The following is a 57,169-nucleotide window of genomic DNA, read 5'->3' as shown; positions in this document are numbered from 1 at the left end:
TACTGCCTACTGCCTACTGCCTACTGCCTACTGCCTACTGCCTACTGCCTACTGCCTACTGCCTACTGCCTACTGCCCATTCGGCCAATAGACGCGCAGGCGATGATTGTCCGGATCGAGCGCCACGAAGGCACGGCCGAAATCGAGATCGGTTGGCGCCTGCAGCATGTCGATCCCTCTGCCAATCCAATCCGCATGGGCGGCGTCGACCGCCGCCGCGTTCTCGACGGCAAGCACAAGCTCGCCGCCGCCGCCCGCCGCCGCCGGTTCTACCGTGTGGCGCGACCAGAGACCGAGCTTGAAGCCCTTGTCGAGCACGAACATGACGAAGGTCGGCGAGGATTCGACCGGGTCGCGCCCGAGCAACGAGGCGTAGAACGCGCCGCTCCGCTCGGGGCTGTCGACATAGAGGATGACGAAATTCGGCGTGGTCATATCCGATCTCCAAAGTATCTGCACCTTGGAGACTATACGCGGACCCGCTGTCAGATTCTGGCAGCAGCAAATCAGCCGGAAGCGTCGAGGCCCGCCCGCCATTCCTTCAGCATCGCCTGGCGGCGGCGCGGATAGCGGACGCCGGTCGCTGTCAGCCCGGACATCCGGTCAGTGCGGAAATGCCGGAAATCCTGGCGCATCTCGCACCACGCCACCATCACCCGCACCTTGTCGAAGAAGGCGAGCGCGAAGGGCCACACCAGACGCTTCGATGCCGCGCCTTCGGCGTCGCGATAAAAGAAGCCGAGCTTGCGCTCGTCGCGGATCGCCTGCCGTACGATGCCGAGGTCGATCGCTTCGGCATTTTCCGAGCGTGGTCCGACAAGCAGCGTCGTGGCGTCGAGATCTTCGCGCAGATCATCCGGCAGCACTGCCGCGATCTTGGCCAGCGCATCCGTCGCGGCGGCCGCCAGCCTTTCATCCGGCTGCTTCGCCACCCAGCGCGAGCCGAGCACGATCGCCTCGATCTCCTCGTCGGTGAACATCAGCGGCGGCAGCATGAAGCCGGGCTTCAGCACATAGCCAAGCCCCGCCTCGCCTTCGATCGGCGCGCCCTGCCCCTGCAGCGTCGCGATATCGCGATAGAGGGTGCGGATCGACACGCCGATCTCGTCCGCAAGCGTGCGGCCGCTCACTGGCCGGCGATGGCGGCGCAGGATCTGGACGAGATCGAGCAGGCGTTCCGAGCGGGACATGAATGGCAACCGGTGTGCCGGACAATAGGGCCGGTCCGCACGTCCCGGCAAGCGACCTGGTGCCGCGGAACGCCTGCGTCCCGTTGCCGTTGTCTCCGCAATGGAGATGCGCGGAACCCTGCTGTTCTGGTCGGTGCTGACCGTTTTCGTTGCGGCGCTCAGTCTTGGACCGTCCTTTGCCCATGTGCTGGAATCGCTGCCAGGTTGACGAAGTGGTCGCCGGCGCTGTGGCGAGAGACGACGGTCTTCAACGGTCAGTTTCTGCTTTTTGCCGTGATCGGAGCCCCGCTCGATATAGCTGCCATCCTCTGTCCGGCGCTGCTTGCCTGGATGCTGCGTGGTCAAGCTTCGGCCTTCCGCTTTGTGCTCGTGGCCACATTGCTCTATGCGGCCGCGCTGGCGCTCTGGTTCGGCCTTGTCAAACCGGCAAACGATATCCTCACGGCCTGGACGCCGGGGCCAATCCCGGAAAATTTCGAAGCCGTCCGGCTGCATTGGGAAACCGGCCACATGGCGGTAACCGCGGCGAAGGCGCTTGGCTTCATTTCGCTTTGTTTCGGCCTGCTCGGCGCCCGGCATGGTTGATGGCCCCACCATTGAATAAGCCCTGCTTTGTTGCGCCGAAGGGGGCGGGTGTGGCAGAAGCGGGCCGAACCGCCGGAGATGATCCTTCTTGAAATCTTTTCGCGACAAACGCCGCGATGGCCGCCCGCATCCCGCAAGGGCGGAACAACCCCGCTTGCGTGATCCGTTCCCGGCCGGACGGCAGCAGGCCGCGCCCGCCGAGCGCCGCGAAACCAAACCGGCGGACCGGCAGGAAGCCCGACCGGCGCCGCGCGTGCTGGCGCGCCGCGAGGGCGTGTTGCCCGCCGAGCGCCTGCCATTGATCCTGGAAGTGGCCCCCAACGCCGAATACGCCCTCCTGGACAGCGGCGCCGGCGAGAAACTCGAGCAATACGGCCCCTACCGCATCGTGCGCCCCGAAGGCCAGGCGATCTGGCAGCGCGCCCTTCCGGCGAAGGAATGGGAGCGCGCCGACGCCATCTTCACCGGCGACACAGACGAGGAAGGCATCGGCCGCTGGCGCTTTCCGAAGGCGCCGCTGGGCGAGACCTGGCCGATGAAGCATCACGGCATCGACTATCTCGGCCGCTTTACCTCGTTCCGCCATGTCGGCGTCTTTCCCGAGCAAGCCTCGCATTGGGACCATATGGCGGGGCTGATCGCAGCGGCGAAGCGGCCGGTGAAGGTGCTGAACCTCTTCGGTTACACCGGTCTCGCCTCGCTGGTCGCCGCCCGCGCCGGCGCCGAGGTCACCCATGTCGATGCCTCGAAGAAGGCGATCGGCTGGGCGCGCGAGAACCAGGAGATGGCAGGGCTTGCCGAAAAGCCGATCCGCTGGATCGTCGAGGACGCGGTCAAATTCGCCGAGCGCGAGGAGCGCCGCGGTAGCCGCTACGACATCGTGCTGTTCGACCCGCCGGCCTATGGCCGCGGCCCCAAGGGCGAGGTCTGGCAATTGTTCGAGGACCTGCCGGGCCTGACCGACCTCTGCCGCTCGATCCTGACGCCGAAACCGCTGGCCGTCGTCCTTACGGCCTATTCGATCCGCGCCTCCTTCTTCGCCATCCACGCCCTGATGCGCGATACTTTCGCCGGCATGGGCGGCACCGTCGAATCCGGCGAACTGATCATTCGCGAGAAATCCGCCGGCCGCGCGCTGTCGACCTCGCTGTTCTCGCGCTGGGTGGCTTGAAATGACGGCATATGACGGCGCGCGCCCTGTCGGGCAGGTCAAGGAAGTCACCAGCCTTGCAAATCCGCTGGTCAAGGACATCAAGGCGCTGGCGCTGAAGAAGTTCCGCGACCAGCAGAACGCCTTCATGGCCGAGGGCCTGAAGCTCGTCATCGACGCCCTCGACCTCGGCTGGTCGATCAGGACCTTGGTCTTCGCCAAGGCCGGGCGCGGCAATGCCGCCGTCGAAAAGATCGCCGCCCGAACCGTCGCCGCCGGCGGCACGGTGCTCGAAGTCTCGGAAAAAGTGCTCGCGGCCATCACCCGCCGTGAAAACCCGCAAATGGTGGTCGGCGTCTTCGCGCAGCAGACCGTGCCGCTGAAGGACATCCGCGCCAGGGACGGGGACGTCTGGGTGGCGCTCGACCGGGTTCGCGACCCCGGCAATCTCGGCACCGTGATCCGCACCGTCGACGCCGTCGGCGCCAGGGGCGTCATCCTGGTCGGCGACACCACCGATCCGTTCTCGCTGGAGACGGTGCGCGCCACCATGGGCTCGATCTTCGCCGTGCCGGTCGCGAGGGCGACGGAGCAGGCCTTTCTCGCCTGGCGGCGGGATTTTTCCGGCCTGGTCGTTGGCACGCACCTCAAGGGGGCTGTCGACTATCGCTCGGTCGATTTCTCAAGGGGGCCGGTCCTGCTGCTGATGGGCAACGAGCAGCAGGGACTGCCCGACAGCCTTGCCGAAAGCTGCGACCGTCTGCTCCGGATCCCCCAGGCCGGCCGCGCCGACTCGCTCAACCTGGCGGTCGCCACTGGCGTGATGCTGTTCGAGATAAGGCGCGGCGCGTTGAAGCTCGAGCCCGCAACTGACTCGCTATGAGGACTACCAAGTGAAATCCTGGTCCCCTTACGTCCTGCTGGTCGTCATCTCCATTGCGCTCGACCAGTGGATCAAGCAGCTGGTCGAGAACGGGCTCGCCTTTCAGGAGAAGGTCGACCTCCTGCCCTTCCTGGCGCTGTTCCGCACCTACAACACCGGCATTGCCTTCTCGATGTTCGAGTCCTTCGGCGATACCGGCCTCGTGGTCATCGCCGTGCTGGTCGTCGCCTTCGTGCTCTATCTCGCCACGCGCACGCCGGCCGGCCATGTCGTCGCCCGCACCGGCTTTGCGCTCATCATCGGCGGCGCTCTCGGCAACCTCATCGACCGGGCCGTCTACGGTCACGTCATCGACTACATCCTGTTCCACACGCCCGTCTGGTCCTTCGCGGTATTCAACCTTGCCGACGCCTTCATCTCGGTCGGCGCGGCGCTTGTCGTCTTCGACGAGTTGATCGGCTGGGGCCGCGAGGCCAAGCCGCAGGATCCAGGCAATTGACCTGACGCGGTTGAAACCGCAGACTTCTCACCAACCGGAACCGAGGAGAAAAAAGTGTCAGACACCTTCAAAGCCATCCTCGTTTCGCGCGATGCGGACAAGAAGCAGTCCGTCGATGTCGTCGACCTCACCGAGGCCGATCTGATGGAAGGCGACGTCACCGTCGCCGTCGAGGCGACGACTGTGAACTACAAGGACGGCCTCGCCATCACCGGCAAGGCGCCGGTCGTGCGCCGTTGGCCGCTGGTTCCTGGCATCGATTTCGCCGGCACCGTGATCTCCTCCTCGCATGCCGACTGGCGCAGGGGCGATAAGGTGATCCTCAACGGCTGGGGCGTCGGCGAGACGCATTACGGCGCCTATGCCGGCCGCGCCCGCGTCAAGGGCGATTGGCTGGTACCGCTGCCAGAGGGCATGAGCGCGCATGATGCGATGGCCGTCGGCACGGCGGGCTATACGGCCATGCTCTCCGTTATGGCGCTGGAGCGTCACGGCATCGTGCCGGACCGCGGCCCGGTGGTGGTGACGGGTGCGGCCGGCGGCGTCGGCTCGGTCGCCATCTCGATCCTGTCCAGCCTTGGCTACCATATCATCGCCTCGACCGGCCGCAACGCCGAAAGCCCCTATCTGATCGACCTGGGCGCGGCCGAGGTGATCTCGCGCGAGGAGCTCAGCCAGCCGGCGAAGCCGCTCGCCAAGGAGCGCTGGGCAGGCGGCGTCGACTCGGTCGGCAGCCATACCCTGGCCAATGTGCTTTCGATGACCTCCTATGGCGGCGCGATCGCCGCTTGCGGTCTGGCCGGCGGCATGGACCTGCCGGGAAGCGTCGCACCCTTTATCCTGCGCGGCGTCTCGCTGCTCGGCATCGATTCGGTCATGGCGCCGAAGGCCGTCCGCCTGGAGGCATGGCGCCGCATCGGTACCGACCTCGACTTGAACAAGCTGTCGACCCTGTCGCGCACGATCGGTTTCGACGGCATCGTCGACGCCGCGCGCGACATCGTCGAGGGCAAGATCAGGGGCCGGGTCGTCGTCGATATGTAGCCGGAAGTCGCGGCTTCACCTGCGTCCGCAGGGCGGCCGGAATCCGCGCAAATCGCTAAAATTCGAACGATCCCTCCCAGTCTTCCATAATCTCTGTCTGGCATGGTCCGCGCATGGTCGCGGACTCCGACATCAGACAGGACAGCAAAGCCGCGGGCGCTGACAGGCTCATTGCCGATGCGCCGAAGCGGCAGGTGCTTGCCGCGCCGCCGCTGGCTCCCGAATTGCCCGCGGCCAGCCGCGAAGGCCTGCCGTTCCTGACGATCGTCGCCATCGCTGTCATGGCGGGGCTCGCGCATCTCACCGGAGCGCCGCTCATCGTCACCGTCGGCCTCGCCGCCGCGTCCGTCGCCGGCTTGGCCATGCATCTGCGCAGCCGTCGCGACGAGCGTCGCACCGCTGCACTTCTCGACGAGACCGCAGCCCGCAGCCGCGCCGAGATCGAGACCCTCGCCGACCGCATGTGGGAGATGCAGGAGAGCGAGGAACGCTTCCGCGGCCTGATCGACGCGCTTGGCGACCTCGTCGTCCATCGCGACCGCGACGGCCATATCGTTTATGCCAACAGCGTCTTTGCCTCGCTTGTCGATATCGACCCCCGCGATCTTGCCGGCAAGACCCTGTCCGAGCTTGGCATCGATGTCGGCGTCGTTCCCGACGCCGCCTTCTCCGACCATGAATGCCTGAGTTCCACCGATGTCGCGATCCGAACGCCGAACGGGCCGCGCTGGTTCTCCTGGATCGAATTGTCGGTGCGCGACAAGGACACGGGCGCGGTCTCGCACCGGGCGATTGCCCGCGACATCACCGCCCGCAAGCGCGCCGAATCCTCGCTGATCACCGCGCGCGAACGGGCCGAATATGCCAGCCAGGCCAAGTCGCGCTTCCTCGCCACCGTCAGCCACGAGATCCGCACGCCGATGAACGGCATCATGGGCATGGCGAAGCTGCTTGCCGATACTGACCTTTCGCCCGAACAGCGCACCTATGTCGGCGCCATTTCCACCTCGGCCAGCGCGCTGCTCGCGCTCATCGAGGACCTGCTCGACTACTCCAAGATCGAGGCCGGCCGCTTCGAGCCCGAGCCGCAGCCGACGTCGCTGCGCGAAATCGCCGACAACATCATCGAGCTTCTGGCCGCAAAGGCCTTCGCCAAGAACATCGGCCTTGGGTGCCATGTCGAGCCCGACGTGCCGCAGATGATCACCGCCGACCCCGGCCGCGTGCGCCAGGTGCTGCTCAACCTCATCGGCAATGCGGTGAAGTTCACCGACACGGGCGGCGTGCTGCTCACCGTGGCGCGCGCCCGCACCGAAACCACCGACCGTATCTGCTTCACCGTCGCCGACACCGGCCCGGGCCTGCGCGAAGAGGATATGGAGCGCATTTTTGAGGAGTTCGAGCAGTCCGACGGCACTTCGACCAGGGTGCATGGCGGCGCCGGCCTCGGGCTTGCCATCTCGAAGCGGCTGGCCACCGCGATGGGCGGCACGATCTCGGTCTCGAGCCGGCTCGGCGAAGGATCCGAATTCGTCCTCGAGCTTCCCGCGGTCGCGGCAACCGAACCGCCGCCGCATCGCCACAACATCCTCGCCGACCGGCGGGCGGTGATCGTGTCGAAAAACCTCACCGAGGCCGATGCCATCGCCCGCACGATCAGAGCCCATGGCGGCAGTGTCGAGATCGCGACGACACCGGGCCAGGCAGCCCCCTTTGCTGCCGTCTGCAACGTGCTCCTGATCGACGCCGCGCTCGAAAACGGCGACGGCAGGCTGCTCAAGCGGCTGCGCGACGCGGGCTTTGTCGACTGCGAGGCCATCACCCTGATCGCGCCGACGGACCGCGGCATGCTCGGCGAATTCCGCGCCAGCGGCTACGCCACTTTCCTCGCGAGACCCGTGCGCGGCGAAACCCTGTTGCGGGTGCTGTTGACCAGCCATGGCTCCGCGCTTGTGCAGCCGCGGCCGCAGCCGCGCGAGGCTTCCTCGCGCAAGCGCGACCAGGGCCTGTCGGTGCTGATCGCGGAAGACAATGACATCAACGCCATGCTCGCCCGCGCCACGCTGCTCAAGGCCGGGCATCGCGTCAAGATCGTCGGCAACGGCAAGGCCGCGGTCGATGCTGTCACCGATGCTGGCCTCAAGTTCCGCTTCGATGTGGTGCTGATGGACCTGCATATGCCCGTCATGGACGGGCTCGACGCGATCGCAGCGATCCGTCGCCATGAAGAGTCGCTGGCCATGCCGCCGATCCCGATCATGGTGCTTTCCGCCGATAGTCAGGAAAAGACCCGGCATGCCGTGCTCGCCCACGGCGCCAGCGGTTTCGTGACCAAGCCGCTCGACCCGGACGCGCTCGTCCAGGCGGTCGAGGGCCAAGTCGCCGCCTGAGGAAATTTTTAACCCTTGAACGCCTTGGCTTGCCTGGCGTTCGCGGCCACAAGATAGCCGGTTGAGCGTATTGCCCAGCCGACAAAGTATTGCCCGCCACGTCGTATCACGGTACTGTCACAATCCTGTTGCACCTACACCGTATCCCCGTGCCAAGAGGGATGGCTCGAAGGAGAATCACTCGTGCATACAGTCGTGCCTGAATGTGACACTCGGCCGAACGCCGGCGGCGCCCTGCTCGCTGCCCGCACCGCCGACGCTGTCGCAAGCGGTGCTCCCTTGGGCCGCATCGGCAATCTCGAAGTGCGGCTCGCCCGCAACGAGGCCGAGATCGCCGCCGCCCAGGAAGTCCGCTATCGGGTATTCTACGACGAGCTTGGCGCGAGGAAGGACCTGTTTCAGGCGCAGGACCGGCGTGACGCCGACCGTTTCGATCCGCTCTGCGATCACCTTCTTGTGTTCGATACCTCCCTTCCCGGTCCCGAGCATCGCCGCATCGTCGGCACCTACCGCTTGCTGAGGCAGGAGATCGCGACGGCCGCCGGCGGCTTCTATTCCGAGGGCGAGTTTGAGCTCACCAAGCTGATCGCGCGGCACCCCGGCCAGCGCTTCCTCGAGCTCGGCCGCTCCTGCGTTCTGCCGGAATACCGCTCCAAGCGCACCATCGAGGCGCTCTGGCAGGGCATCTGGGCCTATATCAACCATTACGGCATCGGCGTGATGACCGGCTGCGCCTCTTTCCATGGCATCGTGCCGGCGGCGCATGCCGAGGCGCTGACCTATCTTGCCCATCATTGCCGCACCAACTCCGCCTGGGATGTTCGCGCGGTCCCGGGGCGCTACTGCTCGATGGATCTGATGCCGATCGAGGCGGTGAACACCAAGGCGGCGATCGCCGCCATGCCGCCGCTGGTCAAGGGCTATCTGCGCGTCGGCGCCCGCATTGGCGACGGCTGCGTCATCGACCACGAATTCTCGACCGTCGACGTCTTCGTCGTCATGCCGGTCAAGGAGATCGGCGCCCGCTACGTCAACTATTATGGCGGTGAAGGGCAGCGCTTCGCGGCATAGCGAATAGCGAATAGCGAATAGCGAATAGCGAATAGAAGAAAGTAGCGGGATCTGTTCCGTTCAACCTCTATTCGCTACTCCCTATTCGCTATTCGCTCACTGGATGTCTTCCGGCTTTCGCCCCGGCCGGCTTTTATAGGCCGGAAACGACCAGCCAAATCTGAGCGCGCCGCCGCGCACCAGGAACGCTGCCGCAAAGCCGAGCAGGCTGGACGCCAGCGCCGGCAGGCCGGCTAGATCGCCAAGCGTGAAGAGGGTCGCGCCGGCAAGGGCGGCCGTGACATAGATTTCGGGCCTGAGCAGCACCGAGGGCTCGCCGGCAAGCAGGTCCCGCAGAATGCCGCCGAAGGTCGCCGTCAGCACGCCCATGACCACCGACACGACGGGAGAGCCGGTGATCGCCAGCCCCTTGGCGGCGCCCATCACCGAAAACGCCGCAAGGCCGATGGCGTCGAGCCAGAGCAGCAGCTTGTAGCGGGATTCGAAGCGGTGGGCGCTGAAGAACACCAGCATCGCGACGACGGCGCAGATCAGCACATAGCCGCTGTTGGCGACCCAGAAAACCGGCAGGTTGAGGATGACGTCGCGCAGCGTCCCGCCACCGATGCCGGTGACGCTGGCCAGGAACAGAAAGCCTATGATGTCGAGCTGCTTACGCGATGCCGCAAGCGCGCCCGTCGCCGCGAAGACGGCAACGCCGGCATAGTCGAGCAACGCGATGGGATTCATGGGATAAGGGGAGTAGGGCAGTAAGGGAGTAGGGGAATAGGGTAAAATAAATAGCACAAGTCGCGCGCAAATTGTACCGCCGCTATCCCTACTCCATTACTGCCCTACTCCCTTACTCCCCTACTCCCCTAGCTACGCATCCTTCTCGGCCTGCTCGTTCACCGGGCCCGGCTCGACCTTCGCCTCGGCGGCGGCCTTCGGGCCGCCCTTGGCGACGCCGACCATCGCCGGCCGCAGCACGCGCTCGCCGATCGAATAGCCCGGCTGCACCACCTGGACGACGGTGCCGGCCGGAACGTCCGGATTGGGCACCTCGAACATCGCCTGGTGGAAGTTCGGATCGAACTTCTCGCCTTCCGGCGCGAGTTTCTTCACGCCATGGCGCTCCAGCGCCGAAAGCATGGCGCGTTCGGTGAGATCGACACCTTCGATCAGCGCCTTGAACCCGGCGTCGCCCCCGGCCTTCGCCTCGGCTGGGATCGCGTCCAGCGCGCGGCGCAGATTGTCGGACACCGACAGCATGTCGCGCGCGAAATTGGCTACCGCGTAAGTCCGCGCATCATGCACGTCGCGCGCGGTGCGCCGCCGCAGATTCTCCATGTCGGCCGCGACGCGCAGCGCGCGGTCCTTCAGTTCCTCGTTTTCTTTCAGCAGCCGCACCAGCGCTTCGTAGTCGCCGTCGACGCCACCTTCCGCACGCTCGCCGGAAGCCTGGGTGGCTTCCATATCTTCGGGCGTGCGTTCGTCTTTTGCCTGGTCGCTCATCGCGTTTCCCGTCATTCGGATTGGTCTGGATTTGCGCCCGATATCGAGGTTTGGAGGTCAAAAATCAAGGGGTAAGCGGTGGCCGAGGACGCCAGGCCATCATTCCGAATTAATTCAAATTTTACCCTATCACGCAGCTTTGTTTGCCCTCAAATGCCGTTGCGGGAACCATAGCGGGGCTGGAGGAGTTTCGAAGCCGACACAGGATTTTGGGACGATGAACGGCAACCACGGCAACAGGCGCGCCGAGCTGGCGAACGATATCAGGCGGCAGGCCGGCAGCGAAGCAACGAAGCGCTTTCTGCGCACCTTGCCGGCATTTCGCCTGGAAAAGGAAATGCCCCAGCGGCTGAGCGATCTGCTTGACCGCCTCGACGATGTCGAGGCGGAGAATGCGGACGGCGGGCGGCGCTCAATGGCCGCGCGCCACAACTGACGGGTTTTAGGCCGCCTTCCGGTCGTCGCGCATCAGCGCTTCGCCGTGGCGGATCTCGGTGCCGAGCACCTTCAGGCATTCCCGCATGAAAGCGGCAAGGCCCGGCCAGCCCTTGGCTGAAACCAGATTGCCGTCGACATGCGCGCCTGTCGGGGCGACATCAATATAGGTGCCGCCGGCAAGCGTCACTTCCGGCTCGCAATATTGCAGCGCCGCGACCTCCTTGCCGCGCACCACGCCGTCGACCGCGATCAGGATCTGCACGCCGTGGCATATGGTGAAGATCGGCTTGCCGGTCTCATGGAAATGCCTGACCAGCGCCTGCACGCGCTTGTCGATGCGGATATATTCCGGTCCGCGCCCGCCCGCCGCATAGACCGCGTCGTAGTCGGCCGGCTTCACCTCGGCGAAGGTCTTGTTGAGGATGTAGTCGTGGCCGAGCTTTTCCGTATAGGTCTGGTGGCCCTCGAAGTCGTGCAATGAGGTCTTGAGCACGTCTCCGGCCTTCTTGTCGGGGCACACGACATGGACGGTATGGCCGACCGCGTGCATGGCCTGCTCAAAAACGAAAATCTCATATTCCTCGCTGAACTCGCCAACGAGCATCAATATCTTCTTGCCTGCCATGCCGTTCTCCTCCCTTAGCTGGCTATTATTTCGCAGCCCGAAATAATGACCCTATCCTAAGGGCAGGTTGGCCGAAGGGGAAGCCTAAATCGTCAATGTGGTCTGACCAGAACAGTGCAGCCTACGTTCCAGGCCTTTTTTTGGCCGAGTTGACCGACAAAATACGCAATGCTGGTCGGACCAGGATGATAGCTCTGGTGCCTGAGTGGAGCGTCAGCCGGGACGCTTGCGCCGCCAGGAATATCTCGGCCCTTTGGGCTCCGCCTCCACCGCCGGCTGATAGTACACCGGCAGGCCGCCGGTCCGCCCTTCCTCCAGCCGCTTCAACAGCACCGGATTGGAGACCTCGAACTCGTCGAAACCGAGCCGCAGCATATGCGGCAGCTGGTCGACCAGCACTTGGCCGGTGGCGCGCACGGCGCCCTTGAAATGATGCCGGGTCCGCAGCAATTCGCCCTTGGAGAAGGAGCGGCCGTCATTAAAGGCCGGGAAGGCGAGCGCCACCAGCGACAGCTGGTCCAGCAGGCCGGTTATCTTGTCGAGTTCGTCGCCCGGCTGCAGCAGCACCCCGAGGCGCTCCTTGGCTGACTTGCGAACGTCCTCATCCAGCCCGAGAAAGGCCTGCAGCGGCAGGATGAAACGGCCATTGCCGGCAAGCGCCTCGGCGCCTTCGGCGTGCGTCCACTCGTCTTCGCGAAAGCCGCCCGGAGTCCAAAGGCGGGTCCCCGCTGTCGTCGATTCAGTCATCAAAAATCCTAAAGTCCTAAAGATTCCAAGGATATGCCGAGATTCAGGTCAGGCCGAGCCGAAGATGGTGGCTTCCGAGAACCAGAGCGGAGCGTACTTGAAGTACGTGAGCACCGGAAGCGCAGGAAGTCGCCATTTGCAGGCCGGCCTCACCTGAATATCGGCGTATCCTAAAGTGAGGCGTCGGTCAGCGACTTTTCCAAGCCGGAGAGGTGAATGCCGCACTCGGTCTTGGCGTGGCCCGCCCAGCGGCCGCTGCGCGCGTCGTCGCCGGGCTGCACCGGCTGCGTGCACGGGAAGCAGCCGATCGAGAGATAGCCATAGGCGACCAGCGGATTTTCGCGCAGCGCATGCGCGCGCATATAGTCGGCCTGGTCCGATGTCGTCCAATGCGCCAGCGGATTGATGCGGATGCGCGAGCCGACCGCCTCGAAGACGGGCAGCGCCGCGCGCGTCGATGCCTGGAAGCGCTTGCGCCCGGTGAACCAGGCGCGAAACGGCTCGACGCCGCGCGCCAGCGGCTCGACCTTGCGCACGTTGCAGCAGGCGTCGGTGTCGGTCTCGTGCAACCGGCCCGTCGGATCGACGCGTTCGAGCGCTGCCTCCTCCGGCTTGATCACCCTGATATCGGTCAGACCGAAGTCGGCCACCAGCGCGTCGCGGTAGCCGAGCGTCTCCTCGAAATGCTTGCCGGTGTCGAGAAAGATGACCGGCAGCGAACGGTCGATCTCCGAAATCATGTGCAGAAGCACCGCCGAATCCGCGCCGAAGGACGACACGGCCGCGATCTCGCCGCGAAACAGATCACGCGCCGCGCGTTCGATGATCTCGATCGGCTTCAGATGGCCATGCAGCGCGTCGAGCCCCGCCGCTTCCGCGGCGACGCCTGTCTCCACACTGCCGGTGCGGTCAAGCGGCCTTGGTTTCGCCAGCATAGAGCGCCTCCTTGAACGGCGCGGGACCGACACGGCGGTAGGCGTCGATAAAACGTTCGTCGGGACGGAGCCGAAGGCCGAGATAGGTGTCGACGATCTGCTCGATGGCATCGGTGATTTCTTCCGAGGAGAAGCCGCGGCCGATGATCTCGCCGATGGATGTGTTTTCGTCGGCCGAACCGCCGAGCGTCACTTGGTAGAGCTCGGTGCCCTTCTTCTCGACGCCCAGAATGCCGATATGGCCGACATGGTGGTGGCCGCAGGCATTGATGCAGCCGGAGATCTTCAGCTTCAGTTCGCCGATCTCGCGCTGCCGCTCCAGCGAGGCGAAGCGGCGCGAGATTTCCTGCGCCACCGGAATAGAGCGCGCCGTGGCCAGCGAGCAATAATCCAAGCCCGGGCAGGAAATGATGTCGCTGATCAGGTTGGAATTGGCGGTCGCCAGGCCGATCTCGACCAGCGCGTCATAGACGGCCTTCAGATCGGCGCGCGCCACATGCGGCAGGATCAGGTTCTGCTCGTGGCTGACGCGCAGCTCGTCGAAAGCGTATTTCTCGGCAATGTCGGCGACCGCTTCCATCTGGCTGTCGGTGACGTCGCCGGGCACCTCGCCGATGCCCTTGAGCGAGATCGTCACCGCCGCGTAGTCGGGATGGCGATGCGTCACGACATTCTGGTCGAGCCATTCCGAGAAGCTCTTGGAATCGAGCCGCGCTTGCTTGACCAGAGCATCGCCTTCCGGCCGGGCCGACAGCGCCGGCGGCGCGAAATAAGCGTTGATGGCCGCGATGTCGGCTTCCGGCAACTTCAGCTCGGTGTCCTTAAGCTCCTGCCATTCGGCTTCGATCTGCCTTGCGATCTCCTCGACGCCGGTCTCGTGCACCAGGATCTTGATGCGCGCCTTGTACTTGTTGTCGCGGCGGCCGTAGAGGTTGTACACGCGCAGGATCGCCGTGCAGTAGGACAGCAACTCGGCTTCCGGCAGGAAGTCGCGGATCTTCTTGGCGACCATCGGCGTGCGGCCCAAGCCACCGCCGACATAAACCGCAAAGCCCAGCTCGCCGGCCGCGTTCTTCTTCAGGTGCAGGCCGATGTCATGCGCCTGGATGGCGGCGCGGTCGCGCTCGGCGCCTGTCACCGCGATCTTGAACTTGCGCGGCAGATACGAAAACTCCGGATGGACCGACGACCATTGGCGCAGGATTTCCGCGTAGGGGCGCGGATCGGCGACCTCGTCGGCCGCCGCCCCGGCGAAGTGATCGGCGGTGACGTTGCGGATGCAGTTGCCGCTGGTCTGGATGCAATGCATTTCGACGCTGGCGAGATCGGCCAGGATCGCCGGAACGTCGGCCAGCGCCGGCCAATGGAACTGCAGGTTCTGGCGCGTGGTGAAGTGGCCATAGCCCTTGTCGTATTTGCGGGCGATATGGGCGAGCATGCGCAATTGCCGGCTGTTCAGCGTGCCGTACGGCACCGCGATACGCAGCATATAGGCATGCAGTTGCAGGTATACGCCGTTCATCAGCCTGAGCGGCCGGAATTGGTCCTCGGTGATCTCGCCGGCAAGCCGGCGCTTCACCTGGTCGCTGAACTCGGCCACTCGGGCCTGAACGAAATCGTGGTCGAACTCGTCGTAACGGTACATGCTTCGTCTTTCAGGGCGCGTCCGCCCGTTGCCTTCCTGGGATTTAAGCCGCCCGTGCCGCTTGCGGGCTCGCTTGCTTGCCGAGATCGGGGTGGATGGTCGGGCCCGCGGCGCGGATCTTCTCGCGCAGCCGCACCGGCTGGACCAACCCATCGACAATGGTGACGTCGATCACGTTGACATCCAGGACTTCATTGTTGGCGGCGGCCGCGGCGCCGATCGCTTCCAGCCGGTCCTCCGCAGCCTTGTCATACGCGATATCGGCATGGCCGACGGTTTCCGCCCAGCCGCCAGCGGCGTACCAGACGGCGATGCCGTCGGAGAGCCTGTTCGCGGTCAGTACCTTCATTGCTCAACTCCTTCGGCGACGGCTGAAGCCGCACCCTCATGCCTATGTGCCGCGAGCGGCTCGGATTGGTCGAAATTGGCGCCGGCGACGGCGTCGCCGATGATCGTCATCACTGGACCGGTGAGGTCGGCGCGCTCCTCCAGCGAGGGCAGGTCGGCCAGGGTGCCGTGGAAACGGCGGCGAGCGCCGAGGCTGGCGTTCTCGACGACGGCGACGGCGGTGTCCGGCGACAGCCCGGCTTCGATCAGCCGGCCGGCGACCTCGGCGGCGACCGAACGGCCCATATAGACGGCGACGGTAGCGCCGGAGATGGCAAGCTTTGCCCAGTCGGGCAGCGAGTTGCCCTTGAGGTCGTGGCCTGTGGTGAACACCATCGAGGACGAAACACCGCGCAGCGTCAGCGGCAGTTCGAAATCGGCGGCAGCGGCAAAGGCGGCCGTGACGCCCGGAACCACCTCATAGCCGATGCCGGCCTCCCGAAGCGCCGCCATTTCCTCGCCGGCGCGTCCGAACACCAATGGGTCGCCGGACTTCAGCCGCACCACACGCTTACCGGCGCGGCCAAGCTCGATGAGCAGCGCGTTGATCTCCTCCTGGCTCTTGGAATGGCAGCCCTTGCGCTTGCCGACCGGCAGGCGCTCGGCATCGCGGCGACCCATGGCGACGATCGCCTCGGGTACCAGCGCGTCGTAGACGATGGCGTCCGCCTCCATGAGCAGGCGGTGCGCGCGCAAGGTCAAAAGATCCTCCGCGCCCGGGCCGGCGCCGACCAGCGCGATATGTCCCTCGACGGGAGTATCCTGGGCCAGGAGCTCGAGCGCCGCGCCATGCGCCTCGGCGAGTTCGCCTGCTTCGATGGCCTTGGCCGGCGCGCCGGCGAAGAAATCGCTCCAGAAGCGGCGGCGGCGATTGCCCTTAGGCAGCTTCTCGGCGGCGGCGCGGAACGAAGCGGCAAGTGCCGCCAGCCGGCCGAGCGACGGCGACAGCATGCGATCGATGCGCCCTCGCAGCATCTGCGCCAGAACCGGCCCGGCGCCTTCGGTGCCGATGGCAATCGCCACCGGCGCGCGGTTGACCAGGGCCGGGGTGAAGAAATCGCAGAGCTCAGGCCGATCCACGGCGTTGACCGGGATGCCTAGCCGGCGGGCGTCGTCGACGACGCGACGATCGAGCGCCTCGTCGCCGCTCGCGGCGAAGACCAGTGCTGCGCCCTGGAGATGCGCGGCTTCATATGCCGCCTCGATGTGAACGGCCCCGGTCGATGCGATGAACTCCAACAGACCGCCGCTCGCATCGTCGGCAACGATGCGCAGCACCGCGCTCGACTGCGAAAGCAGCCTGGCCTTGACAAGCGCTTCCTCGCCATTGCCGACGATGGTCACGGCTTCGCCCTCGACCCGCATGAAGACGGGAAAGGCATTGAGCTTGGCATTGGCTGGCGACATGGCGACGAGCAATATTAGAACAGCTTGGCAGTTTTACGCGGGCTGGCCAAAAACCAGAAGGCAAGCACTCGCGCGCCGCCGAACAGCAGGCAATCGCTTTTTCGCAGCCGCGAAGAGCGAGAGAAAAAAATTCTACTTTAGAATGAGACGGCCGGGGCGGCGTGGGAAACCACCCTCGATCCGGCGCAATTTTTAGCACCGGGTCCGGAAAGCGGCAAAATAGTTTTTTCTAAATTCTACTAACTTAGTAGATTAAAGCCGATCTTGCCGCTCGGCGCCCAGCCTCGCCTGGCGGGAGCAGTCGAGGGCGCCCGCCGCCAGATCGGAACCATCATGCTCCGCGGCTCGTTTGCCTAGCGATCATCCTGTCGATCCCTGGCTCCATCGATCGACAACAATGCAAGCAAGGAGGAACGCCATGAGCGTCAAACTGAAGCGCGGATTGTGGGTCGTCGTGGCCGATGGCGAAAAGGCGCTCTTCCTGCGCAACCAGGGCGACAGCAAGTTCCCGAATCTGGAAGTGGTGCACGAGATGGAGCAGGAGAACCCCGCGACGCGCGAGCAAGGCAGCGACAAGCCGGGCCGCCAGAGCAACGAGGGTCCCCGCAGCGCCGTCGAAGAAACGGATTGGCACCGTCTTGGCAAGGAGCGCTTTGCCGTCGAGATCGCCGACCGGCTCTACAAGCTTGCGCATCGCGGTGCGTTCGACGCGATCGTGCTGATCGCGCCGCCGCAAGTGCTTGGCGAGATGCGCCAGAAACTGCACAAGGAAGTCAGCGACAAAGTGCAAGCCGAAATCCCGAAGACGCTCACCAACCACACCGTTTCCGACATCGAGAACCTGCTGCAGGCGGCATAGAGCGGCGGAAGGAAGCAGCGTCAGGCCCAGACAGGGGTCCAGGGGTCCGAAGCCGGCTCTTTGGCGGCGCGGTGCTGATTTTGCGTTACGCGCCTTCCTTCAGCATCGATTTCTGCCCGGTGGGTGGTTGCATCATCGCCGCTCCCTCCATCATATTGCCGAAGGCGACAGCCTCGGCGAGCGCCCATCCGACATTGTGAATTTCGAAAGGCGCTCCATAGACAATGCCGCATGACACGCCCCTTATCGCCACCATCGTCGCCGGTTTGGGGCTTGCATTCGTCTTCGGTGCGCTAGCCAACCGTTTCCGCATCCCGCCGCTTGTCGGCTATCTTGTCGCCGGCGTCCTGGTCGGTCCGAACACGCCGGGCTTCGTCGCCGACGCCAGCCTCGCCAACGAGCTCGCGGAAATCGGCGTCATCCTTTTGATGTTCGGCGTCGGCCTGCATTTTTCGCTGAAGGACCTTCTGTCCGTCCGCGCCATCGCCGTGCCGGGCGCCGTCGTGCAGATCGGCTTCGCGACGCTGCTTGGCGTTGGCCTTGCCTGGCTGCTCGGCTGGTCGCTGGGCGCCGGCCTGGTCTTCGGCCTGGCGCTTTCGGTCGCCTCGACCGTGGTGCTTTTACGCGCCATGCAGGAGCGGCGGCTAATCGAGACCGAGCGTGGCCGCATCGCCGTCGGCTGGCTGATCGTAGAGGATCTGGCCATGGTGCTGGCGCTGGTGCTGTTGCCCGCGCTCGCCGGCGTGCTTGGCGGCCAGCCGCTCGTCGATGACCATGCGAGCCTGCTTTCGCTACCCGCCAGCTACGGCGTGTGGGGCGTCGTCGGCGCGACATTCGCCAAGGTCGCCGCCTTCGTCGTCGTGATGCTGGTGGTCGGCCGCAGGGTCATTCCGTGGATCCTGCATTACGTCGCCCATACCGGCTCCCGGGAATTGTTCCGGCTCTCGGTGCTCGCGATCGCGCTTGGCGTCGCCTTCGGCGCGGCGAAACTGTTCGGCGTCTCCCTGGCGCTCGGCGCCTTCTTCGCTGGCATGATCATGAGCGAATCCGAGCTCAGCCACCGCGCGGCGGAAGAATCGCTGCCGCTGCGCGACGCCTTCTCGGTGCTGTTCTTCGTCTCGGTCGGCATGCTGTTCGACCCGCTCAGCCTGATCAGCAACGGCCTGCCGATCCTCGCCACCTTGGCCATCATCGTCATCGGCAAGTCGATCGCGGCTTTCCTCATCGTGATCGCCTTCCGTTATCCGATCGCGACCGCGCTGATGATTTCGGCGAGCCTTGCCCAGATCGGCGAATTCTCCTTCATCCTGGCCGAGCTCGGCGTCGGCCTGAAACTGCTGCCCGAACAGGGCCGGGACCTGATCCTCGCCGGCGCGATCCTCTCGATCCTGCTCAATCCGCTGATGTTCGTCGTTGTCGACCGGATGAAGCCATGGCTGGAAAAGCGCGCCGGCAAGGCTGCGCCGGCCGAAGAGCAAAGGCCGATCGGCCCGGCGACCGAGCCCGGCCATGTCGCTTCGGTTCAGGCAGCTCCAGGAAAGGAAGACGGTCCGCCGGCTAAAACGGCGCTTGCCGGCCATTCCATCCTGATCGGTTACGGCCGCGTCGGCAGCCTAGTGGGCGCCGCGCTGAAGGAAGCCGCCCTGCCCTTCCTGGTGATCGAGGATGCCGACAAGACACTGGCGAAGCTGCGCGATGACGGCGTCGAGACGGTCGCCGGCAATGCCGCCAACGCGGATGTCTTCGCGGCAGCCAATCCGGAGGGCGCGAAGCGGCTGATCCTTGCCGTCCCCAATGCCTTCGAGGCCGGTCAGATCGTGCTTCGGGCCCGCGCGGCCAATCCGGCGATCAACATCATTGCCCGGGCTCACTCCGACGCCGAGGTCGAGCATCTGAAAGGGTTGGGCGCCGACACCGTGATCATGGGCGAGCGCGAGATCGCGCGAGGGATCGTCGAGGTGGTGACTCGTACGGCCACCGAGCCGCCCGGGCCCGCGGCGGAGATCGATCCGCAGCCCGCATGACGCGTGTCAGGCGACGAAGGCGGAACCGCCATTCTGCGCGATATCGCTGAGATATTTCGCCGGCGGCTTGCCCAGCGCCTTCTTGAACATGGTGATGAAGGCGGTGACGGATTCGTAGCCGAGATCGCCCGACACCTGTTGCACACTGGCGCCGGAAGACAGTTCCCGGAGCGCGACGATCAGATGCAGTTGCTGGCGCCAGCGGCCGAAGCTCAAGCCCGTCTCCCTGACGATAAGACGCGCCAGGCTGCTTTCGCTGAGCGCCACGCGATCCGCCCACTCCGCCAGCGTGCTGCGATCGGCGGGATCATCCGCCAGCGCCTCGGCGATCCGTCGCAGCCGCGGCTCGGCCGAGATCGGCAGGTGCAATTGCTGCACAGGCATAAGCGGCAGTTCGGCGAGCAGGATGCTTCCCAGAAAACCGCAACGCGCATCGTCCGGCGCGCATTCCGACAGTTCGATGATCACCTCGCGCAGCAGCGGCGAGATCGAAAGCGTGCAGCACCGATCCGGCAGATCGGCGGCGCCCGGCTCGATATAGACGAAGAAAATTCGCGCGTTCGCCGTCGCGATGTTGCTGTGGGACATGCCGCCGGGGATCCACACGCCGCAATGCGGCGGCACCATCCAAAGCCCGCTCGGAACGCGGCAGGTGACGCCGCCGCCAAGCGCGAAGACGAGCTGTCCCTTGCGATGCCAGTGCTCCCGCACCTCGGCCCTGGCCTCGGTGACATCGACGCCCACGGCGATCGCCGGCGCAGCCACGTCATCGACGTCGAAATCCAGCCAGGGCCAGTGGAGCGGCTGCCTCATGCTTGACGTCTTTTAGCGATCATTTGGCTTTATAGCTAAATTCTTCAAGCGTGAAAGTCGATAGGCTCAAGCCGTTATCGTCGCAATCGATCGCGCCTTCGGGCGTCAATTTCAAAGGTGGGCCTATGCTCGCTCTCGCTATCTCTTCCACCAGCCCCAACCGGCTGAAGCTCATCGAGGCGGACAAGCCAAACTGTAGCGTGAATGAAGCATTGGTGGCCGTTCATGCAACATCGTTGAATCGTGGCGAGCTGCGCCTGCTCGGCATACGTCCCGACGGCTGGATACCCGGCCAGGACGTCGTCGGCATTGTCGAACGCGCGGCGGCCAATGGCTCCGGGCCGGTCGTGGGCACGCGCGTTGCGGCATTGGTCGATCAGGCCGGCTGGGCCGAATATGTCGCCGTCCCAACAGATCGCCTCGCCGTCATACCCGACGGCGTAAGCTTCGCCTCCGCCGCCACGCTTCCGGTGGCGGGCACGACGGCGCTGAGAACTTTGCGCCACGGCGGAGACCTGGCTGGCCAGCCGGTCCTGATCACCGGCGCGAGCGGCGCGGTCGGCCGCTTCCAGATCCAGATCGCTCGCGAGCAAGGCGCTTCCGTGACGGCGATCGCCTCGGCCCGCCATCACGATGATCTTCGCGATCTGGGCGCCGAGCAAGTCGTCCAGTCGATCGAACTGGCCGGGGGATCCTTTTCGCTGATCACCGAGTCGGTCGGCGGCAAAAGCCTTGCCGACGCGATCGAACGCGTCGCGCCGGGCGGAACCATCGTCATGTTCGGCTCGAGCAGCGGCGAGCTCACGCGGGTTGGCTTTCGCCAGTTCGTTCCAGGCCACGAAGGCGCCAGGCTTCAGACCTTCGCTTATTATACGTCCGGTCCAGCCATCGGCGCCGACATCGCCGTGCTGCTCGATCTTGTCGCGGCCGGCAGGCTGGAAACCCGCGTGGTTATGACGGTACCATGGACGGACATCGGCCAGGCCGTGGATGCGCTGCGGCAGCGCGGCTTCAGCGGCAAGGCTGTCCTCACCGTGGTTTGACGTCAGCCGCTCACACGTGCTGGCCGCCATTGATGTGGATTTCCGAGCCGGTCACGTAGGACGCCTGGCCCGAGCACAGGAAGAAGATGATGTCGGCCACTTCCGAGGTGGCACCCAGCCTTCTCAGCGGGATCGTCTCGACGATCTTGTCGGTGCCGGGCGAAAGAATCGCCGTGTCGATCTCGCCCGGCGCGATCGCATTGACGCGGATGCCGTGCGGGCCGAAGTCATGCGCCATCTCGCGCGTCAGCGAGCCGAGCGCGGCCTTGGATGTCGCATAAGCCGTGCCGGCGAACGGATGCACCCTTGTGCCGGCGATCGAGGTGACATTGACGATCGAGCCCTTGGCGGCGGCGAGCTCTTTGAACAGGCCGCGCGCCAGCATGATCGGCGCGAAGAAATTGACCTGGAACACGTCGCGCCAGACATGCATCGGCGTGTCGATCGAGTTCATCCGGCTGCCATCCTTCAGCTTCGGCGAGATGCCGGCATTGTTGACCAGTGCGTGCAGCTGCCCGCCATGCGCCTCCAGCCGGTGTCGGATTTCGGAAACGGCGATGCCGACATCCTCCTGGTCGGCGAGATCGACCTTGATGTGATCCTCGGGGCCGGCCGGCCAAGGACAGTCCTCGGCAAAAGCCTGGCGCGAGCAGGTGATGACCCGCCAGCCCTCGCGCGAAAAGCGCTTCACCGTCGCATGGCCGATGCCCCGGCTGGCGCCGGTGAGCACGATGGTGTTTCTGCTGTCGGTCTCGGCCATGGTTTTGTCTCCGGCCGGACATGTAGCCGAAGGGAGCACTCATGGCGAGAGGGCGAGTTGCCGCCGTAGCCATGATCCCGAAAAGTGGGTTCCGGTTTTCGGGATCGCCATGGAATAAGAAGCCGGTGCCATTCCGATCCCGGCGGCTTCAGCCCCCGCTCAATATGTCGAGGATCGAGGTCTGGCGCTTCTTGGTCGGACCGCCGACATCGCCGGGCGGCACCGGATGCTTGATCGAGGCGGTCGACCCGCTGTCGCTCGGCATGTCGAAGCCGCCGGCATCGACGGTCTCAGCCGCTCGTGTGGTCCGCGCCTGGCGCGCTGGTGCCGGCGCCTGGGCCACGGGCGCCGGCTGGCCGACGGCCGCGGGCGGCGCTGGCGGCGCCTGCGAGGCGTCCGCCGAAGGGATCTCGTCGGGCACGATCGCATCGGACGGCGTCGACTTCCAGGTGCCGGGCAGCGGCCGCACAGGCACGCCCTCATGCGCGGCCACCATGAATTCGTGCCAGGCCTGCGCCGGCAAGGCGCCGCCGGTGACCTTCTTCATCGGGCTGCCGTCGTCATTGCCAAACCACACGCCGGTGGTGAGATTGGCCGTGTAGCCGACGAACCAGGCGTCGCGCGAATTCTGGCTGGTGCCGGTCTTGCCCGCCGAAGGCCAGTTGAACGCCGCCTTCTTGGCGGTGCCGACCTCGACGGTCCCGGTCATCATCGAGTTCATCATGCCGACGATATCGGCCTTGATGACGCGCGGCGCGCTGCCGCCGCTGTTCTCGTAGAGCACCTTGCCGTTGGCGGTGGTGATGCGCTGGATGAAGTGAATGTCCGGCTTGTAGCCGCCATTGGCGAAGGGCACATAGGCCGCGGTCAGCTCCAGCGGCGTGACTTCCGATGTGCCGAGCGCGATAGACGTGTTGGCCTGCAGGTCGGACTGGATGCCCATGCGATGCGCGGCTTCCACCACGGCGTCAGGTCCCACTTCCATAGTGAGCTGTGCGGCCACTGAGTTGAGCGACTTGGCAAGAGCCGTGGCCAAAGTCACCTTGCCGTAATATTTGCCGCCGTAATTGTCGGGCGTCCATTTGCCGATTTTGATCGGCGCGTCGTTGCGGATGCTGTCCGGCGTGCGGCCGGCCTCCAGCGCCGCCATGTAGACGAAAGGCTTGAAGGCGGAACCGGGCTGGCGACGCGCTTCCGAGGCGCGGTCGAACTGGCTGGTCGAATAATCATAACCGCCGACCATGGCGCGCACCGCGCCGGAATCGTCGATCGACACCAGCGCCCCTTGGCTAACGTTGAGCTTCTTGCCACTCTCGTCGATCAGCCGGCGGATCGACTGTTCCGCAAGCTTCTGCAGGTTGAGGTCGACGGTGGTGTTGATGACGATGTCGCCGCGCACATCGCCGATCAGGTCCGGAAGCTCGTCCATCACCGTGTCGGCGACGTAATTTTCCGAGCCGGTCCAGTAAGACGGCGCGCGCGTTGCCGGCGCGCTCAGCGCGGTCTTGTATTCCTTGTCGCTGATCTTGCCTTCCTCGCGCATGGCCGCGAGCACGAGCTGCGCGCGCTCTTCGGCCGCTTTGGGATCGCGCGCCGGCGACAGCTTGGACGGCGCCTTGAGCAGGCCCGCCAGCAACGCCGCTTCCGAAAGCGTCACGTCGCGCGCGCTCTTGCCGAAATAGCGTCGTGAGGCCGCCTCGACGCCATAGGCGCCCGAGCCGAAATAGACCCGGTTGAGGTACATTTCGAGGATCTGGTCCTTGCTGTGCTTGTGCTCGAGCCAGAGCGCGAGCAGCACTTCCTGGACCTTGCGTTCCAGCGTGCGGTCCGGCGTCAGGAACAGGTTCTTCGCCAGCTGTTGCGTCAGCGTCGAGCCGCCCTGCGAGAAGTGCCCGCCGATGAGATTGGTGGCCATGGCGCGCGCCAGGCCGATCGGGTCGACACCGAAATGCGAATAGAAGCGACGGTCCTCGATGGCGACGACGGCCTCCGGGATATAGGGCGACATTTCATGCAGGCTGACGGCCTCGCCGCCCGACGCGCCGCGATTGGCGATCAGCCCGCCATCGACCGAGACGATCTTGATGTTGGGCGCGCGGTCCGGGATCGACCATGTCGTCGCCGCCGGCATCTTGGCGCCGTAATAGACCACGATGCCTGCCGCCGCGATGCCGCCCCAGATACAGAACACGAAGCACCAGTAGACCAGGCGGGTGGCGATGCCGAACAGTCCGCGCCGGTTGCGATCGCGGCCGCGGCCGCGTGATTTCGCTTTTGCGGATCTGCCCTTTGCAGCAGACTTGCGGGTGCGCGGCACGACGCGATCCTCCTCGCTCACCGAAAAGCCATCGAAGGATTTCGCGCGCTGCGACCCCTCGAAGCTCGGTTCGATGCGACTGTCTCTGCGGTTCGCCATGCGCCCTTGCTTGTCTGTCCCCAATCCCGATGGCGTTCGGATTGAAGACTAGATGCGGCGGTTTAAAGGCGGGTTAAAGCAGGGTTATGCACGCTTTAGAGGGACCACTGGTGAAGGGCTCGCACCCGCGCCGGCGAAGTGAAAGGAACTTCCTCGCCTCCAGCGCATTGGCTAGGTACCTACTCCAACCCTGAATTAGGCCCGCTGGCTTCGGCCGGCGGGCTTCTTTACTCGTTGGGAGCCTGACCGCGGGATATAAAGTGCATCACCTGAGGGGACTTTCGTTACAAAAGAAGCGTGAACAGGAAACGATTTTCCCCATCCGCCACGTTCATGAACCATGGCGTTGTACGGGCCTGGAAGTCGTTGATCATCTCGCCTGCAGCGCACGACTTCTCGCCGGGTCGCAGCCAAGTCCGGCAGATCGAAAGGAACTGAGGCGGAGAGAGTCCCAGTGGCTCAAGTCCGGCGTGGTCTGCGGGTCGAGACACCTGAAAAGCGCGGAGAAATCGCGTCAGGCATCGCTGAGATGCCCCGGTCGGGTCGAGCCGCCGGGGCATTCAGGAGCGAACGCTTTAGTTGGCGCCGCCAAGTTCCTTGGTCATCTTGCAGAAATTGTCGTGTTGCTTGGCAATGGTATCGTCGCCGCAGTCCTTCTTGATCGAAGTCCGATCCTCTTCGCTCAGAGCCAGCCATGCTTTCTTGAACTCATCGCCAGACCTCATGGTTTTCATGCCGGCGTCTGTGAAGACGGCGACATCTTAGCGGGATCGTCGAGGGCCGAGGTTCCAGTGTTGGCGCCCGCGAAGGCAGAGGCGGCCGGGAAGGAAAGCGACAACGCGGTCATGCAAATGATATGAATTTTCATGAAAAGTTCCTCCTTTGGCCGATCACGTTCGCTTGATGGCCATTCCTAAGAACGAACAAGCGAATTTTGGGTTTCCTGAGCAAAGCGATTTTGTCGGAGCTGCGGAATGGCGGTAACGAAGAAAGACCAAGAATAGGTCTGACTTGCTCAAAGTCCCGCTGCCTTGGCCAGATAGGGAGCGAGCGCCAGCGCATAGGTTGCCGTAAGGTGATGGTTATCGCGCAGCACGACGATGTTGCCGGCCACCGCCGGGCAGCTGTCCTTGCCGCAGAGCGCATCGTTCATATCGACCACGGTGACCCCCGCCACTGGCTGGGCGGCGAGCGCGTAGATGTTTTCCCGTTCGACCTCGCCGCGCGGATTGACGCATCTGCCGGGATCGGTTCCCAGGCAACTGCGTGGATCGAACAGGCTGAAAGGTGTGTTGCGGATGGCGACGACGCGCACGCCCTGGCTTGTGATCTCGCCCCAGACGCTGCGCAATCCCTCGACCATCGCGTCCCGCGCAACGCCGGTGTAGTTGCTCTGGCTGGTGATCACGAGATCGGGCTTCAGTTTCGCAATTTCGGCGAGAACTTTCTCGCGCCAGAGCGCGCATTGCTCATACGGCTTGCCGTTGTCAAGGATCGTGGCCCGGGTCACCGGGCATGCCGCCTTGGTGAAGGTGACGAGCTTCCACTTTCTGTCTTTGGCGATTTTGTCGATTGCCGGCACCCATTGCGCCCCGTGGGAATCGCCCATCACGACGATGGTTCTCGTCCCCGTCGGGTCGCCAAGCTGGCAACCGGTCGCGTTGACGCTCTTCTGCTCCTGATGACATTTCATTTTGTAGATGATCGGCACGTCGCTGCCGATCTTGCTCAAGGGGGGCAACAGCTTGACGCCCTCAGGGACAACAGCGTTCGCCAGCAAGGCCGCAGGCCCGGGATAATTTGGCGTTCCGATCAGGCTGGTATCGATGGGCTGCCGGTCGACCGCATAGACGAGCCCGCCGGCCCCCGCCACGCACAACCCGATCGCGGCCGTGCCGTCGATCAGCGGCCGCCATGCCAGCGACGAGCGCGAATGGCGATAGGGCTGTTCGACGAAACGGTAGGAGAGATGGGAAACGGCCAGAGTGGCGATGATGAGCAGAATGCCATCGACCGCGCCAACCGTGCCGCGCTGCGCCACATAGAATATGATCAGCGGCCAATGCCACAGATAGATCGAATAGGAGCGGTCGCCGATATAGCGCAGCGCGGCGACATCCAGGCCGCGGAAGCGGCCGATGCGTATGCTGCCGGCCGCAATAACCAGAGCCGCGCCGAGCGTCGGCAACAGCGCCTTGAAGCCTGGAAAATCGGTCGACCTTGAAAACAGCACCGCCGATGCAAGCGCCGCCAGCATGCCAGCGACGGCCATCGCACTTCTCATATGCGCGCTCGGGCGGAACCGATCGAGCATCAGCGCCAGCAATCCCCCAAGAGCCAGCTCCCAGACCCGGGTATGGGTCACGAAATAGGCCCATGCCGGATCGGATCGGGTAAGGGCGACGGAAACCGCGAGCGAGCCGGCCATGACCACGCCGAGCACGAAGGTGAGCATTTGCACGGGTGAATAGCCGCGACGCCTTGCCCACCACAGCGCCGCGATCATCAGCACCGGCCAGACGATGTAGAACTGCTCCTCGATCGACAGCGACCAGAAATGCTGCACCGGGCTGGGCGCATCCTCGGCGCCGAGATAATCCACGGCCTGCTCGGCAAGCCGCCAGTTCTGCACGTAGAGCGCGCTTGCGATCACCTGCTTGGCGGTTTCTTCCCACCACGCGTCCGACACGAACAGCAGTGTTCCCGCGAGCGTAACCAAAAGCGCGACGATCGCCGCCGGCAGCAGCCGCCTGACCCGGCGCGTGTAAAAGCCGACTAGCGAGATGCCGTCTTCGCTGAGCGCCATGCGCACGAGCAGGCCGGTGATGAGAAAGCCGGAGATGACGAAGAAGATATCGACGCCGACATAGCCGCCCGGAAGCGCTGCCGGCCAGATGTGGAAAATCACCACAAAGGCTACGGCAATCCCGCGCAGTCCCTGTATCTCCGGCCGAAATCCCCCCGGCGCAATGTCGTCTCGCAAAGCCAGTCTGGTCCCTCACGGCGCCGGCCTGTCCCGGCTGGCCACCATGGTCAATTCTGCTGGATCGAAATGCCCTTGTCGTCGATCTTGAGCTCGACGCCTTTCGGCCTGGTGTGCTCGCGATAGGCATAGATGCCGAGCGCGATGATCACCGCGATCAGCACCCCGATGATGAGATAGAGCGTGTTCTGCCTCATTGCGCCCCCTCGTTTCGCTTGAGACCCGCTTTGAAGCTTGCAGGCAGCGGTCGCCTACTGGTCGTCGTCATCGGATGCCGGGCGCCAGCTCGTCGGATCGACCTTCTTTTGCGTGTCGCTGTCGGTGTAGACCCACCAGCCGCCGTCGCGATACTGACCGATGGATTCGTTGACGACGCCGTCGCCGTCCTTCCACAGGATGGTGACCTTCGAGCCGTCCTTCGGCGCGCTTTCTATCGGTTTGCGCTCTGCCATTTCACTCCCTCCACGAACCGGCCCAACGTCCTTCCGACGCGCGGGTTCCGTCAGCTATGCGCGAAGATGTCCTCTTCCGCCCAACCCATAAGATCGAGCTTGGCTCGCGTCGGCAGGAAACGGAAGCAGGCGTCCGCCTCCTTGGTGCGGTTTTCGCGCGCCAGACGCGCCGCAAGCACCTCGCGCAGGCGGTGCAGGTAAAGCACGTCGGAGGCGGCATAGTCGAGCTGCTCGGGCGAGAGCGTTTCCGCCGCCCAGTCGGAGGATTGCTGCGCCTTGGACAGGCCGATGCCGAGCAATTCGCTGCAGAGATCCTTCAGCCCGTGGCGATCGGTGTAGGTGCGGACGAGCCGCGAGGCGATCTTGGTGCAGAACACCGGCTCCGCCATCACGCCGAAGGTATGATAGAGCACGGCGATGTCGAAGCGGCCGTAATGGAACAGCTTGGTGATCGCGCGGTTCCTGAGCAGGCTGACGAGGTTCGGCGCCTTCTTCTGGCCGGGCGCGATCTGGATGACATCGGCGCTGCCGTCGCCGGGCGAGATCTGCACCACGCAGAGCCGGTCGCGATGCGGGTTGAGCCCCAGCGTTTCCGTGTCGATGGCCACCGCGCCCACATTATAACGGGTGAGGTCCGGCAGATCGTTCTTGTGGAAACGGATATCGGTCATTCTCTTCTCCGGATCGCGGCCGCAATGCCGCGCATCGCCTGGGATGCGTCAGCAGCGGCGGCGCGTTGCGCTGGTCATTCGTCCTCGCCGCGATCCGGAGAAAAAGCAACAGAAAGTTGAATTTCAACGCGTCAGCGCGTCGAGGATGCGCGCCCACGATCGCTGCCCCTTGTGGAAGGAGGTCAGCTCGTACTTCTCGTTGGGCGAATGGATGCGGTCGTCGTCCAGGCCGAAGCCGACCAGCAGCGATTCCATGCCGAGATAGGTCTGGAAATCGCCGACCACGGGGATGGAGCCGCCGCCGCCGGTGGTGACCGCCTGCTTCTCCCATTCGTCGGACAGCGCATCCTTGGCCTTGGCCAGGAAAGGCGAGTCGTAGGAAAGCTGGATCGCCGGCGAGCCGCCATGCGGGTGGAATTCCACCGAGCAGTCGCCGGGGATGCGCTCGCGAACGAAAGCCTGGAAGGCGGCGCGGATCTTCTTCGGGTCCTGCTTGTGGACGAGCCGGAACGACACCTTTGTCGAAGCCTCCGCCGCGATCACCGTCTTGAAGCCTTTGCCGGTGTAGCCGCCGATGATGCCGTTGAATTCCGCGGTCGGCCTTGCCCAGGTCATTTCGAGCACCGAGCGCCCTTTCTCGCCGGCCGGAATGGAAAGCCCGACCGGTCCAAGGAAGGTCTCGGCCGTTTCGCCAAGGCCTTCCCATGATTTCAACACTTGCGAAGGGGTCTCCTCGACGCCGTCATAGAAGCCCGGAATGGTGACGCGGCCATCCTTGTCGTGGATATCGGCCAGCACCTTGGCCAGGATGCGGATCGGATTGGCGGCCGGACCCCCATAGAGACCCGAATGCAGGTCCCGGTTGGCCGCCTTGACGGTGACCTCCTCGCCGACCATGCCGCGCAGCGACACGCAGATCGACGGCGTCTCGCGGTTCCACATGCTGGTGTCGCAGACCAGCGCGAAATCCGCCTTCAGCTCGGCGGCGTTGGCCTCCAGGAACGGCTTCAGCGATGGCGAGCCGGATTCCTCCTCGCCTTCGAACAGGATGGTGACGCGGCAGGGCAGATTGCCATGCACCTGTTTCCAGGCGCGGCAGGCCTCGACGAAGGTCATCAGCTGCCCCTTGTCGTCGGCCGAGCCGCGCCCGGTGATCACCTTGCGGCCGGGCTCGATCTCCTTGATCGAGGGCGCGAACGGATCGGTTTCCCACAACTCGACCGGATCGACCGGCTGCACGTCGTAATGGCCGTAGAACAGCACATGCGGCGCGCCCGCCGGTCCCTCGTGATGCGCCACCACCATCGGATGTCCGGGCGTGTCACGCACACTCGCGTCGAAACCGATCAGCTTGAGCTCGGCGACCAGCCATTCCGCCCCCTTGCGGCAGTCGGCGGCGAAGGCCGGATCGGTGGAGATCGACTTGATGCCGAGCAGGCCGAACAGCCGCTCCAGGCTCTGGTCGAGATTCTGGTCGAGACGTTCGAGGACGGGAGAGATTCTGGACATTAGCGGGCCTTTCGATTTTTGCGCCGACCCTAAAGGTCTGGACCGGAAACGAAAAGCCGCAATTGTTGGACCAAGCCCGGATGCATGTCGCCCGAAGTGCGTGAGAAGATGACATGCACCCCCGAAGAGGTCGCAGGACATGGGATCTGGAGATAAAAGAAAACCGCCGTGGTGGAGGGGGAACCACGGCGGTCTCTACTCGAAACGTTGCGGCAGCCCGGAGAGGGGGGATAGGCTGCCGCAGTTTGCCCGGGATAGGCGGGGGACGGGCCTTACTCCGGACTTCGGCGAAAAACTGCCGATGACGTCTATTTGGGTTTGTGAACGTGGCGATTCAAGGGCACGAAAATTACACTTTTGTAACATACCCGTGAGCGACAAAATTCGGGCCGGACAGGATCTGTCAGGGGTGTTGCCCGAACCGGTGGGTTCCACAGCCTTTGGCATGGACCGCGACGCCCGGCCGCGCTATCCCTGCCGGCATGAAAAAAGGCGATCACCTCTTTCTCGTCGACGGCTCCGGCTACATTTTCCGCGCCTATCACGCGCTGCCGCCGCTCAATCGCAAATCCGACGGCCTGCCGACCAGCGCCGTGCTCGGCTTCTGCAACATGGTATGGAAGCTGATGCAGGACGCGCGCAACACCAATGTAGGTGTCGTGCCGACGCATTTCGCCGTCATCTTCGATTATTCCTCGAAGACCTTCCGCAGCGATCTCTATCCCGAATACAAGGCGAACCGTTCGGCACCGCCGGAAGACCTGATCCCGCAATTCGGCCTGATCCGCCAGGCGACCGCCGCCTTCAACCTGCCCTGCATCGAGATGGAAGGTTTCGAGGCCGACGACATCATCGCCACCTATTGCCGGCTGGCCTGCGAAGTCGGCGCCGACACCACCATCGTCTCCTCCGACAAGGACTTGATGCAGCTGGTCGGTCCCACGGTCGGCATGTACGATCCGATGAAGGACCGGCAGATCGGCATTCCCGAGGTGATCGAGAAATGGGGCGTGCCGCCGGAAAAGATGATCGACCTGCAGGCGCTCACCGGCGACTCGGTCGACAATGTGCCGGGCGTGCCGGGCATCGGACCGAAGACCGCAGCGCAGCTTCTGGAACAGTTCGGCGACCTTGACGGGCTGCTCGCGCGCGCTTCCGAGATCAAGCAGGAAAAGCGTCGCGAGACCATCATCGCCAATGCCGACAAGGCGCGCATTTCGCGCGAGCTGGTGACGCTGAAGAACGACGTGCCGTTGAAGGAAGGCCTGGACGACCTCGTGTTGCATGCTCCTGACGGCCCGAAGCTGATCGGCTTTCTGAAGACGATGGAATTCACCACGCTGACGCGACGCGTCGCCGAAGCGACCGCGACCGAGGTCGGCGACGTCCAGGCCTCCACCGTGACCATCGAGCGCGCCGATACCGCGCATGGCCCCGATGTCGGCGCCGGCGCGCCGCCGGCGCCGCGACAGGCCGCCGCGCCGAGCGAGGCCGCCAAGCCGGCTGCGCCGGTCAGGGGCGAGGATGCGCCGCCGCAAGGCGACACGCCATCGCTGCTCTCGGCGCTGCGGCTGGAGCAGGCGTCGGCGCGCACGATCGACCCTTCGGCCTATAGCGCCATTCGCGATATGGCCGCGCTCGAGGCCTGGATAGCCGAAGCCCGCGACGCCGGCATCCTTGCTTTCGACGCCGAGACCACCTCGTCCGACCCGATGCAGGCCGATCTCATCGGCCTGTCCATGGCGGTCGCGCCGGGCCGCGCCGTCTACGTGCCGCTCGCCCACAGAAACGGCAACGGCGACCTGCTTGGCGGCGGCCTTCTGGAAAACCAGATCCCGGTCCGCAAGGCGCTGGCGCTGCTGAAGCCGCTGCTCGAGGATCGGTCGGTCCTGAAGATCGTGCAGGACATGAAATACGACATCGTCGTGATGAGCCGGCACGGCATCGAGGTCGCCCCGTTCGACGATACCATGCTGATCTCCTATGTGCTCGACGCGGGCACGTCCGGCGGCCACGACCTCGCCTCCCTGTCGGAGAAGTGGCTGGGCCACGCGCCGGCGACGAAAAAGGAGCTTGCCGGGTCGGGCAAGAGCGCCATCGGCTTTGATCAGGTCGATATCGAGCGCGCGACCGCCTATGCCGGCGAGCAGGCCGACCTGGCGCTCCGGCTCTGGCAGGTGCTGAAGCCGAGGCTGGCCGCCAAGGGCCTCGTTTCCGTCTATGAGCGGCTGGAACGGCCGCTGGTCCCGGTGCTCGCGCGCATGGAGCAGCGCGGCATCTCGGTCGACCGCCAGATCCTGTCGCGGCTCTCCGGCGAGCTGGCGCAAGGTGCTGCCCGCGTCGAGGAAGAGATCTATGGGATCGTCGGCGAGCGCATCAACATCGGCTCGCCGAAGCAGCTCGGCGACATCTTGTTCGGCAAGATGGGCCTGCCGGGCGGCTCAAAGACCAAGACCGGCCAGTGGTCGACCTCGGCCCAGCTTCTGGAGGATCTCGCCGCCGAAGGCCACGAGCTGCCGCGCAAGATCGTCGACTGGCGCCAGCTCACCAAGCTGAAATCGACCTATACCGACGCGCTGCCAGGCTTCATCAACCCCGGCACCAACCGCGTCCACACCTCCTATGCTCTTGCCGCGACCACGACCGGGCGGCTGTCGTCCTCCGATCCCAATCTGCAGAACATTCCGGTGCGTACGGCTGAAGGGCGCAAGATCAGGACTGCCTTCATTGCGGAGAAAGGCCACAAGCTGGTCTCGGCCGACTACAGCCAGATCGAGCTGCGCGTGCTCGCCCATGTCGCCGAGATCCCGCAGCTCAAGCAGGCTTTCGCCGACGGCGCCGACATCCACGCCATCACCGCATCGGAAATGTTCAACGTGCCGGTCGAAGGCATGCCTTCGGAAGTGCGCCGGCGCGCCAAGGCGATCAATTTCGGCATCATCTACGGCATCTCGGCCTTCGGCCTCGCCAACCAGCTGTCGATCCCGCGCGAGGAGGCAAGCGCCTATATCAAGCGCTATTTCGAGCGCTTCCCCGGCATCCGCGACTATATCGAGGAAACCAAGGCCTATGCGCGGGAGAACGGATTCGTCGAAACCATCTTCGGCCGCCGCATCCACTATCCGGAGATCCGATCCTCCAACCCGTCGATCCGCGCCTTCAACGAGCGCGCCTCGATCAATGCCAGGCTCCAGGGCACCGCGGCCGACATCATCCGCCGCGCGATGGTGCATATGGAGGAGGCGTTGGAGAAGGCGAAGCTGTCGGCCCGCATGCTGCTGCAGGTCCATGACGAACTGATCTTCGAGACCGTGGAGGCCGAGGTCGAAGCGACGATCCCGGTGGTGCGCAAGGTGATGGAGAGCGCGCCGATGCCGGCGGTTTCGATGTCCGTGCCGCTGCATGTCGACGCGCGGGCCGCGGACAATTGGGACGAGGCGCATTGAGCGGCACTACGCCCGTAAGTGCGTCGAGATTCAGGTCAGGCCGAGTCGAAAATGGTGGATTCCGAGAACCGGAGCGGAGCGTACATAAAGTACGTGAGCACCGGAAGCGCAGGAAGCCGCCATTTGCAGGCCGGCCCCACCTGAATATCGGCGTACTTACGCCGCCTCGGCGCGGCACTTCGCGCAAACCCCCCGAAACTCGATCACCGCCTTCTTGGCCGCGAAACCCGTCGAGCGCACCCACTCGTCGAGGCGATGGTCGACATCATGGTCGGACATCTCGGTCACCTGGCCGCAATTGTCGCAGATCGCGAAGGCAGTCATCGAATGGCTGTGGTCGTGCGGCTCGGCGCAGGCGACGAAGGAATTGAGGCTTTCCAGCCGATGCACGAAGCCCGATTTCACCAGCGTATCGAGCGCCCGGTAGACCTGCAGCGGCGCCCGGAAACCGCGCTCGCGCAGCTGGTCGAGCAGCGTATAGGCGCTGAGCGGGCCGCTGGACGCCTCGAGCTTCTCGAGCACGCAGAGCTGGTTCTTGGTCAGCGCATCTCTTGCCGTCATCTATTTCCGTTCCGCTTGTCGCGTCGCTTCGCGTGCCGATTGCGCACATGAAACGCTTCCCGCTCATGAGATAGCGACGAACGCGCATTTTTGCCACTGTTTCCGCAGTTGGCTTGCCTGGCGCAGCCGCTACTTGCGCGGCGGTCCCTTGCGTTCGGCCGAAGCCGCCCAGAGATTGATGTCCGACTCGCGCGCGTAAGTGTCGATCTCGGCGAGCTCGCCATCGGAGAACTCGAGCGCCTTGAGCGCGCCAACGCAATCCTCGACCTGTTCCGGCCGGCTGGCGCCGATCAGCGCCGTCGTCACCCGGCCCTTGCGCAGCACCCAGGCCAGCGCCATCTGCGCCAGCGTCTGGCCGCGGCGGGCGGCAATGGCGTTGAGCGCCTTGATGTTGGCGATCGACCTGTCGTTGATGAAAGCCGGTTTGAGCGACTTGCCTTGCGACGCGCGGCTGCCTTCCGGGATGCCGCCGAGGTATTTGTCGGTCAGCATGCCTTGCGCCAGCGGCGAGAACACGATCGAGCCGATGCCGAGCCCCTCCAGCGTGTCGAGCAGCCCGTCCTCCTCGACCCAGCGGTTGAGCATGGAATAGCTCGGCTGGTGGATCAGGCATGGCGTGCCGAGCCGCCGAAGGATATCGGCCGCTTCTCGCGTGCGCTGCGAATTGTAGGAGGAGATGCCCGCATAGAGCGCCTTGCCCGAGCGCACCGCATGGTCGAGCGCGCCCATGGTTTCCTCGAGCGGCGTCTCAGGATCGAAACGGTGCGAATAGAAGATGTCGACATAATCGAGCCCCATGCGCTTGAGGCTCTGGTCAAGGCTCGCCAGCACATATTTGCGGCTGCCCCATTCGCCATAGGGGCCGGACCACATCTCGTAGCCGGCCTTGGTAGAGATGATCAGCTCATCGCGATAGGCGGCGAAATCGGTGCGCAGTATCTCGCCGAACGCGGTCTCCGCCGAGCCGGGCGGCGGGCCGTAATTGTTGGCGAGATCGAAATGCGTGATGCCGAGGTCGAAGGCTTTGCGCACGATCCCCTGCTTGGTCCGGTGCGGCGTGTCGTTGCCGAAATTGTGCCACAGCCCGAGCGAGATGGCCGGCAGCTTGAGGCCGGACCGGCCGCAACGGTTGTAGATCATCGTCTCGTAGCGGTTCTCGGCGGCGACATAGGGCATGGGGAAATCCTCGGGATCGAGCTGCGCGGCGGTCGCCGCGACGGTGAATTGAATCGATGCTTGCCCCACATCCTTACCCTCTCCCCGCCGAAACGGGGAGAGGGGTTGCCACCTAGTTTTTCTTGGCCAGCAGCGCCTTCGCGTCCTTGACGCCGAGCGCGGTCGGCCGCTCGCAGCTCGTCTGCATGGCGACATATTTGCCGCTTTCGCCGGAGCGCAGGATGCCGGTCATCACATCGACGGCATGCAGCGCCAGCTCCATCGAGCAGCGATGCGGCCGCCCTTCGGCGATCGCGATCGCCATATCGGCCAGGCCGGCGGTGCGGTAATTGGCCATCATGCCCTGGCCATGCATTTCGTTCGGCACGCCGAACGGATGGTTCCATTTGGGCAGCTTCTTCACCGGCTTGGCGCTATCGGTGAAGCGCACCTCGCCGCCGAAGAAGTTCGGGTCCGGCACGAAGACGGTGCCCAATTCGCCATAGAGCTCCATTGGCGCGTGGCCATGGCTCCAGACGTCCCAGGAGGTGTTGAGCGTGATCACCGCGCCATTCGCGAATTCGAGCAGCGCATGGATCGTGGTCGGCGTGTTGACCGGGATCTTTTCGCCCGCACGCGGCTTCGACGAGATCGTGCGCTCCTTGGCCGGCGTCGTCGCGAAAGCCGCCACCTGTTTCACCGGCCCGATCAGCTGGATCAGGTTGGTGACATAATACGGCCCGATGTCCAGCACCGGACCGGCGCCCGGCTGGAAGAAGAAATCCGGATTGGGGTGCCAGTGCTCCATGCCATGGCCCATCACATGGCAGGTGCCGCTGGTGATCTTGCCAAGCTTGCCGCCGTCGATCAGCTCGCGCACCAGCTGGTGCGCACCGCCGAGGAAGGTATCCGGCGCCGAACCGATGCGCAGGCCCTTCTTCTCGGCCCGCTTCTTCAGGTCCAGCCCTTCCTCGATCGACAGCACGAAGGGTTTTTCCGAATAGACATGCTTGCCGGCGTCGAGCACCGCTTTTGAGACTTCATAATGCACGGCCGGAATCGTCAGATTGACGATGATGTCGATCTCGTCGTCCCTGAGCAGGTCGTTGACCGTCTCGGCGCGCAGCTTGAACTCCTTCGCGCGCGCCTTCGCGGCCTCCATGTTGATATCCGCGCAGGCGCGCATCTTGATGCCGCGGAACAGCGGCGCCAGCGAGAAATACGCCTTCGAGATGTTGCCGCAGCCGATGACGCCCACGCCAAGTTTGCTTGCCATTTTCGATTACTCCTGCCAGCTCTTGGCTGCCGCGATAGAGCGCCGGGCAAAGCGCTCGATGTCGTTGGGATTGTCCTGTTCCATGACGAAATACTGGGCCGCGCTTCTAGCGCACAATGTCTTGAACAGGCCCGCCCAGTCGATCGTGCCGTGACCGACGTCTGACCAGCCGTCCTCGTCCAGCCCCTCGCCCGGCTTGGCGATATCCTTGACGTGGACGGCGACGATGCGCTTGCCGTGTTTTTCGATCCAGGGCAGCGGATCGGCGCCGCCGCGCACCACCCAGGCGACATCCATTTCCCAGCCGATATCGGGTGCGGCGGACAGGATATGGTCCTGCGGCAGCGAGCCGTCGGCGAGCGGCTTGAACTCGAAGTCGTGATTGTGCCAGGCAAAGCCGTAGCCGGCCTTCTTCGCGACCTCGCCGACCTTGGCCAGACGCTCACCGAAGCCGCGCCAGCCGGCGGCGTCGGACGGGCGCTGATCGGGCATCAGATAGGGGCAAACCAGGAGCGTGATGCCGAGCGAGTCGGCGATTTCGCGCACGCCGTCGAAATCATTTTCCAGCGCGTCGATCGAGAAATGCCCGGTCGGCATGGCAAGCCCGTTCTTGTCGAGCTCGGCGCGGAACGCCTTCGGGTCGTCATAGATGCCGCCGAAGCCCTCGACTTGGGCATAGCCGAGTTGCCCAAGCATTTTCACCACGCCGTTCCATGGCTGGAAATTGCGGGCGCTGTAGAGTTGGAATGACCAGTTCATCTGTCCTGTCCGTTCGTTGGTCCTGGGAGGTTAAAGGCGGTTGCCGGTTTGAGCGTCGAAGAGCGAGGCGCGCATCGGATCGAAGCCGATGCTGACCGCATCCCCGTTTTTCGGCGTGCGTTCGGAGGTGACGCGCACGGTGAAGTTCTGCCGGCCGAGTTTGAGCCAGACCAGCGTGTCGGAACCCATCGGCTCGACGACCTCGACATTGGCCGTCGCCGTGAAGGGCCAGCCCGTGCCGCTGTTGAAGGCGACATGCTCGGGCCGGATGCCGAACACTGCGGGGCCCGGCGCCGGCTCCTTCTCGAAGGCATAGGTTGCAAGCGGGATGCGCACGTCCTCGACGACAAAGTGCCAGTCGCCGCCGGCCTGCTCCAGGCGGCCTTCGACGAAGTTCATCGCCGGCGAGCCGAGGAAGCCGGCGACGAAGCGGTTGACCGGACGGTTGTAGATGGTCTGCGGTGCATCGAGCTGCTGGATGACGCCGCCTTTCATCACCGCGATGCGGTCGGCCAGCGTCATCGCCTCGATCTGGTCGTGGGTGACGTAGATCATCGTGTTCTTCAAGCGGCGGTGCAGAAGCTTGATCTCGACGCGCAATTCCGAACGCAGCTTGGCATCGAGGTTGGAGAGCGGCTCGTCAAACAGAAACACGTCGACGTCACGCACCAGCGCCCGCCCGATCGCCACGCGCTGGCGCTGCCCGCCGGACAGCGCCGAGGGCTTGCGCTGCAGCAGCGGCTCGATCTGCAGGATCTCGGCAGCGCGTGCGATGCGTTTGGCGATCTCGTCCTTTGGCACGCCGGCGACGCGCAGGCCGAAGGAAAGGTTCCGCTCCACCGTCATCTGCGGGTAGAGCGCATAGGACTGGAACACCATGCCGATGCCGCGGTCCTTCGGCTCCTCCCAAGTGACGTTCTTGCCCTTGATGAAGATGCGGCCGTCGGAAATGTCGAGCAGGCCGGCGATGCAGTTGAGCAGGGTCGACTTGCCGCAGCCCGACGGTCCAAGCAGCACGACGAACTCGCCCTCGGCAACGTCGAGATTGAGCGTCTTGAGCACCGGCAGCACGCCGAAATTGAGCGACAGGTTCTGGATCGAAACGCTGGGATTGCCGGTCGCTGCCATCATCATCCTTTCACCGCGCCGGCGGCGATGCCGCGCACGAAGAGCTTGCCGGAAACGAAATAGACGATGAGCGGAACAAGGCCCGTCAGAATGGTCGCGGCCATGTTGACGTTGTATTCCTTCACCCCCTGCACCGAATTGACGATGTTGTTGAGCTGCACCGTCATCGGATAAGTGTCGGGGCGCGTGTAGACGACGCCGAACAGGAAGTCGTTCCAGATGCCTGTCACCTGCAGGATGATGGCGACGACGAAGATCGGCAGCGACATCGGCAGCATGATGCGCAGATAGATGCCCCAGAAACCCGCGCCGTCGACGCGCGCGGCGCGGAATAGTTCCTCCGGCATCGAGGTGAAATAGTTGCGGAACAAAAGCGTCAGGATCGGCATGCCGAAGATCGAATGCACGATCACCAGGCCGGTCAGCGTGCCGTAGATGCCGATCTCGCGCAGGATGATGACGATCGGATAGATCATCACCTGGTAGGGGATGAAGGCGCCGACGATCAGGATGATGAAGAATGTGTCGGCACCCTTGAAGCGCCAGTTGGCCAGGGCGTAGCCGTTCACCGAGGCGATCGCGATCGAGAGCAACACCGACGGCACGGTAATGCGCACCGAATTCCAGAAGCCGCGCGAGAGTCCGTCGCAGTTGAGCCCGGTGCAAGCGCTCGCCCAGGCTTTCACCCAGGGTTCGAAGGTGATCTCCATCGGCGGCGAGAAGATGTTGCCGAGGCGGATTTCCGGCATGCCCTTCAGCGAGGTGACGATCATCACGTAGAGAGGCAAAAGGTAGTAGAGCGCCACGACGATCAGCGTGCCGTAGAGAAAGATGTTGCGGCGCGACAGCACATGCCGCGGCTTCGGCCCGCTCGGGCCGGCGGCATCGCGCCTGAGCGCTTCGGCGCCGCTGGACAGGGAGGCGACGTCAACCACGCTTCGTGCCTCCGAATTCGAGATAGGCCCACGGCACGATCACGATCACCACCGACAACAGCATCATGGTCGAGGCGGCGAAACCCTGGCCGAGATTCTGGGCGAAGAACATGTAGTCGTAAACATATTTGGCGGGCACTTCGGAGGCGATGCCGGGGCCGCCGCTGGTCTGCGCCACGACCAGGTCGTAGACCTTGACGATGCCGGCGGCGATGATCACCAGCGTGGTGATGAAGACCGGCCGCATCATCGGGATAACGATGAACAGATAGGTCTTCCAGGTGGGAATGCCGTCCACTCGCGCCGCCTTCCAGATGTCTTCGTCGATGCCGCGCAGGCCGGCGAGCATCAGGCACATGATGAGGCCCGTGCCTTGCCAGAGCGCGGCGATCGAGATGCCGTAGATGACGATGCTGGAATTATAGAGCGGGTCGAAGCTGAAGCTCGTCCAGCCGAGGTCGCGCACGACGCGCTGTACGCCGAAATCCGGATTGAGCAGCCATTGCCAGACCAGCCCGGTGACGATGAAGGACAGCGCGAAGGGATAGAGGAAGATCGTGCGGAACGTGTCCTCGAAGCGGATCTTCTGGTCGAGAAGGGCGGCAAGCAGGAAGCCGATGACCAGCGAGAACACCAGCGATATCGCGCCATAGATCAAAAGGTTCTCGATCGAGACCAGCCAGCGCGATGTCGACCAGAGCCGGTGATACTGATCGAGCCCGACGAAGTTGAGCCGCGGCAACAGCTTCGAATTGGTGAAGGAATAGAGCACCGTCCACGCCGTGCCGCCGACGAACACCACAAGCGCGGTGAGCACCATCGGGATCGATGCCACCTTGGCGTTGAGGTTCCGGAAAAGCTTGCTTGGGCGTTCGCTGTTGCTCATCACGGCAGCCGGGCTGGGACAATGAGGGCGTCATGCTCCCGACCCCCGATAGGCTGGGGCCGGGAGCCGGCGGGGCGCCGGTTGTCAGTCCGCCGAACCGATGATCTCGGCGAAGCGCTTCTGCGCCTCTTCGACGCTCATGTCGGGCTTGGCGAAGAATTCAGAGAACAGGTCTTCCTTCTGCTTCTGGGTGTCCTGCGAAAGCAGCTGGTCCGTCCACGGCATGACGGCGCCCTTGGCGAGAATGGCCAGGCCCTTCTTCATGCAGTCGTTCGCCGTATTGAGGTCGACATCGCCGCGCACCGGCAGCGACCCCTTCTTGAGGTTGAAGGCGACCTGGGTCTTCGGGTCGAGCAAGGTTTCGGCAAGCACCACCTGCGCCTTGGCCTTCGCCTCGTCCTTGAGCAGCGGGAAGTAGAAAGCGTCGCCGCCGGTGGCGATGACTTCGTTGAGCCCGAGGCCAGGCAGGCAGGTATAGTCCTTGCCGGCGGTCTTGCCGGCGACCTGGAACTCGCCCTGCGCCCAGTCGCCCATGATCTGGCCGGCGGCCTTGCCGGTGATGACCAGGTTGGTCGCCTGGTTCCAGTCCTGCACATTGGTGTTCTTGGCCATCTTGCGGGCGTCGTCCGCCGCCTTGAACACCTTGGCGATCTCCGGACCGGCCGCGAAGGTGGCGTCCTTATCCTTGTAGACCTTGAGGAAGGTGTCGGTACCGCCGACAGCGGCCATCAGCACGTCGAAGGCGCCCGAGGCCTGCCAGGGCTGCCCGCCGACGGCGAGCGGAATGATGCCGGCCTTCTCCAGCGCCGGCGCGTCGGCGACGAACTCGTTCCAGTCCTTCGGCATCGGCAGGCCGGCTTTCTGGAAGGCCTCGTTGGACAACCACAGCCACTGCCAGGAGTGGATGTTGACCGGCACGCAATAGATCTTGCCGTCGATGGTGCAGCTATCGAGCAGGCTCTTCGGCCGCACGATCTCCGTCCACTTGTCCTTGGTGGCGATGTCGGTGAGGTCGCGCATCAGGCCCGCCTGCACCAGCTCCTCCGCCTGGCGGCCATGGTTGAACTGGGTGGCGCCCATCGGATCGCCGCCGGTGATGCGGCTGATCATGATTGGCCGCGCCGTGCCGCCGGAGCCGGCGATGGCGCCGTCGACCCAGTGATTGCCCGTCGCGTCGAATGCTTTGGCAAGCTCGGCCACCGCCGCCGCCTCGCCCCCCGAAGTCCACCAATGGGTGACTTCCAGGTCGGTCGCGGCCGCCGGACCGGCGAAGTTGAGCGCAACCGTCGCGGCAAAGGCGGCAGTCAGGAATTTGTATCGCATTTCGGCTTCCTCCCAGAATCTGAAACGTTACAGATTTTCGATACGGCAAATGGTCTGTCTAGGCAACCCCTCGCCTGAAAGCGGGACGAGATTTTTTCGCGTCGTGAACAAAATCCTCCCATCGAGGCAGCAATGCTGGCGCTCTGCTGGGAGTTTCGTGCCGAAATTGTGCCGGGCCGATATTTCCTTGTGATTCCAGAGACTTTCGACCGCTCTCAAAACCCAGAACGCAGCGGCCTGACCTCGCCGGTCAATCACGATTATTGGCAATCTGTAACGTTTCAGTATATTGAACCAAGTCGCAAGCTGAAGGTCGCGCAAGTCGACACCGCACGATTGCCGGCCGGCCCCGCGGCTGCTATGCGCCTGACGGGCGGGACGAATGGACAGACGGGTAAAGAAGAAGGACGACGACACGTCGGGCAAGGAGCGGCCGACGCTGAAGACGCTTGCCTTCATGACCGGGCTCGGCGTCACGACCGTGTCACGCGCGCTCAAGGACGCGCCGGAGATCGGGGCCGAGACCAGGCGCCGGGTCCAGCTTGTCGCCAAGCAAATTGGTTATCGACCGAACCGCGCCGGCGTACGCTTGAGGACCGGCAAGACGAACGTCATCAGCCTGGTGCTTGACACCGAACGCGAGATCATGAGCTTCGTCTCGGACATCATCTACGGCGTTACCGAGGTGATCGCCGACACGCCCTACCATTTGATCGTCACGCCCTATTCGCGCTCGCAGGATCCGCTCGACCCGGTGCGCTATCTGGTCGAGACGGGCTCGGCCGACGGCGTCATCATCTCGCGCACCCAGCCCAACGATCCGCGGGCGCGCTACATGCTGGAGCGCGGCATTCCCTTCGCCACGCATGGCCGCACGGACATGGGGCTGGTGCATCCCTATCACGACTTCGATAATTACGCCTTTGCCGGCGAAGCCGTGCGCGCGCTCGCCGGCAGGGACCGCAACCGGCTGGCGCTTGTGACGCCGCCGGTCGGCCTCACCTATTACGGCCATACGGTGAACGGCTTTGCCGACGCGCTGAGCGAGGTCGGCGCCGGCGAGGTGCCGTTCAACACCGTCTCCATCGACCACACGATCGAGCAGATCAGGATGCGCACTGCGCAATTGATGCGCCGCGACGATCGCCCGGACGGCATCGTCAGCAGCGCCGCCGCCGCGACGCTCGCCATCGTCGCCGGCATCGAGGACGCCGGACTGAAGCTCGGCCGCGACGTCGACGTGGTTTCGAAACAGTCCTCGGAACTGCTGCATCTGTTCCGGCGCGAGCTGCTCGTCGTCAACGAGAACTTCCGGCTGGCCGGCTCCGAGCTCGCCCGGGCCGTGCTCGGCTGGATCGGCGGCAAGGAACCCGGCTCGCTGCAGTCGCTCAGCAAGCCGGGCGAGGTTCTGCCTTATCGGGGTTAGCTCTGGTTCCTGACTAAATGACCTTCACCGGGTTAGGCGGCTACGTCGGAGATTGGCCGAAGCGCCTCAGCTTCGTCATCCTCGGGTCTGCGCGTCCGCTTCGCGCCTTGCTTCGCCCGTAGATGACGATGGGAGAGCCGTCTGGGCCAAACCTAAGCCGCCCCACTCCCCCACGGGCCGTGGAACGCCCCCTCTTCCCCGATGCGCTCGAAACCATGCGCGCCGAAAAAGTCGCGCTGCGCCTGGATCAGGTTCGAGGTGCCTCGCCCCTGGCGGTAGCTGTCGAAATAGGCGAGCGCGGAGGACAGCGCCGGCACGGGCGATCCGGCCTCGGAAGCGCGCGCCACGATGCGCCTGAGCGACGGATGCGCCTCCTTCATCATAGCAATGAAGGCCGGGGCCATCAGGAGATTGGTGGACGCGCTGCCAGAACCGAACGCCTCGGCCATCGTGTCCAGCATCTGCGAGCGGATGATGCAGCCGGCGCGCCAGATCTTGGCGATGGTCGGCATCGGCAAATTCCAGTTGAACTCCTTCGAAGCGCCGCTCATCACCGCGAAGCCCTGCGCGTAAGCCGCGATCTTGCCGGCGAACAAGGCGAGCTCCAGATCCTTGAGCAGCGCGGCCTGGTCGCCGGAGATCTTTTCGACGCCGATATTGCCATAGGCCTTTTCCGCCGCCTGCCGCTCGTCCTTGATCGAGGACAATACGCGCGCCGCGACCGCCGCCTCGATGGCCGTCGCCGGAATGCCAAGCTGCTGCGCCTCGATGACCGACCATTTGCCGGTACCCTTCTGCCCGGCGCGGTCGAGGATGACGTCGACCACCGGCTTGCCGGTTTTTGGATCGTCGGCGGCGAGCACCTTGGCAGTGATCTCGATCAGGTAGGAGTTGAGCCGGCCCTGGTTCCAGCCGTCGAAAACCTTGCCGATCTCCTTGGGCGCCATGCCGAGGCCGTCGCGCAATATGCCGTAGATCTCGGCGATCATCTGCATGTCGGCATATTCGATGCCGTTGTGGATCGTCTTGACGAAATGGCCGGCGCCATCATGTCCGAGCCAAGCCGCGCACGGCTCGTCCTTGAACTTGGCGGAGATCGCGGTCAGCACCTTCTCGACGCGCTTCCAGGACTCTTCGGTGCCGCCCACCATGATGGAAGGACCGTGGCGCGCGCCTTCCTCGCCGCCCGAAACGCCCATGCCGATGAAGGTCAGGCCCGATCCCGACAGTTCGGAGAAGCGGCGCATCGTGTCGCGGAAATTGGCGTTGCCGGCATCGATGACGATGTCGTTGTCGGAGAGCACACCGCGGAGCGCTGTGATCTGCTCGTCGACCGGCTTGCCCGCCAGCACCATGATGATGATCGGCCGCGGCGGCCGGATCGCAGCGGCAAGCTCCTCCAGGCTGTAGCAGGCAACGATCCTGTCCTTCAGCGAACCAGCGCTCTCGACGAAGGCGTCGGTACGCGATGGCGTGCGGTTGAAGACGGCGATGCGGTGCCCGTGCTCGGCGATGTTGAGCGCTAGGTTGGAACCCATCGTGCCAAGGCCGATCAGGCCGATTTCGGCTTTTTCCATCGTTTCTTCCCTGCTTCCGGATGCTTGTTATGGCCGCGTTTCGGGCGATGCCCACTGTTTCGCAAGATGAATGACGGGCCTTGGCGGCGGCGTCAACCGCCTAGCCGAATTGCATCGGCGGGTTGGCTATTGCGCCCTGATCTCTATGGGAGCCTCTATCTTCACCATCTCGAAATCCGAAACGAGGATATCCAACCGAGCGTTCCAGCGCCCGGAGATTGGAATGACGAGATTGTCGACGCGCCAAGTGCCGTCACCGGGCTTGGTCGCCGGTCGCTTGATCGGCTCGATGCCGGAATCTGGCTTCGACAGCACCAGTGTCACCGCCTTGGCGTCCAGCGGTCCGAAATCGCCGGTCATGATCACGATCGAAGCGGCGACCTCGCCCGCATGGCCGGGCGTAACGCTGAGATCCGCCATCGCCTTCAAAGTATGGATGTGGATCGACGCCGGCTGGGCGGCGGCGATCGCCAGCGCGCGCGGCGGCGGGGTGAAGCGCCAGCCGGCGGCGACACCGAAGATGGCGAGCACGATCAGCATCTCGATGCCGATCGAGCGCACCAGCCGCCGCTGCACCTCGGTGTCGCCGGCTGCGGCGGCCGCCGTCAGCGTCCAGCGATTGACCGCAGCAAGCGTGAACAGAAAAAACAGCAGCGCCAGCTTCAAGAGCAGCAGCCGGCCATAGGACGTGTCGATCAACGCCGCCGGCTGCTGCACCTGGATGATCGCCAGCACGATGCCGCTAGCGGCAAGCACGATGACGACCGGCAGGATCGCGCGGGAGAAGCGCCGCAGAAAGGCTTTTGCCTCCGCCGGCTCTCGCCGCAATGCGAGCCCGAGCGGCGCCAGCGAGCCGACCCAGAAGGCGATTGCGGTGCCATGCAGGAACACCAGTGGCCGCGTCAGCCATTGCGGCACGGCGGCGCTGGCGTGGCCGCTCACGGCGAGGGCGACGCCGACACCGAGCAGTGCTGCGCCCGCCCACAGCTTGCGAAGCCCCGACGGCCTGGCAAGCGAAAGCAGCGCGAGGCCAAGCGCGATCAGGCCGATCAGCACCGTCCAGACGTAGCTCGTCTCCAGAGCGGTCTTCCAGACCGTCGGCGCCGCAAAGCGCGCGAGCGGAGCGCCAAGTCCATCCAGCCCTTGCAGGCCGAGCGACACCGGCGCCGCGAGGAGGCCGAAAAGCAGTGCCCCGGCGATAAAGCGCTGACCGCGGCGTCGGTCCCCGACCAGCCAGGCGAGCGCGAACGCGCCGCCGACGCCAAGGAAAAGGCCGGCATAGAGCAACAGCCTGGCCGCCCAGATCGCCGCGCGCAGCGTCCAGTCGACGGCTTCGCCCGCCACTGGCGCGGCACTTGGCGCGCCGACGGAAAACAGCGCCGAACCGCCGACCGGATGGCCGTCGACCGACACCACCCGCCAGCTCAGCACATGCGTGCCGGATTTCAGCGTTTCGGGATTGTCGATCTCGACCGTCTGATCCTTGAGACGGAAGGATGTCAGCGCAAGCTGCGAGCCGTCCGGCCGCACAAGCGTAAGCACCAGCGGCGAGACCCGCTCGCTGAAGGTCAGCGAAAACTGCGCCGGGCTTTGCGTCAGCACCGCGCCGTCCGCCGGGTCGGTCGCGACCAGCGCCGCATGCGCCAAGGCGCGGCCGGGCATGGCCAACACCGCCACAGCCATGAGCGCCGCGACCAGCCAGACAAGCGGGCCGGCGTGCAGGCGGATCGTCGAGGAAGGCTGCGCTGCGTTCATGCCGTCTTAACAGGAAGTGTTGGCGCGCCCCGACGGAGCGCGCCAACGAAAGATCATTTCTTCGGTAGCAATTTGATGCCGGGCGCCGGAGTTTCCAGGGCGTCCTCATCCTGGCCAGCCGCCGGGATCTCGATCCAGCGATCGGCGGCGTCGCCGCATTCCTGCACGACCGGGAAATAGAGCATCTGGCCGGCCGGCAGATCGGCTGCCAGCGAAGCGCGGAAGACGAACTCGTCATAGAATTCGTCGGGCAGGTTGCCGCCGCTCCAGTCCACTTCCTTCACGCCGGTGGTCAGCGTCTCGCCGTAAAGCTGGTAGGATTTCTCGTATTTGCCCTTCTTGATCTGCAGCGTCCAGCCGGGCTTGGGCATCGGCTTTACCGCGATGACGCCTTCCGGGATTTGCACCCGCACCGCGGTCGTCGCCTTGCCCTCGCAGCCATGTGGCACGCGAAAGACCGCCTTGTAGCTCGAGCCGACAGCCGCTTCCGGCGCTTCGAGTGTGATATGGGCGAGCGCGGCACTGGTCCCGAAAACGCAAAGCACACCGGCCGCCAAAAGATACTTCTTCATGAATTGTCCCTCCGATTTCGAATTGGCGGATTACTCGGCGTGATTCATGTCCATATTGCCGCTGCCCGTCTCGCCCATGCCTTCGACGGCAAACTCGACTTTGACGCTGCCGGCCTTCTCGAAGGTCAGCGTCGCTGGGAACTTCTCGCCCTGCTTCGGCTGCCGCTTGAGGCCGACGAACATCAGGTGATAGGCGCCGGGCTTCAGCGCGACCTTGCCGCCGGCCGGGATCTCGAGCCCGCCGCTGACCGGCCGCATGGTCATGACACCGTCCTTGACGCCCATCTCATGCAGTTCGGCCCTGTCCGAGATATCGGAGGAAATCGACAGCAGCCGGTCCGGCGCGCTGCCCTTGTTGACTACGGTGAAATAACCGCCGGCTACCTTGGCACCGGGCGGCGTCGCCCGCGACCAGGGGTGCTCGATCTCGAGATCGCCGACCTTGAATTCATGCGCGAGGGCGGCGGGAATGCAGGCGAACAGGAGAAGAAAGACAAGCACGGCAAGGCCGACGCGCTGCTGGAGGTGGAAACGCGGCGCGTCGCGATAGGCGAAGGCTTGCGCCTCGTAAAGAAGATTGGACATGGTTGCTCCATGAGTGGGGGATCGCGCCGGAATGCGGCCGCGAACAGTCTGATCTTTGGATGAATAGGCGCGCGGAACGTTCCGCGGATCAGACCAATGCCGGCGGCGCGCGCGGATTGGCCGGAGAGCGGTCGCGGGCGAAGTCCTGGTGGCGGAAGGCCGGAAGCTGGAAGGCGACCGCCTCGAAGAGCTGGGTTCCGGCCAGCGTGGCTGCTTGCGGCGGCGGCAGATGCGCGGGCGAAGCCATGCTGCAGCCGAACGAGCAGCAGGCCGGCATATGCTGCTGGTGAGGATCCCCGCCGGGAAACTTTACGGCGCCTTCATGCGTGCAGATGACATTGCCGAAGGCGTCGAGCTGCGAAGGCGCGCCGAAGGCGAAAGCACCGAGAGAGGACTGAAGCAACAGAAGCAGCGCCGCGACAAACGCGGCCGGCATGCTCCCTCGTCTCAGCCTTATATCCAACGCAAAGCCTCTCCGGAAACTTGATCGACCCTAACACGGACGATGCGGCCGGGAAAATCGGCAAAACCGCGCTGCGGCAACACGGCGCGACGCGCCCGTTTTATCGCCCAGAACCGCTGCACGCTTCTGGGCGACATCGATTAGGGTCCGTTGAGATTCAGGTCAGGCCGCATCACCTGAATATCGACAGATCCTAGGCGGGCTGCGCCTGCCGTCCTTCGGGAATGGAACTCAACAGCGTCTGGCGCGCCGACTTCAGGTGCTTGCGGCAAGCGACGTCCACCTTGCCGGGATCGCGCGATTTCAGCGCAGCGATATAGGCGAGATGCTCCTGCACCGCGACCTCGTTGCGCTGGCGCTCCTCGGCCTTGTTCCACTGGTAGTGGTAGTGGAAGATCATCGCGATGACATCGTAGAAGTCGACGATGAAGCGGTTGTGCGAGGCGCGGTGGATCAGCCGGTGGAAGCGCTCGTCGAGCTCGGAGAATTCATTGAAGCGCGTGGCGATCTCGCTGGCGAGATGGCGATGCTCGACCTCCAGCCGATCGAGATCGGCCCACACCGCGCTATCCTCCGGCAGCGCGGCGAAGGCCGCCGCCGAGCGCAGCTCGAACATCTCGCGGATCTCGGTCAGCTCCAGCGCGAAGGCGCGCGTGAACCCCTTCAGCACCCAATGGCTGTTGCGTCGCTTCTCGATCAGCCCGAAGCGCGAGAAGCGGATGAGGAACTCGCGCACGCTGGTGGTGCCGACGCCGATCTCGCGCGCCAGCTCCAGCTCGTTGATCTGCATGCCGGCCTCGGCGCCCTCGGCAAGCAGGCGCCGCATGAAGGATCGCTCGATGATCTCGGCCAGCGAATCGGTCTCCTCCTCGGGGAAGTAATCCTCCGGCCGCGCCGCCCTGAGCACTGTCTTGTTGCGCTTGTTCCAGGCGATCAGCCCGGTTTCTTCCATGCGCGAAAGAATGCTGCGCACCGTGGTGCGGCTGACGCCGAGCAGCGTGCCGAGCTCAGGCTCCGACGGCAGGCTCTTGGTCTCGTCGAGCAGCCTGAGGCAACGGTTGAAGGCGTCCTTGTAGACATTGTTGCTCTTCGACATGCCCCGTATCCCCCAACGCTTGCGGCAACTCGCCGGAAGCGCGATATGATGGGTGTTCCTGGAGCGGTTAAGCGTTTCCCAGAATCGCCGAACCGCTCTAAATCCTTGTTTCTGCGCAATTCTGGACGGAAAACCGCTACGCACTTTTCCGGGAACTGCTCTAGCGCAAGCCTCCGAGAAGAGGAACGTTTTTCGCCGGCTTGCAAAACGGGCGTCTACCGACACACGTCGCCTGCGAAAAAACAATTGACGCAAAAATGTTTTTTCCCGATAAAAGACATTACCTTTAAACGGGCGCAAGTCAATCCGCCCGCACTCCCAGGATCACCCAGGACAGCCGCCCGTGACCGTTGCAAACACCATCCTTCTCTCACCCTCCGATAATGTCGCCGTTGCCAACGGGCGCATCGAAATTGGAACGCCATTGCCGGGCGGCGCCGCCGCGACTGCCGTGATCGAGCCGGGCCATAAGGTAGCGATCAAACCGATCGCGGCGGGCGAAGCGGTGGTGAAATACGCGCAGGCAATCGGCCGCGCCACGCAAGACATCGCGCCTGGCGAGCACGTCCATTCGCACAATCTTGTGTTCGAGAGCGGCCGCCTGCCGGTGGTGCCGCCGAGCGAGGCCGAGCACGCCACCGAGGCCGACCGCAAGCGCACCTTCATGGGCTACCGCCGCGCCGACGGCCGCGCCGGCACGCGCAACTTCATCGGCATCATCGCCAGCGTCAATTGCTCGTCGACCGTCTGCCATGCCATCGCCGACGAGGCCAACCGCACGCTGCTGCCGAAATATCCCGGCATCGACGGCTTCGTGCCGATCGTGCACGGCCAGGGCTGCGGCATGAGCGCCACCGGCGACGGCATGATGGTGCTGCACCGCACGCTGGCCGGCTATGCCCGCCATCCGAATTTCGGCGGCGTGCTGATGGTCGGCTTGGGCTGCGAGGTCAACCAGCTTACCCTTTACGGCCAGAAGGGTGTGGCCGCGGGAAAACGCCATTTCAACATCCAGGAGGCCGGCGGCTCGCGCAAATCTGTCGAGAAGGCGATGGGCGTATTGGCTGAGATCGCCGAGGAGGTCGGCCATCTGCAGCGTGAGCCGATCCCGGTCTCCGAGATTGTCGTCGGCCTGCAATGCGGCGGCTCGGACGGCATGTCCGGCATCACCGCCAATCCCGCGCTGGGCGCGGCCGTCGATATCCTGGCCGGCTGCGGCGGCATCGGCATCCTGTCGGAGACCACCGAGATCTATGGCGCCGAGCATCTGCTCGCCTATCGTGCCGCCTCGCCCGAGATCGCCGCGAAGCTCGACAGCTATGTGAAATGGTGGGAGGACCACACCGCCAAGCACGGCGCCTCGATCGACAACAACCCCTCGCCCGGCAACAAGCGCGGCGGCCTGACCACGATCCTCGAGAAATCGCTGGGCGCTGTCGCCAAGGGCGGCCAGACGTCGCTCAACGGCGTCTTCGGCTATGCCGAGAAGGTCTCGGGCAGCGGCCTGGTGTTCATGGACACGCCCGGCTACGACCCGGTCTCGGCCACCGGCCAGGTGGCCGGCGGCGCCAACGTCATCGTCTTCACCACCGGCCGCGGTTCCTGCTTCGGATGCCGGCCGACGCCGTCGATCAAGGTCGCCACCAATTCGACCATGTATCACCAGATGGAAGAGGACATGGACGTCAATTGCGGCGTCATCGCCTCGGGCGAGAAGACCATTGCCGGAATGGGCCGCGAGATCTTCGAGCTGATCATCGAGACGGCGTCCGGCCGCAAGACCAAGAGCGAGGCGTTCGGCTACGGCGACAACGAGTTCGTGCCCTGGCACCTGGGCGCGACGCTTTAGTCCGCGGGCGGAAGCGTTGTCGGAAGCAAGGACGCGGGTCTTCACGATCGCGCGACTTCATGATGGAATGAATGTTCCATATTGACAGCATCGTGAAATTATCGTTCCATGTCGGCAAGGAAGGAACGGAAGCGCCCATGCAATGCCAGGGGGGAGCCGGACAGAGTTCATCCGGCATCACATAAACGGCACCAGACACCGCTTGCATCGACCATGGCGATGCATTATCAAAAAACGGCATCTGTTTTTTATTGATAAAGTTCTGTTCGGCCGCGCCTATCCAAACGGAGCTTCCGCAACCTTCACCAGGCGACCTTAGGGAGGAACCTAATGAAATTCGTGACCAGCCTTCTCAACCGCCGCGCCTTCGTGGCTTTGGCCGCAGCGTCGATGCTCGCCGGCGCAATGCATTCCGCGCCCGCCTCGGCGGCCGACGTGACCATTCCGATCATCGTCAAGGATACCACCTCCTTCTACTGGCAGATCGTGCTGGCCGGCGCCCGCAAGGCTGGCAAGGACCTCGGCATCAACGTTCCGGAGCTCGGCGCCCAGGCCGAAACCGACGTCAACGGCCAGATCTCGATCCTCGAGAATGCCGTTGCCAGCAATCCGGCGGCGATCGTCATCTCGCCGACTGAGTTCAAGGCGCTCGGCAAGCCGATCGACGAGGCGGCTTCGAAGGTCAAGGTCATCGGCATCGACTCCGGCGCCGACTCCAAGGCCTTCACCTCCTTCCTGACCACCGACAACGTCCAGGGCGGCCGCGTTGCCGCTGACGGTCTCGCTGCCGCGATCAGCGCCGCCAATGGCGGCAAGGTGGAAGGCAAGGTCGCGCTGATCACCGCGCTTCCCGGCGCCGGTTCGCTCGAGCAGCGCAAGCAGGGCTTCATCGAACAGCTCAAGGCCAAATATCCGGGCCTTGAGCTCGTCGCCGACAAATATGCCGACGGCCAGGCCACCACGGGCTTGAACATCGCCACCGACCTGATCACCGCCAATCCGGACCTCAAGGGCATCTTCGCCTCGAACCTGATCATGGCGCAGGGCGTCGGCCAGGCGATCGCCGAGAACAATCTCGGCGGCAAGGTGGCGCTGATCGGCTTCGACAGCGACGAGAAGCTGATCAAGTTCTTGAATGACGGCGTCATCTCCGGCCTCGTCGTCCAGGACCCGTATCGGATGGGCTATGACGGCATCAAGACCGCTCTGGCGGCCTCGAAGGGCGAGAAGGTCGAGGCCAATGTCGATACCGGCGCGAACCTCGTCACCAAGGCCAATATGAAGGATCCGAAGATCGACGCGCTGCTCAACCCGAAGCTCAACTGAGCAGCATCCCGACAACCGTTTCCGGGGCGGCGTCGCCCCGGAAACATCCATCAGGCGATTTGGAAATTCGCCGACCTGATTTAGGCTCCAACTTCAAGATGCGCGTCAGACGCATCGCTGCGTACCCAACGGTTGAGACCAGTCTGGGAGGATTGTCATGACGTCGACGGCGCAGGACCTGCACCCCGCCCCCACGCTGGCCCCGGGCAGGACGATCCTCGAACTCAACGGACTGGAAAAGCGCTATCCCGGCACGCATGCGCTGAAGCCGGTGCACCTCGCCTTCAAGGCAGGCGAAATCCACGCCATCGTCGGCGAGAACGGCGCCGGCAAGTCGACCCTGATAAAACTTCTGACCGGCGTCATGCCGCGCACTTCCGGCGAGGTCATCTGGGAAGGCAAGCCGGCGGCTCTGGCCACGCCGCATGAGGCGATGGCGCTGGGCATCAATGCCGTCCACCAGGAGGTGGTGCTGTGCCGCCATCTCACCGTCGCCGCCAACATGTTCCTCGGCGAGGAGGAATCCCGCTTCGGCTTGCTGCAGCAACGCGCCATGGTCAAGGAAGCGCAAAAGATCATCGACGGGCTGGGCTTCGACCTGCCGGCGCATGTCGTGCTCGGCGACCTCACCATCGGCCAGCAGCAGCTGATCGCCGCCGCCCGTGCCACGGTGCGCGGCACGAAATTCCTGATCTTCGACGAACCGACCGCCTACCTCACCCGCAAGGAGGCCGATCAGCTCTTCAAGCTGATCCGCCGGCTGAAGGGCGACGGCGTCACGATCATCTATATCAGCCACCGCATGGAGGAAGTGTTCGAGCTTGCCGACCGCGTCTCCGTGCTGCGCGACGGCACTCTGGTCGGCACCCGCGACATTGCCGAGACCGACGAGCCCGAGTTGGTCAAGCTGATGATCAACCGCTCGATCGAGCAGATCTACCACAAGGAGCATTTCACCCCCGGCGCCACGATCGTCGAGACGAAGAACCTCTCCGGCAAAGGCTTCGAGAATGTCTCGGTGACGGTCCGCGCCGGCGAGATCGTCGGCCTCTACGGCCTGATCGGCGCCGGCCGCAGCGAGTTCGTCACCACGCTTTACGGCCGTCACAGGAAGTCAGCCGGCCAGATCCTGTGGGAAGGCAAGGAGGTTCAGGTCAATTCCGAGCATGACGCGATAAGGCTCGGCATGGCGCTCGCCCCGGAAAGCCGCCGCGACCAGGGCCTCTGCCTCAATCTCCCGGTCGGGATCAACCTCAACCTGCCGATCTACAAGCGCATCTCGAGCAATTTTCTGATCTCCGGCGCCAAGGAGAAGACCGAGGCCGACCGCCAGATCGCCGATCTGCGCATCAAGACGCCGACGCGCAATGCGCTGGCTTCCAGCCTCTCGGGCGGCAACCAGCAGAAGATCGTCATCGGCAAATGGCTGGCGCATGGCGCCAAGCTGTTCATCTTCGACGAGCCGACGGTGGGCGTCGATGTCGGCACCAAGGCCGAGATCTACCGCCTGTTCTCGACGCTGCTGTCCAAGGGCGCCGGCATCATCCTGATCTCGTCCTACCTGCCGGAAGTCTACGAGCTTGCCGACACGCTGCATGTGTTCCGGCGCGGCAAGCTGGTCGCCACGCACGGTTTCCGCACCGCCAGCCACGAGGACATTTTGGGTCAGGCACTGGCCGAGAAACAAGAAAAGTCGGGAGGACAAAAATGAGCACCGAGGCGATCCCCGCCGAAAAACCCAAGCGCAATTTCAACGCCCTCTTCGGCCTGACGCTGCTTGGCCTGCTGGTTCTGATGTGGATCGTGCTGGCCGTCGCCACGCCCTCCTTCGCCACGGCGCTCAACATCACCAACCTTTTGCGCCAGGGCTCGCTGATCGCCATCCTCGCCGTCGGCCAGACGTTCGTCATCATCACCGGCGGCATCGACCTCTCGGTCGGCGCTATCGTCGGCTTCACCACCGTCATCGTCGCCCTGCTGATCAATGCAGGCTGGCCGATCTGGGTCGCCGTGCTCGTCACCTTGCTCGTCGGCGTGGCCATCGGTCTGTTCCATGGCTTCGGCATCGTCAAGATGGGCCTGCCGCCTTTCATCATCACGCTTGCCACCATGACGTCGCTGCGCGGCATCGGCTTGCTGATGACCAACGGTAACTCGATCTCGATCAACAGCGATTCGTTCCAGGCCTTCTCGCGCGGATCGCTCGCCGGCATTCCCTACCTGTTCTGGATGGTGATCTTGGTCGCCGTGCCGTCCTACATTTTCCTGCATCACACGCGTTGGGGCCGCTATCTCTTCTCGGTAGGCTCCAATGCGGAGGCGGCGCGCCTGTCGGGCGTCAACGTGCCGCGCACCATCTACATGGCCTATGTCCTGTCCGGCCTGCTGGCGGCTTTCGTCGGCGTGCTGCTCGCCTCGCGCATCGGCATCGGCAACCCGACGCAGGGCGACACCTATGAACTGCAGGCCATCGCCTCGTCGGTCATCGGCGGCACCTCGCTGTTCGGCGCCATCGGCTCCGTGCACGGACCGCTGATCGGCTCCTTCATCCTGTCGACGATCAACAACGGCGCCAACCTGCTCAACGTCAACACCTTCTGGCAGCGTGTCATCACCGGAGCGCTGATCATTGTCATCGTCTACTTCGACGGCCTGCGCCGGCGAGGCAAGTGAATCCTCCCTGAACTCCGCGCCGGCCCCGCATGACGAGGCCGGCGCTCTTTTTTGAACACTGGATCTGCACATGAAAGCCGTCGTCTGCCGCTCGCCCGGCGAGCTTGTCCTCGAAGACCGCGCCGAGCCCGGCGCGCCCCCACACGGCTGGGCGCGCATCGCCGTCAGCCATGTCGGCATCTGCGGCACCGACTACCACATCTTCGAAGGCAAGCATCCCTTCCTCGCCTATCCGCGCATCATGGGCCACGAGGTTTCCGGTACCATCGTCGAGAAAGGCGAAGGCGTCGATCTCGCCGTCGGCGAACCGGTGATCATCAACCCCTATCTCGCCTGCGGCAAATGCATCGCCTGCCGGCACGGCAAGCCGAATTGCTGCGTGAAGATCGAAGTGCTCGGCGTCCACCGCGACGGCGCCATGTGCGACGAGATCCTGGTGCCGGCGCAGAACCTTTACCCGGCAAACGGCCTGTCGCTGTCCGACGCCGCTGCAGTGGAATTCCTGGCGATCGGCGCGCATGCGGTGCGCCGATCGCTCGGGCTGCCCGGCCAGCGCACGCTGGTCATCGGCGCTGGCCCGATCGGCCTCGGCACGGCGATCTTCGCGCGCATCGCGGGGCTCGATGTCAGCCTGCTCGACATGAGCGCCGAGCGGCTCGGCTTCGCCGAAAAAGAGCTCGGCTTTGCCCCTCTGGACAGCTCAAAGGCGGCAGCGACCGACCTGGTGCGGCAGGCAACCGGTGGCGAAGGGTTCGACCTCGTCTTTGACGCGACCGGCAACACGCAATCGGTGCAATCCGCCTTCGCCCATGTCGCGCATGGCGGCACGCTGGTGCTGGTCAGCGTCGTCAAGGACGACATCACCTTCTCCGACCCCGAATTCCACAAGCGCGAGATGACGCTAGTCGGCAGCCGCAACGCGCTCAAGGCCGACTTCGAGCATGTGGCCGCATCGATCCGCAATGGCGCCGTGCCGTTGGCGAAACTCGTCACCCATCGCACAACGCTCGCCGGGACGCCGCGTGACCTGGCCAGATGGACGCATGAGAAATCGGGGCTGATCAAGGCGGTCATCGAGGTCGGGTGAGCGCCGCTAGAGCAATTCCAGGAAAAGTGTGAGCGGTTTTCCGTCCGGAATTGCGTAAAAACAGATAGATAGGGCGTTTCGCCGTTTCCGTGAAACGGTGAAACGCACTAATAGCCGGCCGACAGCCTCAATTCGACCCGCTCCGCCGGAAAGCGCGACTCCGCGAACTGGATCGGCTCACCGTCCAGCGTGACGTTGACGGCGACCGTCACCAGCACGATGGCGCCGGGCTGGAGATCGAGGGCTGCAAGGTCGTCGGCATCGGCATGGCGTGCCGACAGCACGGTCGAATGCCTCAGATAGTCATTGACGCCGAAGCGCTTCAGCGAGGCGGTGATCGACCCCGTTTCCGCCATTGCCGCCTCGATGCCAGCGAAGCGTTTGGCGTCGAACCAGGTGGTTGCGCGTGACACCGCATGCCCGTCGGCCTCGCCGCGCGTCTCCAGGCGAATGACGGCCGCGCCCTTCGCTATGCCAAGCGCCTCGGCGACGCGCCGGCTGGCCGGCTCCGTCGACGACGACAAGAGCGCGATATGCCGCTCGCTCGTCTGCCCTTGCAGCCCGGTCGAGAAGCGCGTGCGTGCGCCGATCGGATAGGACAGCCTTTTGCGCGACAGGACGAAGGTGCCGCGTCCCTGCTCGGCCTTCAGCACGCCTTCCTGCACAAGTGCCGCAATGGCGCTGCGCACCGTATGGCGGTTGACGCCGTAGCGCTCGGCCAGCGCTATCTCGGGCGGCAGCGCCGCGTTCTCGGCGAAATCGCCGCTCGCGATCCCCTGCAATATCTTGTCGGCGATCTGCCGCCACAGCGACACACCGTTGCGCCTTTCGATGCTGCGTGCCAGTCCGCTCATTTCCCCGCCCCCAACGCCCTCACCCTACTTTTGCGCCCCCTGTCATCCACCCGTCATGGACTCTCATTAGGAGGTAGGTATAATTTGTATAGTTGTCTATATCAATAGACAAATTTTCAGATGCAGGGAGCGATGCGATGCGAGGACAGGAAGCGCGCGAGCAGGCCGGCCGAAAGGCGTTGATGGCGACGCTGGCGCACGCCGAAGCCGATGAGATCGCCCGCCTGTGGAACGAGTCGGGCCTGCCCTCCGAGGCCGAGCTTTTGCGCGGCCCCGAAACCGGACTGGTGACGGTGCGCGGACGGATCGGCGGCGGCGGCGCGCCCTTCAATGTCGGCGAGGCGACCGTCACCCGCGCCACGGTGCGGCTGCCCTCGGGCCGGGTCGGCCATTCCTATGCGCTCGGCCGCGACAAGG

At 64.4% G+C, this 57,169-nt stretch carries 53 protein-coding genes (1 of these 53 only partly in view); 19 read left to right on the top strand and 34 right to left on the bottom strand.

Features of this window, described 5'->3' with window-relative positions; translation table 11 throughout:
• Positions 1–69: 69 nt before the first annotated feature.
• Together P9273_RS28695 and P9273_RS28690 are read right to left on the bottom strand one after the other, a co-directional pair.
• The gene (locus P9273_RS28695; protein ID WP_040997493.1) at positions 70–435 is read right to left on the bottom strand and encodes a VOC family protein; all 366 of its coding nucleotides are present in this window, start codon (positions 433–435) and stop codon (positions 70–72) included.
• A 71-nt stretch (positions 436–506) separates the two neighbouring features.
• The gene (locus P9273_RS28690) at positions 507–1,190 is read right to left on the bottom strand and encodes a helix-turn-helix transcriptional regulator (RefSeq protein ID WP_040997495.1); all 684 of its coding nucleotides are present in this window, start codon (positions 1,188–1,190) and stop codon (positions 507–509) included.
• A 204-nt stretch (positions 1,191–1,394) separates the two neighbouring features.
• On the opposite strand from P9273_RS28690, the gene P9273_RS28685 reads away from it, so the two are divergent.
• The 7 genes from P9273_RS28685 (at position 1,395) to P9273_RS28655 (ending at position 8,812) form a co-directional block, all read left to right on the top strand.
• Entirely contained in the window at positions 1,395–1,775 is a 381-nt protein-coding gene (locus P9273_RS28685) for a DUF1772 domain-containing protein (RefSeq protein WP_336619409.1), read from the top strand.
• An 88-nt stretch (positions 1,776–1,863) separates the two neighbouring features.
• Positions 1,864–2,946: a class I SAM-dependent rRNA methyltransferase gene (locus tag P9273_RS28680; protein WP_278051812.1), complete on the top strand. Its 1,083-nt coding sequence runs from the start codon at positions 1,864–1,866 to the stop codon at positions 2,944–2,946.
• A 1-nt stretch (position 2,947) separates the two neighbouring features.
• Positions 2,948–3,808: a TrmH family RNA methyltransferase gene (locus tag P9273_RS28675; RefSeq protein ID WP_278051811.1), complete on the top strand. Its 861-nt coding sequence runs from the start codon at positions 2,948–2,950 to the stop codon at positions 3,806–3,808.
• A gap of 10 nt (positions 3,809–3,818) precedes the next feature.
• Positions 3,819–4,307: a signal peptidase II gene (gene lspA / locus P9273_RS28670; RefSeq protein ID WP_040997502.1), complete on the top strand. Its 489-nt coding sequence runs from the start codon at positions 3,819–3,821 to the stop codon at positions 4,305–4,307.
• A gap of 54 nt (positions 4,308–4,361) precedes the next feature.
• On the top strand, positions 4,362–5,351 hold the full coding sequence (gene acuI, locus P9273_RS28665; protein WP_278051810.1) for an acrylyl-CoA reductase (NADPH): 990 nt from the start codon (positions 4,362–4,364) through the stop codon (positions 5,349–5,351).
• A gap of 113 nt (positions 5,352–5,464) precedes the next feature.
• Positions 5,465–7,741: a hybrid sensor histidine kinase/response regulator gene (locus P9273_RS28660; RefSeq protein WP_278051809.1), complete on the top strand. Its 2,277-nt coding sequence runs from the start codon at positions 5,465–5,467 to the stop codon at positions 7,739–7,741.
• 183 nt (positions 7,742–7,924) lie between these two features.
• A complete protein-coding gene (locus P9273_RS28655) occupies positions 7,925–8,812 on the top strand; it encodes a GNAT family N-acetyltransferase (RefSeq protein ID WP_040997508.1) in 888 nt (295 codons plus the stop codon).
• Between the two features lie 96 nt (positions 8,813–8,908).
• On the opposite strand, the gene P9273_RS28650 is transcribed toward P9273_RS28655, so the two are convergent.
• Both P9273_RS28650 and grpE read right to left on the bottom strand, forming a co-directional pair.
• Positions 8,909–9,541, bottom strand: coding sequence for a trimeric intracellular cation channel family protein (locus P9273_RS28650; protein ID WP_278051807.1), 633 nt, complete (start codon positions 9,539–9,541; stop codon positions 8,909–8,911).
• A gap of 132 nt (positions 9,542–9,673) precedes the next feature.
• The gene (gene grpE, locus P9273_RS28645; RefSeq protein ID WP_040997760.1) at positions 9,674–10,306 is read right to left on the bottom strand and encodes a nucleotide exchange factor GrpE; all 633 of its coding nucleotides are present in this window, start codon (positions 10,304–10,306) and stop codon (positions 9,674–9,676) included.
• A 217-nt stretch (positions 10,307–10,523) separates the two neighbouring features.
• On the opposite strand from grpE, the gene P9273_RS28640 reads away from it, so the two are divergent.
• Positions 10,524–10,742 (top strand): hypothetical protein, encoded by a 219-nt coding sequence (locus P9273_RS28640; RefSeq protein ID WP_040997512.1) that lies wholly within the window; start codon positions 10,524–10,526, stop codon positions 10,740–10,742.
• Positions 10,743–10,748: 6 nt separating this feature from the next.
• On the opposite strand, the gene P9273_RS28635 is transcribed toward P9273_RS28640, so the two are convergent.
• From P9273_RS28635 to cysG, 6 genes are all read right to left on the bottom strand, one after another.
• Positions 10,749–11,369, bottom strand: coding sequence for a DJ-1/PfpI family protein (locus tag P9273_RS28635; RefSeq protein ID WP_040997514.1), 621 nt, complete (start codon positions 11,367–11,369; stop codon positions 10,749–10,751).
• Positions 11,370–11,582: 213 nt separating this feature from the next.
• On the bottom strand, positions 11,583–12,116 hold the full coding sequence (locus tag P9273_RS28630) for a DUF934 domain-containing protein (RefSeq protein WP_278051805.1): 534 nt from the start codon (positions 12,114–12,116) through the stop codon (positions 11,583–11,585).
• 170 nt (positions 12,117–12,286) lie between these two features.
• Positions 12,287–13,051, bottom strand: a complete 765-nt coding sequence (locus P9273_RS28625) for a phosphoadenylyl-sulfate reductase (protein ID WP_278051804.1) — start codon at positions 13,049–13,051, stop codon at positions 12,287–12,289.
• Entirely contained in the window at positions 13,026–14,696 is a 1,671-nt protein-coding gene (locus P9273_RS28620; protein ID WP_278051803.1) for a nitrite/sulfite reductase, read from the bottom strand. The genes P9273_RS28625 and P9273_RS28620 overlap by 26 nt, the downstream gene beginning before the upstream one ends.
• A 43-nt stretch (positions 14,697–14,739) precedes the next feature.
• Complete coding sequence (locus P9273_RS28615; protein WP_278051802.1) at positions 14,740–15,045, bottom strand: DUF2849 domain-containing protein; 306 nt, start codon at positions 15,043–15,045, stop codon at positions 14,740–14,742.
• The gene (gene cysG / locus P9273_RS28610; RefSeq protein WP_278051801.1) at positions 15,042–16,490 is read right to left on the bottom strand and encodes a siroheme synthase CysG; all 1,449 of its coding nucleotides are present in this window, start codon (positions 16,488–16,490) and stop codon (positions 15,042–15,044) included. The genes P9273_RS28615 and cysG overlap by 4 nt, the downstream gene beginning before the upstream one ends.
• A gap of 418 nt (positions 16,491–16,908) precedes the next feature.
• Here cysG and P9273_RS28605 point away from each other — a divergent pair, with 418 nt between their 5' ends.
• Positions 16,909–17,349, top strand: a complete 441-nt coding sequence (locus P9273_RS28605; protein ID WP_040997525.1) for a host attachment family protein — start codon at positions 16,909–16,911, stop codon at positions 17,347–17,349.
• Positions 17,350–17,573: 224 nt separating this feature from the next.
• Positions 17,574–19,373, top strand: coding sequence for a YbaL family putative K(+) efflux transporter (gene ybaL, locus P9273_RS28600; protein ID WP_040997527.1), 1,800 nt, complete (start codon positions 17,574–17,576; stop codon positions 19,371–19,373).
• A 6-nt stretch (positions 19,374–19,379) separates the two neighbouring features.
• Here the strand turns inward: ybaL and P9273_RS28595 are convergent, their stop codons facing one another.
• Positions 19,380–20,186: an AraC family transcriptional regulator gene (locus P9273_RS28595; RefSeq protein ID WP_040997529.1), complete on the bottom strand. Its 807-nt coding sequence runs from the start codon at positions 20,184–20,186 to the stop codon at positions 19,380–19,382.
• 125 nt (positions 20,187–20,311) lie between these two features.
• Here P9273_RS28595 and P9273_RS28590 point away from each other — a divergent pair, with 125 nt between their 5' ends.
• Positions 20,312–21,229 (top strand): zinc-binding dehydrogenase, encoded by a 918-nt coding sequence (locus tag P9273_RS28590; RefSeq protein ID WP_278051800.1) that lies wholly within the window; start codon positions 20,312–20,314, stop codon positions 21,227–21,229.
• Between the two features lie 10 nt (positions 21,230–21,239).
• Here P9273_RS28590 and P9273_RS28585 read toward each other — a convergent pair whose 3' ends face one another.
• The 8 genes from P9273_RS28585 to P9273_RS28550 all read right to left on the bottom strand — a co-directional run bounded on the left by P9273_RS28585 (position 21,240) and on the right by P9273_RS28550 (position 30,020).
• Positions 21,240–21,989, bottom strand: a complete 750-nt coding sequence (locus tag P9273_RS28585; protein WP_040997533.1) for an SDR family NAD(P)-dependent oxidoreductase — start codon at positions 21,987–21,989, stop codon at positions 21,240–21,242.
• A 148-nt stretch (positions 21,990–22,137) separates the two neighbouring features.
• On the bottom strand, positions 22,138–24,405 hold the full coding sequence (locus tag P9273_RS28580) for a transglycosylase domain-containing protein (protein WP_278051799.1): 2,268 nt from the start codon (positions 24,403–24,405) through the stop codon (positions 22,138–22,140).
• 575 nt (positions 24,406–24,980) lie between these two features.
• Positions 24,981–25,130, bottom strand: a complete 150-nt coding sequence (locus P9273_RS32310) for a hypothetical protein (protein WP_336619408.1) — start codon at positions 25,128–25,130, stop codon at positions 24,981–24,983.
• 290 nt (positions 25,131–25,420) lie between these two features.
• The gene (locus P9273_RS28570) at positions 25,421–27,388 is read right to left on the bottom strand and encodes an acyltransferase family protein (RefSeq protein WP_278051798.1); all 1,968 of its coding nucleotides are present in this window, start codon (positions 27,386–27,388) and stop codon (positions 25,421–25,423) included.
• 50 nt (positions 27,389–27,438) lie between these two features.
• On the bottom strand, positions 27,439–27,585 hold the full coding sequence (locus P9273_RS28565; protein WP_278051797.1) for a hypothetical protein: 147 nt from the start codon (positions 27,583–27,585) through the stop codon (positions 27,439–27,441).
• A gap of 54 nt (positions 27,586–27,639) precedes the next feature.
• Positions 27,640–27,840 (bottom strand): hypothetical protein, encoded by a 201-nt coding sequence (locus P9273_RS28560; protein WP_041003606.1) that lies wholly within the window; start codon positions 27,838–27,840, stop codon positions 27,640–27,642.
• 50 nt (positions 27,841–27,890) lie between these two features.
• Entirely contained in the window at positions 27,891–28,511 is a 621-nt protein-coding gene (locus tag P9273_RS28555; RefSeq protein WP_041003608.1) for a ribonuclease D, read from the bottom strand.
• Between the two features lie 123 nt (positions 28,512–28,634).
• On the bottom strand, positions 28,635–30,020 hold the full coding sequence (locus P9273_RS28550; protein WP_041003610.1) for a M20/M25/M40 family metallo-hydrolase: 1,386 nt from the start codon (positions 30,018–30,020) through the stop codon (positions 28,635–28,637).
• 482 nt (positions 30,021–30,502) lie between these two features.
• On the opposite strand from P9273_RS28550, the gene polA reads away from it, so the two are divergent.
• On the top strand, positions 30,503–33,466 hold the full coding sequence (gene polA, locus P9273_RS28545; RefSeq protein ID WP_278051795.1) for a DNA polymerase I: 2,964 nt from the start codon (positions 30,503–30,505) through the stop codon (positions 33,464–33,466).
• Positions 33,467–33,622: 156 nt separating this feature from the next.
• Here polA and P9273_RS28540 read toward each other — a convergent pair whose 3' ends face one another.
• From P9273_RS28540 to P9273_RS28505, 8 genes are all read right to left on the bottom strand, one after another.
• Positions 33,623–34,027: a Fur family transcriptional regulator gene (locus tag P9273_RS28540; RefSeq protein WP_041003614.1), complete on the bottom strand. Its 405-nt coding sequence runs from the start codon at positions 34,025–34,027 to the stop codon at positions 33,623–33,625.
• 129 nt (positions 34,028–34,156) lie between these two features.
• Positions 34,157–35,203, bottom strand: a complete 1,047-nt coding sequence (gene mgrA / locus P9273_RS28535) for an L-glyceraldehyde 3-phosphate reductase (protein ID WP_278051818.1) — start codon at positions 35,201–35,203, stop codon at positions 34,157–34,159.
• A gap of 112 nt (positions 35,204–35,315) precedes the next feature.
• Complete coding sequence (locus P9273_RS28530) at positions 35,316–36,458, bottom strand: Gfo/Idh/MocA family protein (RefSeq protein ID WP_278051794.1); 1,143 nt, start codon at positions 36,456–36,458, stop codon at positions 35,316–35,318.
• A gap of 6 nt (positions 36,459–36,464) precedes the next feature.
• Positions 36,465–37,217 (bottom strand): sugar phosphate isomerase/epimerase family protein, encoded by a 753-nt coding sequence (locus P9273_RS28525; RefSeq protein ID WP_278051793.1) that lies wholly within the window; start codon positions 37,215–37,217, stop codon positions 36,465–36,467.
• A 30-nt stretch (positions 37,218–37,247) separates the two neighbouring features.
• The gene (locus tag P9273_RS28520; RefSeq protein ID WP_278051816.1) at positions 37,248–38,345 is read right to left on the bottom strand and encodes an ABC transporter ATP-binding protein; all 1,098 of its coding nucleotides are present in this window, start codon (positions 38,343–38,345) and stop codon (positions 37,248–37,250) included.
• A 2-nt stretch (positions 38,346–38,347) separates the two neighbouring features.
• Positions 38,348–39,280 (bottom strand): carbohydrate ABC transporter permease, encoded by a 933-nt coding sequence (locus P9273_RS28515; protein ID WP_278051792.1) that lies wholly within the window; start codon positions 39,278–39,280, stop codon positions 38,348–38,350.
• Positions 39,273–40,166: a carbohydrate ABC transporter permease gene (locus tag P9273_RS28510; RefSeq protein ID WP_278051791.1), complete on the bottom strand. Its 894-nt coding sequence runs from the start codon at positions 40,164–40,166 to the stop codon at positions 39,273–39,275. Before P9273_RS28510 ends, P9273_RS28515 begins: the two co-directional genes overlap by 8 nt.
• Positions 40,167–40,250: 84 nt before the next feature.
• Complete coding sequence (locus tag P9273_RS28505) at positions 40,251–41,489, bottom strand: ABC transporter substrate-binding protein (protein ID WP_041003629.1); 1,239 nt, start codon at positions 41,487–41,489, stop codon at positions 40,251–40,253.
• Positions 41,490–41,871: 382 nt separating this feature from the next.
• Here P9273_RS28505 and P9273_RS28500 point away from each other — a divergent pair, with 382 nt between their 5' ends.
• Positions 41,872–42,915, top strand: coding sequence for a LacI family transcriptional regulator (locus tag P9273_RS28500; RefSeq protein WP_278051790.1), 1,044 nt, complete (start codon positions 41,872–41,874; stop codon positions 42,913–42,915).
• A gap of 152 nt (positions 42,916–43,067) precedes the next feature.
• Here P9273_RS28500 and gndA read toward each other — a convergent pair whose 3' ends face one another.
• From gndA to P9273_RS28470, 6 genes are all read right to left on the bottom strand, one after another.
• Positions 43,068–44,492, bottom strand: a complete 1,425-nt coding sequence (gndA, locus tag P9273_RS28495; RefSeq protein WP_278051789.1) for an NADP-dependent phosphogluconate dehydrogenase — start codon at positions 44,490–44,492, stop codon at positions 43,068–43,070.
• 126 nt (positions 44,493–44,618) lie between these two features.
• On the bottom strand, positions 44,619–46,247 hold the full coding sequence (locus P9273_RS28490) for a copper resistance CopC/CopD family protein (protein WP_278051788.1): 1,629 nt from the start codon (positions 46,245–46,247) through the stop codon (positions 44,619–44,621).
• Positions 46,248–46,300: 53 nt separating this feature from the next.
• The gene (locus tag P9273_RS28485) at positions 46,301–46,819 is read right to left on the bottom strand and encodes a YcnI family copper-binding membrane protein (RefSeq protein ID WP_278051787.1); all 519 of its coding nucleotides are present in this window, start codon (positions 46,817–46,819) and stop codon (positions 46,301–46,303) included.
• 30 nt (positions 46,820–46,849) lie between these two features.
• Positions 46,850–47,404: a copper chaperone PCu(A)C gene (locus P9273_RS28480; protein WP_278051785.1), complete on the bottom strand. Its 555-nt coding sequence runs from the start codon at positions 47,402–47,404 to the stop codon at positions 46,850–46,852.
• An 88-nt stretch (positions 47,405–47,492) separates the two neighbouring features.
• The gene (locus tag P9273_RS28475) at positions 47,493–47,840 is read right to left on the bottom strand and encodes a DUF2946 family protein (protein ID WP_278051784.1); all 348 of its coding nucleotides are present in this window, start codon (positions 47,838–47,840) and stop codon (positions 47,493–47,495) included.
• 220 nt (positions 47,841–48,060) lie between these two features.
• Positions 48,061–48,963: a GntR family transcriptional regulator gene (locus tag P9273_RS28470; RefSeq protein WP_041003644.1), complete on the bottom strand. Its 903-nt coding sequence runs from the start codon at positions 48,961–48,963 to the stop codon at positions 48,061–48,063.
• A gap of 343 nt (positions 48,964–49,306) precedes the next feature.
• Between P9273_RS28470 and P9273_RS28465 the strand changes: the two genes are divergently transcribed.
• The 5 genes from P9273_RS28465 (at position 49,307) to P9273_RS28445 (ending at position 55,898) form a co-directional block, all read left to right on the top strand.
• Positions 49,307–50,812, top strand: a complete 1,506-nt coding sequence (locus P9273_RS28465; protein WP_278051783.1) for a UxaA family hydrolase — start codon at positions 49,307–49,309, stop codon at positions 50,810–50,812.
• Positions 50,813–51,142: 330 nt separating this feature from the next.
• Positions 51,143–52,138 carry an ABC transporter substrate-binding protein gene (locus tag P9273_RS28460; RefSeq protein ID WP_041003648.1) on the top strand — a complete coding sequence of 332 codons (996 nt, stop codon included), beginning with the start codon at positions 51,143–51,145 and terminating at the stop codon, positions 52,136–52,138.
• A 157-nt stretch (positions 52,139–52,295) separates the two neighbouring features.
• The gene (locus tag P9273_RS28455; RefSeq protein WP_278051780.1) at positions 52,296–53,849 is read left to right on the top strand and encodes a sugar ABC transporter ATP-binding protein; all 1,554 of its coding nucleotides are present in this window, start codon (positions 52,296–52,298) and stop codon (positions 53,847–53,849) included.
• Positions 53,846–54,811 (top strand): ABC transporter permease, encoded by a 966-nt coding sequence (locus P9273_RS28450; RefSeq protein ID WP_041003652.1) that lies wholly within the window; start codon positions 53,846–53,848, stop codon positions 54,809–54,811. The genes P9273_RS28455 and P9273_RS28450 overlap by 4 nt, the downstream gene beginning before the upstream one ends.
• A gap of 70 nt (positions 54,812–54,881) precedes the next feature.
• Complete coding sequence (locus tag P9273_RS28445; protein ID WP_278051777.1) at positions 54,882–55,898, top strand: zinc-binding alcohol dehydrogenase family protein; 1,017 nt, start codon at positions 54,882–54,884, stop codon at positions 55,896–55,898.
• A 107-nt stretch (positions 55,899–56,005) separates the two neighbouring features.
• On the opposite strand, the gene phnF is transcribed toward P9273_RS28445, so the two are convergent.
• Positions 56,006–56,752, bottom strand: a complete 747-nt coding sequence (phnF, locus tag P9273_RS28440; RefSeq protein ID WP_278051776.1) for a phosphonate metabolism transcriptional regulator PhnF — start codon at positions 56,750–56,752, stop codon at positions 56,006–56,008.
• Between the two features lie 137 nt (positions 56,753–56,889).
• Here phnF and phnG point away from each other — a divergent pair, with 137 nt between their 5' ends.
• A protein-coding gene (phnG, locus tag P9273_RS28435; RefSeq protein WP_278051775.1) for a phosphonate C-P lyase system protein PhnG crosses the window boundary here: on the top strand, positions 56,890–57,169 show its 5' portion. It continues 182 nt past the right edge of the window; 280 of the gene's 462 nt are visible here — the first part of the coding sequence; it begins with the start codon at positions 56,890–56,892; the stop codon falls past the right edge of the window.

Origin of the sequence: Mesorhizobium sp. WSM4935, assembly GCF_029625735.1 — a bacterium.
Taxonomy (GTDB): domain Bacteria; phylum Pseudomonadota; class Alphaproteobacteria; order Rhizobiales; family Rhizobiaceae; genus Mesorhizobium.
The sequence above is the reverse complement of the archived record's forward strand: the minus strand, read 5'-3'. Positions and strand labels throughout refer to the sequence as shown.

Coding starts and splice junctions, on each gene's coding strand:
- P9273_RS28695 (WP_040997493.1), bottom strand. CDS start 435: ATGACCACGCCGAATTTCGTCATCCTCTATGTCGACAGCCCCGAGCGG.
- P9273_RS28690 (WP_040997495.1), bottom strand. CDS start 1,190: ATGTCCCGCTCGGAACGCCTGCTCGATCTCGTCCAGATCCTGCGCCGC.
- P9273_RS28675 (WP_278051811.1), top strand. CDS start 2,948: ATGACGGCATATGACGGCGCGCGCCCTGTCGGGCAGGTCAAGGAAGTC.
- P9273_RS28660 (WP_278051809.1), top strand. CDS start 5,465: ATGGTCGCGGACTCCGACATCAGACAGGACAGCAAAGCCGCGGGCGCT.
- P9273_RS28650 (WP_278051807.1), bottom strand. CDS start 9,541: ATGAATCCCATCGCGTTGCTCGACTATGCCGGCGTTGCCGTCTTCGCG.
- grpE (WP_040997760.1), bottom strand. CDS start 10,306: ATGAGCGACCAGGCAAAAGACGAACGCACGCCCGAAGATATGGAAGCC.
- P9273_RS28640 (WP_040997512.1), top strand. CDS start 10,524: ATGAACGGCAACCACGGCAACAGGCGCGCCGAGCTGGCGAACGATATC.
- P9273_RS28635 (WP_040997514.1), bottom strand. CDS start 11,369: ATGGCAGGCAAGAAGATATTGATGCTCGTTGGCGAGTTCAGCGAGGAA.
- P9273_RS28630 (WP_278051805.1), bottom strand. CDS start 12,116: ATGACTGAATCGACGACAGCGGGGACCCGCCTTTGGACTCCGGGCGGC.
- P9273_RS28625 (WP_278051804.1), bottom strand. CDS start 13,051: ATGCTGGCGAAACCAAGGCCGCTTGACCGCACCGGCAGTGTGGAGACA.
- P9273_RS28620 (WP_278051803.1), bottom strand. CDS start 14,696: ATGTACCGTTACGACGAGTTCGACCACGATTTCGTTCAGGCCCGAGTG.
- P9273_RS28615 (WP_278051802.1), bottom strand. CDS start 15,045: ATGAAGGTACTGACCGCGAACAGGCTCTCCGACGGCATCGCCGTCTGG.
- cysG (WP_278051801.1), bottom strand. CDS start 16,490: ATGTCGCCAGCCAATGCCAAGCTCAATGCCTTTCCCGTCTTCATGCGG.
- P9273_RS28605 (WP_040997525.1), top strand. CDS start 16,909: ATGAGCGTCAAACTGAAGCGCGGATTGTGGGTCGTCGTGGCCGATGGC.
- ybaL (WP_040997527.1), top strand. CDS start 17,574: ATGCCGCATGACACGCCCCTTATCGCCACCATCGTCGCCGGTTTGGGG.
- P9273_RS28595 (WP_040997529.1), bottom strand. CDS start 20,186: ATGAGGCAGCCGCTCCACTGGCCCTGGCTGGATTTCGACGTCGATGAC.
- P9273_RS28590 (WP_278051800.1), top strand. CDS start 20,312: ATGCTCGCTCTCGCTATCTCTTCCACCAGCCCCAACCGGCTGAAGCTC.
- P9273_RS28585 (WP_040997533.1), bottom strand. CDS start 21,989: ATGGCCGAGACCGACAGCAGAAACACCATCGTGCTCACCGGCGCCAGC.
- P9273_RS28580 (WP_278051799.1), bottom strand. CDS start 24,405: ATGGCGAACCGCAGAGACAGTCGCATCGAACCGAGCTTCGAGGGGTCG.
- P9273_RS32310 (WP_336619408.1), bottom strand. CDS start 25,130: ATGAGGTCTGGCGATGAGTTCAAGAAAGCATGGCTGGCTCTGAGCGAA.
- P9273_RS28565 (WP_278051797.1), bottom strand. CDS start 27,585: ATGAGGCAGAACACGCTCTATCTCATCATCGGGGTGCTGATCGCGGTG.
- P9273_RS28560 (WP_041003606.1), bottom strand. CDS start 27,840: ATGGCAGAGCGCAAACCGATAGAAAGCGCGCCGAAGGACGGCTCGAAG.
- P9273_RS28555 (WP_041003608.1), bottom strand. CDS start 28,511: ATGACCGATATCCGTTTCCACAAGAACGATCTGCCGGACCTCACCCGT.
- P9273_RS28550 (WP_041003610.1), bottom strand. CDS start 30,020: ATGTCCAGAATCTCTCCCGTCCTCGAACGTCTCGACCAGAATCTCGAC.
- polA (WP_278051795.1), top strand. CDS start 30,503: ATGAAAAAAGGCGATCACCTCTTTCTCGTCGACGGCTCCGGCTACATT.
- P9273_RS28540 (WP_041003614.1), bottom strand. CDS start 34,027: ATGACGGCAAGAGATGCGCTGACCAAGAACCAGCTCTGCGTGCTCGAG.
- mgrA (WP_278051818.1), bottom strand. CDS start 35,203: ATGCCCTATGTCGCCGCCGAGAACCGCTACGAGACGATGATCTACAAC.
- P9273_RS28530 (WP_278051794.1), bottom strand. CDS start 36,458: ATGGCAAGCAAACTTGGCGTGGGCGTCATCGGCTGCGGCAACATCTCG.
- P9273_RS28525 (WP_278051793.1), bottom strand. CDS start 37,217: ATGAACTGGTCATTCCAACTCTACAGCGCCCGCAATTTCCAGCCATGG.
- P9273_RS28520 (WP_278051816.1), bottom strand. CDS start 38,345: ATGGCAGCGACCGGCAATCCCAGCGTTTCGATCCAGAACCTGTCGCTC.
- P9273_RS28510 (WP_278051791.1), bottom strand. CDS start 40,166: ATGAGCAACAGCGAACGCCCAAGCAAGCTTTTCCGGAACCTCAACGCC.
- P9273_RS28505 (WP_041003629.1), bottom strand. CDS start 41,489: ATGCGATACAAATTCCTGACTGCCGCCTTTGCCGCGACGGTTGCGCTC.
- P9273_RS28500 (WP_278051790.1), top strand. CDS start 41,872: ATGGACAGACGGGTAAAGAAGAAGGACGACGACACGTCGGGCAAGGAG.
- gndA (WP_278051789.1), bottom strand. CDS start 44,492: ATGGAAAAAGCCGAAATCGGCCTGATCGGCCTTGGCACGATGGGTTCC.
- P9273_RS28490 (WP_278051788.1), bottom strand. CDS start 46,247: ATGAACGCAGCGCAGCCTTCCTCGACGATCCGCCTGCACGCCGGCCCG.
- P9273_RS28485 (WP_278051787.1), bottom strand. CDS start 46,819: ATGAAGAAGTATCTTTTGGCGGCCGGTGTGCTTTGCGTTTTCGGGACC.
- P9273_RS28480 (WP_278051785.1), bottom strand. CDS start 47,404: ATGTCCAATCTTCTTTACGAGGCGCAAGCCTTCGCCTATCGCGACGCG.
- P9273_RS28475 (WP_278051784.1), bottom strand. CDS start 47,840: ATGCCGGCCGCGTTTGTCGCGGCGCTGCTTCTGTTGCTTCAGTCCTCT.
- P9273_RS28470 (WP_041003644.1), bottom strand. CDS start 48,963: ATGTCGAAGAGCAACAATGTCTACAAGGACGCCTTCAACCGTTGCCTC.
- P9273_RS28460 (WP_041003648.1), top strand. CDS start 51,143: ATGAAATTCGTGACCAGCCTTCTCAACCGCCGCGCCTTCGTGGCTTTG.
- P9273_RS28455 (WP_278051780.1), top strand. CDS start 52,296: ATGACGTCGACGGCGCAGGACCTGCACCCCGCCCCCACGCTGGCCCCG.
- P9273_RS28450 (WP_041003652.1), top strand. CDS start 53,846: ATGAGCACCGAGGCGATCCCCGCCGAAAAACCCAAGCGCAATTTCAAC.
- P9273_RS28445 (WP_278051777.1), top strand. CDS start 54,882: ATGAAAGCCGTCGTCTGCCGCTCGCCCGGCGAGCTTGTCCTCGAAGAC.
- phnF (WP_278051776.1), bottom strand. CDS start 56,752: ATGAGCGGACTGGCACGCAGCATCGAAAGGCGCAACGGTGTGTCGCTG.